Genomic DNA, 57,671 nt, shown 5'->3' on the forward strand with positions numbered 1-57,671 from the left:
TCAGGGTTATACGCAAATCCTGCTGCAACCATCAGACTGTGGGAGGCGGCTTGCCGGCGATGCTGTTTCTGAAGCGACACATCGTCCACTAAGACGCCGCAAAGGGTACGCATCCTGTTAAACGCGAACGCAACCGTTGTTCATCCCGACAGCCATCTCCCTCAAATCCCGCTGAACCAGTTGTACCCCTGATCTTCCCAGTACCCGCCGGGGTTCTCGTTGCTGACGAAGATCTCGACGATGTGCTTGGGGTTCTTGAAGCCCAGCTTGGTCGGTACGCGTACGCGCAACGGGTAGCCGTAATCAGGCGGCAGGGCCACTTCACCGAAGTCCAGCGCGAGCAAGGTCTGCGGGTGCAGCGCAGTGGGCATGTCCAGGCTTGAATAGTAGCGATCGGCACACTTGAAGCCGACAAACCGCGCTGTGGTGTCTGCGCCGATGTATTCCAGAAACGTCCTCAGCGGCACGCCACCCCACTGCCCTATCGCGCTCCAGCCTTCAATGCAGATCAAGCGAGTGATGTCCGTACGCTGCGGCAACTTGCGCAGTGCCTCGATCGTCCAGGGTTGTTTGTCACGCACCAGCCCGGACACCGCCAGACGATAATCGGCAAGCTCCAGCTCGGGCACGTTGTACTCGGGGTAGAACGCGTTGAACGGAAACGGGTTGGTCATTTGCGCCTTGCTGTAGGTCGGGGCGAGTTTCTGGCCGTTGAACAGCCAGGCCTGGACCCGGTCGTTCCAGCGCGACATGGCCCACAACGCCTTGTCGACCTGATCACCGTCCTGCAGGTTGCAGCCGGTCAGCATCGACATCGCGCCCACCGTCAATCCTGCGCGCAGAAACGAACGACGCTGTATGTCGACCAACTGCGTCTGTTGCGCAGGCTCGAGCCGGATGCGCTGGGTGATGCGTTTGCGTGGCTCATTCATGGCTTGGCAGCTCCCTCTTCGTTCGGCTGGCGGCCGCCGGTGATCATCGGTAACAAGGTCCGGGGCACCAGCAACACCAGCGCCAGATGGACGACGACAAACGCGCCGATGGCCGCCATGGCTCCAAAATGCACCCAGCGGGCAACGTCATAACCGCCCAGCAGACTGGCCAGTTCCTGAAACTGCACCGGTTTCCACAATGCCAGGCCCGAAACCACGACCAGCACACCCATCGCCAGCACCAGCCAGTACATCAGGCGTTGCACGGCGTTGTACTGACCTTTGATGTGGGCCAGCTTGAAACGTAAAGCGTCGACCACATCGCGCTTCACGTCGCCGGGACGCACCGGCAGCAGGTCACGCTTGAAGTGCCGACTGAACACGCCATACAGCACGTAGATCAGGCCATTGATGACCAACAGCCACATGACCGCGAAATGCCAGGCAATGGAACCGCCCAGCCAGCCGCCGAGGGTCAGGGATTTGGGGAAGGTGAACGGCATCAAAGGCGATGCGTTGTAGATAGCCCAGCCGCTCATGAACATGCAGACCATGCCCACGGCGTTGACCCAGTGCGTGAGGCGCACAGGCCAGGGGTGGATCGGGCGGGTTTTCATCGTGATATTCCTCACCGTGAGGCGCTGCAGAACAACAAGGCAGACAGGCGACCGAAGTCGCCTGCCGTTACGCTCGTCAGGTGCGATTACATGGGCGGGGTGAAACCGTCCTTGCCGACCGCAACACCGCGCGCCGACTTGCCGTCATCGGCCGGGAACAGCACGACCTTGGCACCGGCTTTCAGCTCGCTGCGCTGACCTGGCTCAACGTACGCAATCGGCACGTCTTGCGGCACAACCAGTTGTTTCTCGCCGCCTTTGTACTGAACGGTCAGCGTGCGCCCGTTGGCCTTGGACAGCGTGCCAACGGTGCCGTTGGTCATGGTGCCCGTGCTGCCATCGGAGTTTTCCCAGCCGTAGTGACCTTCGCCGCTGCCCTTCAGGCTGGCTTCGAAAACCGTCACTTCCAGCGCTTTCAGCGTGCCGTCAGCCTGAGGAATGGCGGCCGAGCCGACAAAACTGTCAGCCTTGATGGATTCAAGATCAGCCTTGGAGACCAGGCGGATACCGGTCTTGTCTGTCAACTGGATACTTTGGTGCTGACCGGAACGGGTGGTGAAATTCAGGGTATCGGCCTGGAGGCTATCGACAGTGCCGCGCATCGGCTTGACCACCGGCATGTCGGCGGCCTGGGTCATGACAGCGGCGCTGAGCAGCAACAGGCCGAACGTAGTGGACAGTGCAGTCTTCATCGGTAATTCCTTGGCAGAGGGGTCTGAACGCATCTTTGCACCGCTACCGGCACCGCAGAATGACCGGGCAATGACATTTTTGTCATTCGCCGGACACCTTACCGGCAACTGGTTAGACTTCGGCATCGGCGCTGAGGGCGCCTGCAGAGCGTAGCGGACATCACGATGCATATCCTTCTGATCGAAGACGACACCAAGACCGGGGAGTACCTGAAGAAAGGTCTGGGCGAATCCGGCTATAAGGTCGACTGGACCCAGCACGGGGCCGACGGCCTGCACCTGGCGCTGGAAAACCGCTACGACCTGATCGTGCTCGACGTGATGCTGCCCGGCATCGACGGCTGGCAGATCATCGAAGTGCTACGCGCCAGACAGGACGTGCCCGTGTTGTTTCTGACCGCTCGCGATCAATTGCAGGACCGCATTCGCGGGCTGGAACTGGGTGCCGATGATTATCTGGTCAAACCGTTCTCGTTCACCGAACTGCTGCTGCGCATCCGCACCATCCTGCGCCGTGGCGTGGTGCGCGAGGCCGATCATTTCCATCTGGCCGATCTTGAACTGGACCTGCTGCGCCGTCGGGTCACGCGCCAGCAACAGGTCATCGTGCTGACCAACAAGGAGTTCGCCCTGCTGCATCTGTTCCTGCGTCGCGAAGGCGATGTGCTATCGCGCACCCAGATTGCCTCTGAGGTCTGGGACATGAACTTCGACAGCGACACCAACGTGGTGGATGTCGCCATCAAGCGCCTGCGCAGCAAGATCGACCTGCCCTACCCGACCAAACTCATCCATACCGTGCGTGGCATTGGTTACGTGTGCGAGGTGCGGCCGTGCAGCGCAGACGCCGACCTTCCCTGACCCTGCGTTCGACCCTGGCCTTCTCACTGGTGGCGATGCTCACGGTCGGCGGCGCTGGCCTGTACCTCTATCGGTCGATGGAGCAGACCGTGATGCAGCGCTCCGACCACGCCGTGCTGGCGCGCCTGGATCACTTTCGCAAGCTGCTGCGTTACGACCTGACCATGGACAACCTCAAAGGCAGCCCGCAACTGTTCGAAAACATGCTCGACAGCGAAGAAGACATCTTCATCATTGGCGAGCCGGGCAAGCCGCCGGTGATTTCGGTCAACCCGCAGCGCGCTCCCCTGCCAGAGCTACCGACCGTGGCTCAGGATCAGCCGTTACGCGTCGAGGACCTGCGCAGTGGCATGAGCCTGCAGGGCGTGCCCTTGCGTGCGGCGGCTGTACAAGTCATGTCCAACGGCGTCGAAGTGCGCTTGCAGGCCGCGCACCTGATGGTCAAGGAAATGGCCATGCTCGCCACTTTCCGCGAGCGTATCTATGCAGCAGTGGCGTTGGCGTTTCTGGTCACGGCGCTGCTGGGTTACGCGCTGTTACGGCGCGGTCTGCGGCCGTTGCGCAGGATGGCAGCGCATGCCGCGGCCATCACGCCGACCAGCCTGCACACCCGACTCGACAGCCACGATACGCCGGTAGAACTGCAGCAGTTGAACGACGCCTTCAATGCCATGCTCGACCGCCTGGACGACGGCTATCGCCGCCTGACACAGTTTTCCGCCGACCTGGCACACGAGATCCGCACCCCCGTCGGTTCGCTGATGGGCCATTGCCAGGTCGCACTGCGCCAGAACCGCAGCGCCGATGAGTATCAAGCGCTACTGGCCTCCAATCTGGAAGAGCTGGAGCGGATTTCGCGGCTGGTGGAAAGCATTCTGTTTCTGGCCCGCGCCGACGAAGCCCAGGCTGCGCTTGAACGCAAACCGCTGGACCTCAACGATGAATTGCACAGAGTGGCCGGTTATTTCGAAGGGCTGGCCGAAGAACGCAACATGACCCTGACCCCCAGCGGCCAAGGCGCGCTGCTGGCCGACCCTATCCTGTTGCGCCGGGCGCTGAGCAATCTGGTGGCCAACGCCATTCGCTATGCCGACGAAAACAGCGAGATCCTGATGCGCGTCGTTGCGCGGGATGGACACTGGTACGTGCAGGTGGAAAATCAGGGACCGGTATTACCGCACGCCAGCCTGACGCGTCTGTTCGACCGTTTCTATCGCGGCGACGCCTCACGCCACCAGCGTTCGGACTCCAATGGCCTGGGGCTGGCCATTGTCGCGGCGATCATGCACCTGCACGGCGGTCGGGTCGAAGTGGCCCAACCCGCCGCCGGACGCATCTGTTTCAGCCTGGTGTTCCCGGCGAACTGACGCAAGCACAGGGCGGATTACGATTTTTTCTCGTGGGCGATGGCCAGCTTGTAGAAAGTCGCCGAGCCACCCTCGGTGTTGTAGCCCGTGTTGTCCTGGGTGTAGACCCCGGCTTTGAAGTAGAACAGCTTGGTACTCCACGCCGGGTCGAGCTTGGCGAACCACACTGCGTTGAACGCGTTGACGGTCAGGTCGCCCGCCGGTGTGAGGTTGATGCTGTAGTTGAAGCGTTCGTTGAGCGGCACGCCCTGCGCGATGATGATCACCTCGATTTCCGCGTCCGGGGTGCGGCGAAACTTGGCGACGATGTTGCCTGTCTTCAATTTCTCCTTGTACTGGTACTCCACCTTCAGCAACGGCTCGGTGCTCTGGTAGCAGTGAATCTGACCGATCACGATCTTGCCGCTCGATGGCACCTGATCGACTTCCAGCGTGGCACGCAGAAAATTGTCGGCGCTGGAGTAGTTCCAGTTGAACGCCCTGCCGTCCGCCGTCGTTTCGCGCAACTCGGAACGCGGATACTTGGCGTTCTCTGTCGTGGAACCGGTCACAGGTGCCCAGAAAAACAGCGTATCGCCGGAGCGAAAATAACCATCCTGATAGCCCTTCATCAATTTCGGGGTTTCGATGATGGTTGCAGGCGTCCCGACAGGGACGGACAGATTCCAGGTGGCAAGGTCGATCATGGCATTGCTCGCAAGGTGCGCGATGCGCATCAGCAAAAGGGCTCTGGAACGGGCACCTCGGCCCGTTCGGTTCAACCAGACTATCGGCTGAATCGTTTACTTTTTAAACACAAACGACAAACCCATGACGCCAATAAACCGTCTAATTACCGCCAGTGCCACTATATTGATGTCAATTTTCTCCTTTGGTGGGTTGACCCGCTCTGACCTGTAAGCGTGGATTTACACGGACTTGATCTTTTCGGCATCGCGCCATTTTTTTGGAGACTCGATCCGAAAACAGCTCATCAGATTGGAAATTAACGACGAACGGTCGTCTTTATTCATGTTGAAAAGGAACTTTTCGGGCTTTTCACTTACTACGCACCCCCACTCATCGGGGTATGGCGATCGACATCCTGTACGCCCTCGGCCGCCTGAGTTGAAACACTCCGCTCGGCAATTTCCGGTTGACTGTAATAACTTGTTACGGGATATTAGTTAGCAAGCTATTAATATCCTCGCTAACAATATTGCTCCTAACTAAATTTCTGGTGTTTTACATGTCCGTCGATGCGCTTCATCGGGCGATCAGCAGCGGTCTGGTTGCAGCGTCACGCCACTGGCGACGCAACTGCCAGACCACGCTGGCCACCTACGGTATTTCCGAAGCCTGTGCGGGGCCGCTGCTGGCCATCGCGCGGCTGGGTGACGGCGTGCATCAGGTCAAAGTCGCCCATGCAGCCGGTATGGAAAGCCCGACCCTGGTCCGTTTGCTGGATCAACTTTGCAAGGCTGGCATCGTTTGTCGCGCCGAAGACCCCAACGACCGTCGTGCCAAGGCGTTGAGCCTGACAGCCAAAGGTCGCGAACTGGCCGGATCAATCGAAAGCGAGCTGACACGCCTACGCGCTGAAGTGTTGAAAGGTGTCGAGCCTGCTGATCTGGAAGCCGCGCTGCGTGTATTCCAGGCGTTTTCCGAGGCTGCCCGCGCTGACCAGGAGGGGCAGGTGTGAACGGATTTTTCTCCAGCGTGCCGCCCGCACGCGACTGGTTTTATGGCGTGCGCACCTTCGGTGCCTCCATGCTGGCGCTGTACATCGCGCTGCTGATGGAAATGCCCCGTCCTTATTGGGCGATGGCCACCGTGTACATCGTATCGAGCCCGTTTGTGGGCCCCACCAGCTCCAAGGCGCTGTATCGTGCCGCCGGTACGCTGGCGGGTGCTGCGGCATCGGTGCTGCTGGTGCCGATGTTCGTGCAGACGCCGTTCTTGCTGGCCGTAGTCGTCGGGCTGTGGACGGGCACGCTGCTGTTTCTGTCCCTGCACCTGCGCACCGCCAACAGCTACGCGCTGATGCTGGCCGGCTACACCCTGCCGCTGATCTCGCTGCCGGTGGTGGACAATCCGCAGGCGGTATTCGATATAGCGGTGTCACGTACCGAAGAAATCTTTCTGGGCATTATCTGCGCTGCAGTCGTCGGCGCGATGTTCTGGCCCAGACGCCTCGCCCCGGTGTTTCAGGCTACAACTGAAAAGTGGTTCGCCGATGCGTCCAGCTACAGCGACCACTTCCTGAGCCGTACTTGCAACCCTGAAGAGATCGCCACGCTGCGTAACGCGATGGTCGCCAGCTTCAACTCGCTGGAAATGATGATCGGCCAACTGAGCCACGAAGGCGCGCGCAAGCAAACCGTACGCAATGCTCATGAGCTGCGCGGACGCATGATTCACTTGTTGCCCGTCATCGATGCCCTCGACGACGCACTCTGGGCGCTGGAGCGTCGCACGCCCGCGCTGCTCGCCAGCCTGTCGCCCGTGCTGCTGGAGGCCCGCACCTGGCTGAAAAACACCGCCGACGCCCCCCAGCAGGAACAGTGGCAGCAACTGCATAGATCGATGGAGCAGTTGCAACCGGACTCTGCACAGCTCGACGACCGCGACCAGTTGCTGCTTTCCAACGTGCTGTTTCGTCTAGGCGAATGGATCGACTTGTGGCAGGACTGCCGCACGCTGCAATTTGCGATCAAGACCGACGACCAGTCGCAGTGGCGCGCCGTCTATCGCCACTGGCGTCTGGCTCGTCTTACGCCCTTTCTCGACCGTGGCCTGATGCTCTACTCGGTGGCCTCGACCGTTCTGGCAATCATCGTCGCCTCGGTGCTCTGGATTCTGCTGGGCTGGAAAGATGGCGCGAGTGCCGTGGCGCTGGCGGCCGTGTCGTGCAGCTTCTTCGCCGCCATGGACGACCCCGCGCCGCAGATCTATCGGTTCTTTTTCTGGACCATGCTCTCGGTGGTGTTCGCCAGCCTGTACCTGTTCGTGGTGCTGCCTAACCTGCATGACTTTGCGATGCTGGTGCTGGCATTTTCGGTGCCGTTCATTTGCGTCGGCACACTGACCGTGCAACCACGCTTCTTTCTCGGCACGCTGCTGACCATCGTCAACACCTCGTCCTTCATCAGCATCCAGAGCGCCTACGATGCGGACTTCCTGAATTTTCTCAACGCCAACCTCGCGGGACCCGCAGGTTTGCTGTTCGCCTTCATCTGGACGCTGGTGTTCCGCCCGTTCGGTGTGGACCTGGCGGTCAAGCGCCTGACCCGTTTCAGCTGGCGCGATATCGCCAGCCTCAGCGAAGACTCGACGCTGGCCGAACACCGACGCATGGGCGTGCAGATGCTCGATCGTCTGATGCAGCAACTGCCGCGCCTGACACTGACCGCGCAGGACACCGGCATTGCACTGCGCGAGCTGCGTGTCGCGCTGAACATGCTCGACCTGCTGGCCTACACCCGCCGGGCAACACCGCAGGCTCAGGTGCTGCTGCGCCAGGTGATCGACGAAGTCAGCGGCTACTTCCGGCACTGCACCAAGGCCGGCGAGCGCCTTCCCGCGCCCCGTGGCCTGCTGATGCTGATGGACCGCGCACGCCGTTCATTGACCGATCAGGACATGGGCGACAACCCGGCCCGCGTGCACCTGCTGCACGCGCTCAGCGGCCTGCGCCTGGCGCTGCTGCCGGGTGTGGAAATCGTCACCGTGGGCGGAGAACTGACCGAACAACTGCCGCATAACATCGATGGAGCGCCTCTATGATCGGCGATCTGGACATCAGCGGGATTTTCATCCCCACCTTTCTGGCCATGATGGGCATCGCCTATCTGGTGTTTCTCGGCGTGCACGCCGTGCTGTCGCGCGCCCACTTCTACCGTCTGGTCTGGCACCGGGCTTTGTTCAACGTAGGTCTATACGCTTTGTTGCTCGGCGCCGTGGATACTCTCAGTCGATACCTGATGACATGAAAAAACCGATACTGACTCTGGGCCGTGTGGTCCTGACCCTGCTGGTAGTGACCCTGGCTGTCGTCGTTGTCTGGCGCATGGTGATGTACTACATGTACGCGCCATGGACCCGCGACGGCCACATTCGCGCCGACGTCGTGCAGATTGCCCCGGACGTGTCCGGGCTGATCCAGAAGGTTGACGTCACCGACAACCAGCCGGTGCATAAAGGCCAGGTGTTGTTCACCATCGACCAGGACCGCTTCCGCCTCGCGTTACGTCAGGCTCAGGCCACCGTCGCCGAGCGCCAGGAAACCTGGGAACAGGCGCGTCGCGAGAACAAGCGCAACCGTGGGCTGGGCAATCTGGTAGCGCGCGAACAACTGGAAGAAAGCCAGTCCCGCGAAGCCCGTGCGCTGTCAGCGCTGGGCGAGGCTCGCGTGGCGGTGGACGCTGCGCAACTGAACCTGGATCGCTCGGTGATCAAAAGCCCGGTGGATGGCTATCTCAATGACCGCGCGCCTCGCGAGCATGAATTCGTTACGGCCGGACGCCCGGTACTGTCAGTCGTCGATGCGGCGTCGTTCCACATCGACGGCTATTTCGAGGAGACCAAGCTGGACGGCATTCATGTCGGCCAGGGCGTGGACATCCGGGTCATCGGCGACAACGCGCGGCTGACCGGGCACGTGGTCAGCATCGTCGCCGGTATCGAAGACCGCGACCGCACCAGCGGCTCGAACCTGCTGCCCAACGTCAACCCGGCGTTCAGTTGGGTACGACTGGCGCAGCGGATCCCGGTGCGCATCGCCTTCGACGATGTGCCCAGGGATTTCCGCATGATCGCTGGCCGTACTGCGACCGTGTCGATCATCGAAGACACCCGGGAGGCCACACGATGAAACGGGCATCTCGCCTGACGATGCTGGGGTTGGGCACCCTGCTGTCGGCCTGCCAGATGGTCGGCCCGAACTATGAATTGCCCAAGGACAGCGAGATCAACCGCCCGGACTTGCAGGGCGAGCTGGCGGGTCAGTCGGTCAACACCGTTTCGGCACCGGTGCCTGCGCACTGGTGGCGTCTGTATCAGGACCCGAAGCTGGATGAGCTGGTGCGCCAGGCCATGGCGTCCAACACCGACCTGCGGATTGCCGCCGCCAACCTGCAACGTTCACGCTATCAAGGTGCCGAAGCCGAGGCCGCAGGTGGCTTTACCAACAGCGCGAAAGTCGGCGCACAGCGCTTGCAAGAGTCGGGTGAAGCCTTTTTGCTGCCTGAGAAAGTGCCGGTGGCCAACGTGGGTGATATCGGCCTGACCACGTCCTATCAGTTCGACCTGTTCGGCACGTTGCAGCGTGGTATCGAAGCCGCGCAAGCCAACGTCGACGCCAGTCAGGCGGCGGTGGACACGGCCCGCATCACCGTGGTCGCGGACGTGGTGCGCGCTTATACGCAGGTGTGCGCCGCCAACGAAGAACACGACATCGCCCGTGAGTCGCTGGACCTGCAACAACAGAGTGTGAAGTTGAACCAACGCCTGCGCGATGCCGGACGTGGAGATGAAACCCAGGTGACGCGTTCGCAGACCCAGTTCAAATCCCTGCGCGCCGAGTTGCCCCGCTACGAAGCGCAGCGTCAGTCAGCGCTGTTTCGCCTGTCGATGCTGCTGGCACGGCCTGTCGAACAGTTACCCGCAGGCGTCAGTACCTGCAACGAGCTGCCGCATATCGCACAAGTGATGCCGGTGGGCGATGGCGCGGCACTGCTCAAGCGCCGGCCGGACATTCGTCAGGCGGAGCGGCATCTGGCGATGTCCACGGCGCAGATCGGCGTCGCAACCGGCGAGCTATACCCGGACATCAGCATTGGTGCGAACATCGGCACCATCGGCACGATCGAGAACCTGGGCAAACCGGCGGCCAATCGCTGGGGCTTCGGGCCGCTGCTGAGCTGGACCATCCCGTCCAATGGCTCACGCGCCCGTATCCATCAGGCCGAAGCCTCGGCGCAAGCCTCGCTGGCCCGCTTCGACGGCGTGGTGCTCAACGCCATCCGCGAAACCCAGACCGGACTTGCCCAATACACCGCCCTGCTCGACCGCCGTGACGCCCTGAAAGACGCCGAGCAATCGGCAAAGGAAGCCGCAGATCAGACTCACCGTTTCTATCAGGCGGGCCGCGCCTCGTTCCTTGCCGACCTGCAGGCCACCCGCACCTACACCGACGTGCGCGCCCAATTGGCCGAAGCCAACACCCAGGTTGCCATGGGCCAGATCAACCTGTTCCTGGCGCTGGGTGGCGGATGGGAGAAGGATGAAGTAGCAGTCAAATAACCACCCGGCAATCGCTCGGCACCTGAATATATGAGGACCGGGCGGCGTTCCGTTTGTCCGCGAACACCGAGTTGCAGACGCCGCATCTTCATCGGATGTACCGGCTTTCGCGGACAAGTCCGTTCCCACCAGGATAAGTGCCCTGCCCAAACTCTCGGGCGCAACTCAAACGCCGTCCAAATGCTCATTGCCTTTCAGGACGTTGCGCGTGCGGTCCCGGGTGCGACGCCGATCCATCAGATGGCACCATAACTTGCACTCCAGCCCCCATTACTCCTAGGCTCACCCGATCTTTGACTCGGAATGCACCATGGACACCTCTCTCAGCCGCCGCGAGCGGCTGCATACCGTTATCTTCGAGGCCGACACGCCTGCCGGGCGGCGCTTCGACAAGGTTTTGCTGGTCCTCATCCTGCTCAGTCTGCTGGTCACGATCATCGACAGCATCGAGAGTATTCATCGCGATTACTCGCAGGTGTTTGCCTGGGTCGAATGGGGTTTCACGCTGATTTTTGCCATTGAATACGTCCTGCGCCTGTACTGCTCACCCAAGCCATTGAAATATGCCTTCAGCTTCTACGGCCTCGTCGATCTGCCGGCCATCGTGCCGGGCGTTCTGGCCATCTATTACAGCGATGCGCAATACCTGCTGGTCGTGCGGATCATTCGCATGCTGCGGATCTTCCGGGTGCTCAAGCTCGGCACCTACCTGCGCCAGGCCAACTATCTGCTCTCGGCGCTGCGTGGCAGCAAGCAGAAAATCATCGTGTTTCTGGTCGCCGTGTCGACGCTGGTGACGGTGTTCGGCACGCTGATGTATGTGATTGAAGGCCCGGAGCATGGCTTCACCAGCATCCCCAAGGGCATCTATTGGGCTATCGTGACCCTCACCACAGTGGGCTTCGGCGATATCGTGCCCAAGACGCCGGTCGGTCAGATGCTGTCTTCACTGGTGATGATCACCGGTTACTCGATCATCGCCGTGCCCACGGGTATATTCACCGCCGAACTGGCCAATGCCATGCGTGGTGAACAGCTCAAACACGACTGCCCGGTGTGCGCCAAGAAGTTTCACGAGCACGGCGCAGCTTTCTGCTCGCGCTGTGGCAATGCGCTTTTCCGCAAAGAAGCCGATCAGGCATAAGCACAGACGTTTTTGGTATTTAGGCACAAGGATGCGCGGCTGCTAGTGTCGCGGCATTAAGCCATCAGACAACAATGACCCACCCTTCAAGGACTTTGCAGTGAACAGACTTTTCGCCGCTTCGCTACTGGCCGCAGGCCTGGCCCTTTCCAGCGCTGCCCAGGCTGCCCCGACGCTGCTCAACGTTTCCTACGACGTGATGCGCGACTTTTACAAGGATTACAACAGCGCCTTCCAGAAACACTGGAAAGCAGAGAACAACGAGAACGTCACGGTGCAGATGTCCTTCGGCGGATCGAGCAAGCAGGCGCGTTCGGTCATCGACGGCCTGCCGGCGGATGTAATCACCATGAACATGGCCACCGACATCAACGCCTTGGCCGACAATGGCGAGCTGGTGCCTAAAGACTGGGTCAGCCGCCTGCCGAACAACAGTGCACCGTTCACCTCGGCGACCGTGTTCATCGTGCGCAAGGGCAACCCGAAAGCACTGAAAGACTGGCCGGACCTGATCAAGGATGGTGTTGAAGTCGTCGTGCCGAACCCAAAAACCTCGGGTAACGGCCGCTACACGTACCTGTCTGCCTGGGGTTACATCCTGAAAAACGGTGGCGATGAAGCCGCTGCAAAAGAGTTCGTCGGCAAGCTGTTCAAGCATGTGCCTGTACTGGACACCGGCGGTCGTGCCGCGACCACCACCTTCATGACCAACCAGATCGGCGATGTGCTGGTGACGTTCGAGAACGAGGCCGAAATGATCGCCCGCGAATTCGGACGTGATCAGTTTGAAGTGGTTTACCCGTCCGTTTCGGCCGAAGCCGAGCCGCCGGTGAGCGTGGTCGACAAAGTCGTGGACAAGAAAGGCTCCCGTCCATTGGCCGAGGCGTATCTGAAGTACCTGTGGTCGCCTGAAGGTCAGGAGATCGCCGCTAACAACTACCTGCGCCCACGCGATCCAGAGGTGCTGGCCAAGTACAAGGATCGTTTCCCGAAAGTCGATTTCCTCTCGGTGGAAAAGACCTTCGGTGACTGGCGCACAGTCCAGAAAACCCATTTCATTGACGGTGGTGTCTTCGACCAGATTTACCCGGGCAAATAAACCCTCTCCGGCACAGCAAAACGGCGACCTTCAAGGTCGCCGTTTTCGTTTCAATCAATTGCTGAACTGACGCCCCAGACCTGCCGGCACGCCGCTCGCATCGGTGGGCTGCCAAGGACCGTTGGGGCTGGTCGCCCAGCTCCAGCCGTTGTTCCATTGGTAATACGTACGCTGGCGATAGAACGTATTGCTCTGATCGTCCATCACATACACGCCCATGCGCGCATCCCAATGGCTGTTGCCGCCTGGCGGTGGCGCAAAACTGGCCGACGTTTTCGGCCCGCTCGACGGAGCCTTGACGGGCGGTTTGTCAGGGGTCGGCGTGGGACGCGGAGCACCAGGTTGCTGGGTGCCCGGCAGGGACTGAATCGGTTCCTGGCTCCTCGGGGCCGGCGGCTGGACCGCACAGGCGCTCAAGCCCAAGGCCAGACCCAACAAGGTGATACGTGCGGTGCGGTACATAAGCGGGCTCTCTTCTTATCTGGCTGACGGGTTATCAGGGCTGTCGATGATCAACGCCTGCTGCGTCCCGCTATCGCTGGCCAGTGGCTGGCTGCGGCCGACCCACTCACCGGCGGTCGGCTGCCCTGCGCGAGACACGCGAGCTACCAGTTGGACTTGCGCAAAGTTCGACAGTTTCAGTTGCGGCATCATTGCGTCGGCATCGCCCAGTTCGACCTCGGCTGGCAATTCGGCGACCGTGATGCGTTTCACCGCTAACGGCGCGGGCGGACCCTCGACAGCACGGACGAAGATGAACACGCTGTCACGCGGCTGGACCTTGTCTTTAAGCGCCGGAGCCAGATCGACGCGTACCTTTATCGAACCCGCCTTGCTTGCAGCCTGCGCCGGATTTGCGCCTGTTTTCAGGTTTTCCCTGGCGCGGGCAATGCCACCTTCCAGTGCCGACCGCGATGGATCCTGCGCAGGCAGGACGTCCAGTAAACGGGTCCAGTAATCGACCGCTGCCTGAAAGCGCTGCGTTTCGTACGCGGCAATGCCCAGCAAGCCCAGGCTGGTGACTTCTTTGGGGTCCGCCTTGAGCGCTTCATCGGTCAGGGCCTGCACCTGAGGTGTGAAGTGCTTGTCGCTGGCGAAATACAGCGCCTGCGCCCATTGCCCGAGCAGTTCCGGTGGCCTTCCGGCCAGGTCTGCGGCACGCTCGAACATCTGCGCTGCATCGCCCGGACGGTTCTGCGCCATGTAACTGCGCGCCAGGAAATACAGGCTCTCGGAAGAATCCGGCTGGGCCTGAACAGTACGTTCCAGCCGCTGGGTCATGTCGGCCAGCGAGGTGGGCGGCGTAGAGAATTCACGGCTCAGTTCGACTTTGTCGCTGGCCCCAAGCTGCAGATACGCGCCCATGCCCAGCACCGGAACCAGTATCGCCGCCAGCAACAGCCAGGCTTTGCCAAGCTGCGCAGAGCGGGCTTTATCGGCACCTTCGGTGTCATCCAGAAGCTCACGTGCGGCTTCATCCCGTGCACGTTGTACCCCCGCAGCTGACAGAACGCCCTCCTCCTGCTGGCTTTGCAGCTCAGTCAGTCGCTCCTGATACAGCGCAACGTTCAGCGCGGTGCGGTCTTCTTCGCGCTGCGCGTTATGTCCGCGCAGCAGTGGAATCAGCAGAAAGCCCAGCGCCACCAGCAGCAACAACCCGGTTGCCATCCAGAAATCGATCATTTTCGGTGTTCATCCAGCAGTTGGGCGAGGCGTTGCCGCTCCTCGTCGGAGAGCGTATCGGCCTGCCCGGCACTCAGGCTTCGGCGACGTTTAACGATCACGGCCATCACCCCCAGGCCGCCCAACAGCAGACCGGCAGGGCCGAACCACAGCAGCCAGGTTCTGGCCGTCAGCGCCGGTTTGTACCGCACAAAATCGCCGTAGCGGTCGACCATGAAATCGATGATCTGTTGATTGCTCTGGCCCTCACCCAGCATGCGGTAGATCTCCTTGCGCAGGTCAGCGGCGATCGGCGCGTTGGAGTCGGCAATGTCCTGATTCTGGCATTTGGGGCAACGCAACTCGCGGGTCAACTCGCTGTAGCGGGCACGCTCGGCCTCGTCGCGAAAGTTATAGGCCTCGATGGCAGCCTGCGCGAGCCCGCTGATTGCCAGTGCCACGATCAGCAGCGTGGCGCTGAGTGAACGGTTCATGGTCTGGCCTCGTCAACCAGCGCCTGATACAGCCCGGCCAGTTGTTCGCGCCACACTCTGTCGTCGATCACGCCAACGAACTTGTGACGAATGACGCCCCTGGCATCGATCAGAAAGGTTTCCGGCGCGCCGTATACGCCCAGGTTCAAGCCCAGCGAGCCTTCGTCGTCGCGCACATTGAGGCGGTAAGGATCATGAAAATCCTTGAGCCACTTGAGCGCATCGGCGTTGGTGTCCTTGTAGTTGATCCCATAAATCACCACACCCTGCTGCGCCAGCCGGTTGAGCACCGGGTGCTCGACGCGACAGGCGATGCACCAGGTCGCCCAGACATTGACCAGCGCAGGTTTGCCCAGCAGATCGGCACGGGTCAGGGTACGTTCGCTCTGCACTTCACGCAGGGTGAACTCGGGGAATGGCTTGCCGATCAGCGCCGATGGCAACTCGGCCGGGTCCAGGTACAAGCCGCGAAACAGAACGGCAGCCACGCCGAGAAAGACCAGCAACGGCACTGCCATGACCCAGCGCTTCATGTGGTTGCCTCCGACAGGCCCAGCGTCTCACGCACCCGGCCCTTGATCTTGAGGCGATAACGCCGGTCGGTGGCCGCGAGCACACCTCCCAGCCCGGTGATCAGGCCGCCAAACCAGATCCAGCGCACGAAGGGTTTGACATGCACCCGCACCGCCCAGGCCCCCTCGCCCAGCGGTTCACCAAGTGCGACGTACAGATCACGACTGAAACCGGCATCAATCCCCGCCTCGGTCATCATCGACTGCTGCACGGTGTACAGGCGTTTCTCCGGATGCAGCTCGGTGACCTGCCTGCCCTCGCGCAGAACCCGGATCGTGCCGCGATCAGAGGTGAAGTTCGGGCCTTCGTAGTGCTTCGCGCCCTCGAACACGAACATATAGCCACCCAGCTCCACGGACTGGCCAGGCGCCAGCCGCAAGTCGCGCTCAGCACTGTTCTGACTCGACAGCACCACGCCCAGCGCACACACGGCAATGCCGAGGTGCGCCAGTTGCATGCCCCAGTAACTGCGGTGCAGGCCGCGCGCGCCGTTGATCAGACCTTTGTGGCGGGTCTTGTCGAGCAGATCGCGCACCCCGGCCAGCAGCACCCAGGCCGCAAGCATGAAGGTCGCCAGCACCGCCCACTGGAAATCACCCAGCACCAGCCCGGCAACCACCGCCAGCACTGCGCTGCCGATCAGCACCGGCGCGAGCATGCCCAGTAACCACTTGAGCGGCGTATCTTTCCAGCGCACCAGCACGCCCACCGCCATCACCACCATCAGCAGGCCCATCAGCGGCACGAACAGCGCATTGAAATACGGCGGCCCGACGGACATCTTCGCGCCGCTCATGGCGTCGATCACCAAGGGGTACAGTGTGCCGAGCAGAATCATCGACGCCGCGACCACCAGCACCAGGTTATTGCCCAGCAATAACGTCTCACGCGACCAAAGGCCAAAGCCGACATGGCTTTTCACCACCGGCGCGCGGAAGGCGAACAGGGTCAGCGAACCGCCCACCACCATCAACAGGAAGATCAGGATGAACACGCCGCGGGCCGGATCGGAGGCAAACGCATGCACCGACGTCAGCACCCCGGAACGCACCAGAAAGGTCCCCAGCAGGCTGAGAGAAAAGGCCGCGATGGCCAGCAACACCGTCCAGCTCTTGAACACACCGCGTTTTTCCGTGACCGCCAATGAGTGAATCAGCGCCGTGCCCACCAGCCAGGGCATGAACGAGGCATTTTCCACCGGGTCCCAGAACCACCAGCCGCCCCAGCCCAGTTCGTAGTACGCCCACCAAGACCCCAGCGTGATGCCAATGCCGAGAAACGCCCACGCCACCAGCGTCCAGGGTCGCGACCAGCGAGCCCAGGCGGCGTCCAGTTTGCCGCCGAGCAAGGCAGCGATGGCAAACGCAAATGCCACGGAAAAGCCGACGTAGCCCATGTACAGCATCGGCGGGTGCACGATGAGGCCGATGTCCTGCAACAAAGGGTTAAGGTCGCGACCGTTGGCCGGCATCTGCGGCAGGATCCGCGCAAAGGGATTGGAGGTCAGGATCAGGAACGACAGAAAGCCGAGGCTGATCATGCCCATGACTGCCAGAACCCGCGCCAGCATCACCTGCGGCAGTTGCCTGGAGAACACCGACACCGCAAAGGTCCAGCCGCCCAGAATCAATGCCCAGAGCAACAACGAGCCTTCATGTGCGCCCCACACGGCGCTGAATTTGTAATACCAGGGCAACGCGGTGTTGGAGTTCTGCGCCACGTAAGCGACCGAGAAGTCGTCCATCATGAAGGCGTAGGTCAGGCACCCGAAGGCAAAGATCAGAAAGCTGAACTGCCCCCACGCTGCAGGACGCGCCAGGCTCATCCACAGCGAGTCGCCGCGCCAGGCACCGATCAGCGGCACGCTGCTCTGCACGAGGGCAAAGCACAGCGCCAGAATCATGGCCAGATGGCCGAGCTCGGGAATCATGGGTCAACCCTGTTTCGATGGGGTGGAAGGCGCAGCCGGTGCGGCCTGACCGCTGTCGCGCAACGCCTTGGTGACTTCGGGCGGCATGTACTTTTCATCGTGCTTGGCCAGCACTTCGTCAGCCACCACCACGCCTTGAGCATTTAACTTGCCCAGCGCGACGATGCCCTGCCCTTCGCGGAACAGATCAGGGAGGATGCCGCGGTAGGAGATGGTCACCGACCTGTTGAAGTCGGTCACCACAAAGCGCACGTCCAGCGAGTCGGCCGAGCGTTGCAACGAGCCCTTCTCGACCATGCCGCCCGCCCGGATACGCGTATCGAGGGGTGCCTCGCCATTGGCGATCTGGCTCGGGGTGTAGAACAGATTGATGTTTTCCTGCAGCGCCCTGAGGGCCAGCGTCAGGGCCAGCCCGACGCCGACCAGCACGGCGACGATGATCAACAGGCGCTTTCTGCGCTGCGGCTTCACCTGCGGCCCTCCCGACGCACACGACGCGCCACCTGTTGCAGATAACGGCGACGCGCCAGCACCGGCAGCGCCACATTCACAAGCAGCACCAACAGGCAAAGGCCGTACGCCGACCAGACGAACAGCCCGTGGCGGCCCATTGCCAGGAAATCGGCCAATGACTCGAAACTCACGATGCGCGCTCCAGGCTGCGCAGGATTTCAGCCTGCACCCACTGAGTACGTGATTCGCGCTTGAGCACTTCAAGGCGCATCCGCATGAGCAATACGGCACCAAAGAAGCAATAGAAACCCAGTGTGGTGAACAACAGCGGCAGCCACATCTCGGCAGGCATGGCCGGCTTTTCGGTCAGGCTGAAGGTCGCGCCCTGATGCAGCGTGTTCCACCACTCCACCGAGTATTTGATGATCGGGATATTCACCACGCCGACAATCGCCAGCACCGCGCAGGCCTTGGCCGCACTGTCGCGATTACTGATCGCATTGCCCAGCGCGATCAGGCCGAAATACAGGAACAGCAGAATCAGCATCGAAGTCAGGCGCGCGTCCCACACCCACCAGGCACCCCAGGTCGGCTTGCCCCAGATAGCGCCGGTAGCCAGCGCCAGCGCCGTCATCCAGGCACCGATGGGCGCGGCCGATTGCAGGACGACGTCCGCCAGTTTCATCTTCCACACCAGCCCGACCACGCCGCACAGGGCTAGCATCACGTAACAGGACTGGGCCAGCATCGCGGCTGGCACGTGGATATAGATGATGCGAAAGCTGTTGCCCTGCTGGTAATCCGGCGGCGCAAATGCCAGTCCCCAGACCACGCCGATGCCGATCAACAGCACCGCAGCCACGCTCAGCCACGGCAGCAGTCGCGTGCTGATGCCATAGAAGACCTTGGGCGAGCCGAGCCTGTGCAACCAGGCCCAGCTCAGGCCGCTTTTGAGTGAATCGCTTTTCATCAAGGTACATCCAGGGTTGACCGAGCGCCTGACCGGCAGGCCTCGCAACCTCAATTATTCGCCGACACTGATCTTCAGGCCAGCCGCTATGGCAAAGGGTGTCAGGGTAACTGCCAGTGCCGTCAGGCTGCCCAGCCACAGCAGATAGCCGCTTGCAGGCATGCCTTGCAAGGCGGCCTGCAACGCACCACTGCCCAGAATCAGTACCGGGATATACAACGGCAAAATCAGCAGAGCAAGCAACAGGCCGCCACGCTTGAGACCGACCGTCAGCGCTGCGCCGACCGCACCCAGCAGGCTTAACACCGGCGTGCCCAGCAACAGCGACAGCATCAGCACGGGCAGGCAGTGTCCGGGCAAGCCCAGCATCAACGCCAGCATCGGTGCCAACACCACAAGCGCCAGCCCGGAAAACACCCAGTGTGCCAGCACCTTGACCAGAACCAGAAGGGCCAGCGGGTGCGGCGAAAGGACCCACTGCTCCAGCGAGCCGTCTTCGAAATCACTGCGAAACAGCCCGTCCAGCGAGAGTAGAACCGCCAACAGCGCCGCCACCCAGACCAGGCCCGGCGACAAGCTTTGCAACAATTGACTCTCCGGCCCGACAGCCAGAGGGAACAATACGATCACGATGGCGAAAAAAACCAGTGGATTGGCCAGCTCTGCCGGACGACGAGCCAGCAGCCTGGCCTCGCGCAGCAGTAATGACGTGAAAACGTTGCTCATAGGCCGCCGCTTCCCAGATCCAGTTGCCGATAGCCCGCAGGGCTGCGGCCCAGCGTGTGATGGGTGGTCAGAACCACCGCGCCACCGCGCTCGCAATGCTCGGCCAGACAGGTTTCCAGCTGGGCGATGCCTTGCCGGTCAAGGGCCGTGAACGGTTCATCCAGCATCCAGATCGGCGGACCCGGCAGGTACAAACGGGCCAGCGCAACGCGGCGCTGCTGTCCGGCAGACAATGCATGACACGGCACCTCTTCGAAACCGCCCAGCCCGACCGCTTCCAGCGCCTGCTCTAAACGAGCGCGCTCGCCGGAACCCTGCAGCGCACACAGCCAGGACAGGTTTTCCAGCGGCGTCAGCAGCTCCTTGAGGCCCGTCGCATGACCAATCCACAGCACCTGCCTGGCCCGTTCGGCGTGCTGCTGAATCAAGGGCACGCCACCGAGCATCACCTGGCCCGAGGTCGGCTGCATCAACCCGCACAACAATCGCAGCAGGCTGGTCTTGCCGCTGCCATTGGGACCGCTGATCTGCAACAGGTCGCCGGCCTGAAGATCAAGATCCAGATCTTCGAACAGCAGCCGTCCGTCGCGCTCGCAGGTCAGCGCAGTGGCATGCAGAAGTGGAGTCACAGCAGTCATCGAGCGCTTCCAGTGTCGCGTTGTCTCGAAATGCGCCGAAAACAGCACAAACGGAGGAAATGGCAGTTCAAGTCGAGCATGATGCGGCCGTTACATGAAGGGAACTTAATGACGGCCAGACCGCTTTGGGTCGGTATTATACATACGACTCCGGACACCCACGGGGGCAATTTCCTCAGGTCGAATATTGAATGACAGGCGATATCACCAGCGTCCCCGCGACGGTTCCAGCGACCGCGCTGCTACGCGCCGGCATTTCCCAGGCGCAGGTCCTGACGTTGCTACAGGCCTCGCCTACGCTGATCCCTGAAGGCCAGACCGCAGAAGCCGAAGTGCTGACCCTCAAGCAGGTCGATCAGAACTTTCAGCTACTGCTCAAACTGATTCTGAGCAATGGCAGTCAGACCAACCTGCCGGTCAGCAGCACCGTGCCCTTCACGCCCGGCAGCCTACTGCAGGTGACACAGGCGTCGGCCAACGAGTTGACGCTGACCCTGCAACAACTCAACAGCGCACTGAAGAATTCGCTGACCAGCATCGATACCCGACAGTTGCCCGTTGGCACGCTGTTGCAGGGCAAGGTGCTGACCACTCAGATCGTGGCACAGGCGGTGAGCCAGCTGGCCAGTGCCCTTCCCAGCACCGCAGCCGCTGCGCCTGCCACCTATCGCTCGATCGTGATGCTGCTCAATACTGCACTGGCAGGTTCCAGTCTGACCGTCGACAGCCCGCAACCCTTGAAAGTCGGCAGCCTGCTCAGCGCTCAGGTGCAGGGCAACCAGGCATTGAACTTCGTCGCCCTGCCCGGTCGTTTCGATCAACTGGCCGTCGCGCAACAACTGGCCACACAACAAAACCGTCAGGGCTCACTGGACAATCTGATCAACGCGCTGCAGAACCTGCCGCGCAACAGCCCGGCGATCAGCGCGCCCTTGCAGGCCAGCATCAATCAGTTACTGGCCGACATACCTGACGTCGAGCAAATGACATCGCCCAAAACCGTTGCCCAGGCGCTCAATGCCAGCGGTGTGTTTCTGGAAGCGAAACTGCAGGCCGGTCTGAACCCGCTGCATGTACCGGACATGAAGGCCAACCTGATGCGCCTGATTGCCCAGATTCTGCCAGGGCTCCCGGACAACAGTTCCTACGGCGCTGCGGCGGCCTCCAACACCCTGGTGCGGATCATGCCCAGCGCTATCCGCAACGCATTGGGCACCTTGGGCATGGTGGCTGCCCGTACCCAGCCAAGCGTCTTCCCTCTGCCTTCGCGCTCGGTCGGCGGCGGCGAGAAAGAAGACGATCTGGAAATTCTCCTCAAGCTCGCCGCCGCTGCCGTGTCACGCGTGCAAAGCCATCAACTGGGCGGTCTGGATCAGACGCGCACCAACGCGGACGGCACGCAGGTCACCACCTGGCAGTTGGAAGTTCCGATGCGCAACGCCCATGACATCGTGCCCTTGCAGGTCAAAGTGCAGCGCGAAGACAAGCAGGATGAAGAACCCGCCGACGACAAGGCTGACGGCGAGATTCAGGAAACACGCGAAAAGCTCTGGAAGGTCGATCTGGCGTTCGACCTTGAACCGCTGGGGCCGCTGCAGGTGCACGCCCAACTGCTGCGCGGGACCTTGTCGAGCCAGCTTTGGGCCGAACGTCCGGACAGCGCAGCGCTGATCGGACAGGAGCTTGGGCATTTGCGCGAACGGCTGATTGCCTGCGGCCTTGCTGTGGGCGAACTGGCCTGCAACCACGGCACCCCGCCCCAAGGGCCACGAACCGCCCTCGAACAACGCTGGATTGACGAGAACGCCTGATGACCCAACACGTCGACACACCGCGCCAGGCCATTGCCCTCAGTTACGACGGACAAAGCGCGCCGACCCTCAGCGCCAAAGGCGACGATCAACTGGCCGAAGCCATCCTGGCCATCGCCCGCGAATACGAAGTCCCCATCTACGAAAACGCCGAGCTGGTCAAATTGCTGGCCCGCATGGAACTGGGCGACAGCATTCCTGAACCGCTGTATCGCACCATCGCCGAAATCATTGCCTTCGCCTGGCATTTGAAAGGCAAATTTCCCGAAGGCCAGGACCCGGATGCGCCGCCGGTGGAGCGGGATATTACGCCGCGTCGGTGAGCGTCTTTTCATGAGCACAAAACGGTCTTGCAGACTGTCCGTTTCAGCCCACCACCGCCGTCATGAATACTCGTTTGCGTGTTAACTGAAGTTACTGACTGTCCCTTTGGAGACGCTCGTAATGAAACACGCTCAGCGCAAAACAACGGACGCATCGGCGCTGGAATCTGACTATGGTTTCGATCTACCGGCGGCCAGGGTCAATGACTGGCATTCCCACGGCGTTCTGACGTCGCACTTCATGAACACGTTCTCCGTGATGGCACCCGCTTTTGAGCGAGCCATTACGCTGAGCATCAAACACCACCGACCGCTCGTTGCGGGCTCTCCCCTCCAGCAAAAAATAACCGACATGCTGGTTCAGGAAGCAAGGCACGCTCACGAGCACAGGCGTTACAACGGATTGATTGAACAGGTCGGTTTGCCAGGACGCCACCTTGAGCGCCTTGCCCGAAAGCTGCTTGACGCAGGTTTGAGCCTACCTTGGGTCACTCCACGCTTTCGACTGGCTGTCATGATGATGTTCGAACATCAAGCCGCGCTGGCATCCACCGTTACTTTGAACAGTCCCGCCTTGCTTGAGGGATCATTGCAGGGTTATGCGCAGCTCTGGATTTGGCACGCTCGCGAAGAAACAGACCACCGGTCACTGGCCTACAGTCTTTGGACAACGGTCATGGGACGGGGCCTGAAGCCCTACGTGATACGTATAGGTGCAGCTGCATATGCAGCTGCACTGACCTTCAATATCGCTACGCTCATATTCCTGCGGCTACTGATCGCTGATAAAAATCTGAGGGTCACCAGACGCGACCTTTGGCTTTTTTTACGATTTCACCTGGGACCGGGAGGCTTGGTCACTCGCTCCGCGAAACTCTGGCTAAGGTATTTCCTGCCAGGCTTTCACCCCGACCTGTATGAAAAGATCAACCGCTAGAACATTGGCCGTCAGGATGACGGTGGTGCTGTGGCTTTAAATCGCAATCGGCTTGCGCCCGGCAAACGAATGCGCCAGCGTGCCGCCGTCGACCAGATCCAGCTCGCCACCCAGCGGCACGCCGTGGGCGATGCGCGAGGCGATGAGGCCTTTCTGGTTGAGTAGCTGGGCGATGTAATGGGCGGTGGCCTCGCCTTCCACGGTCGGGTTGGTGGCCAGGATGACTTCGGTAAACGTGCCCTGCCCGGCGATGCGCTCCATCAGTTGTGGAATTCCGATGGCCTCAGGGCCAAGACCGTCGAGTGGCGACAGGTGGCCCTTGAGCACGAAATAGCGGCCGCGATAGCCGGTCTGCTCCACGGCGTAGACATCCGTCGGCCCTTCGACCACGCACAGCAGCGTGTCGTCGCGGCGCACATCAGCGCATTGCGGGCAGAGTTCTTCTTCGGTCAGCGTGCGGCACAAACGGCAATGACCGACACCTTCCATCGCCTGACTCAAGGCCAGCGCCAGACGCGAACCGCCGCTGCGATCACGCTCCAGCAACTGCAACGCCATACGCTGCGCGGTTTTCTGACCGACGCCCGGCAGTACGCGGAAGGCATCGATCAACTGGCGAATCAGGGGGCTGAAGCTCATGAAGAAAAGTCCGACAAAAACACAAGACGCGGTTTATACCCGCGCGTTGCCGCCAGCGTCAATTCGGGGTTGATAAGCTGCGACCAATAGCAGGTGTTCGCTATGCCTGACACGTAGCGCGCCAAGAGGCATAACCACATGACGACCCTTGACGTCGTCAGACGCAGTACCGCCTGGCAAACAACGGACTGTGGGAGGCGGCTTGCCGGCGATCTGCCGGGAAACGGCAGCAAAATATGCCTATGCGATGCGTCAGGTGTAAACAGAAGCCACCCTCACACCTTCAACGCCATCTCCAGAAACTCCATCAGCGCCTGCACCCTGGCGCTGCGTTGCTTGCGCACGGGCACCAGCAGGTTGATCGGCGCGCTGGTCAGTTGCCAATCGGCAAGCACCTGCACCAGTGCGCCGCTGGCGATGGCATCGCTGACGTCCCACTGCGAGCGCAGCACAATACCCAGCCCTTGCTCGGCCCAGCGGCGGGCGACAGAGCCGTCGTTGCTGAGCAGCACAGGCTCGATGCGCAGGGTCTTTTTTGACGCACCCTTGCTCATGTGCCAGAGGGTCACGTCTTCATCGTTTTCCCGAATGCAGATGCAACGATGAGTCGCCAGTTCGTCGGGCGACACAGGCATGCCGTGTTGCTCCAGATACGCCGGGCTGGCGCACAGCCAGCGGTTATTGTGGGCCAGCGTGCGGGCGATCCACAGGCTGTCGTTGAGGCTGCCGATGTGGATGACCGCATCGCTGTCGTGTCGATCCGGCCATGGCGTTTCACGCAGATCAAGGTGCAGGCGCAACTGCGGGTGCAGTCTGGCAAAGCGTGCAAGCAGCGGCGCAATGCGCTGGCGACCATAGCCGAAGGGCGCAGCAAGCCTTAACGTGCCAACCAGACGCTCGTCACGCTGTTTGAACGACTCGGGCAGCGCTTCCAGTTGCTCCAGCAGGTGTGCACTTTCCCGGGCGAAGCGCTCCCCCTCGGCGGTCAGGCTCAAACGCCGGGCGTCTCGATTGGCCAGGGTAATGCCCAGTTGCGCCTCCAGTTTGCGCAGCCGCATCGACAGCGCTGGTGGCGACACGTTGAGAAGCCGGGCCGCAGCACTGAGTGACTCACAGCGCGACAGCGTCACGGCCAGACGTAAATCTTCGATCGCGATCATTCAGCTCAGCTTAAGGATTGATGACGACCTATTGAACCACAGCTTCATTATCAAACAGTAGAGTGGACACGTACCCAGCCACGCGAGCACCGCTCATGCCTGCCTCCTTGACACCCGTCGTACCGCCGCTCCTCGATACACCCGTCGCGCTGATCGATGTACCCCGCATGCAGCGCAACATCCAGCGCATGCAGCAACGCATGAACGATCTCGGCGTGCGCTTGCGTCCGCACGTCAAGACCAGCAAATCCCTGCCGGTCATCCAGGCGCAACTGGCCGCCGGGGCCCGTGGTGTCACGGTATCGACGCTTAAAGAAGCCGAGCACTGTTTTGCCAACGGCATCGACGACGTGCTCTACGCGGTCGCCATGGCGCCCGGCAAACTGAATCAGGCACTGGCCCTGCGCCGCAAGGGTTGCCGCCTGAGCATCCTGACGGACAGTGTCGTCGCCGCGCAGGCCATCGTTGCGTTTGGTCAGGCACATGACGCGCCATTCGAGGTATGGATCGAGATCGACTGCGACGGCCACCGATCCGGCCTGTTGGTTGATGACAACGCGCTACTGGAGGTGGCGCGATTACTGACAGAAGGCGGCATGCAACTGCGTGGCGTGATGACCCATGCAGGCTCCAGCTACGATCTGGATACACCTGATGCGCTTCAGGCAATGGCCGAACAGGAACGCCTGCTGTGCGTCACGGCTGCCGAACGCATCCGCGAGGCCGGGCTGCCCTGCCCCGAGGTCAGCATCGGCTCAACGCCCACCGCCTTGTCGGCGCAAAGCCTGAAAGGTGTGACCGAAGTCCGGGCCGGGGTCTATGTGTTCTTCGACCTGGTGATGCATAACATTGGCGTCTGCACTGCCGACGAACTGGCGTTGAGCGTGCTGACCACGGTCATCGGCCATCAGCAGGACAAGGGCTGGATCATCATCGACGCAGGCTGGATGGCGATGAGCCGTGATCGAGGCACGCAGCGCCAGCGGCAGGACTTTGGCTACGGCCAGGTCTGTACCGAAACCGGCGAATGGATTGAAGGTGCAAGCGTCACCGGTGCCAATCAAGAGCACGGCATCATCACCCTGGCGGCCGAGGACAGTAGCGATATCACGGCTCGCTTTGCGATTGGCAGCCGCTTGCGCATCCTGCCGAACCATGCCTGCGCCACCGGCGCGCAATTCCCTGACTATCACGCGCTGGATGCCAAGGGCAACGTGCACACCTGGAGTCGTCTGCATGGCTGGTGATATCGAACGGATCCACACGCCCGACGCTGCAGCGCCAGGCGGGCACTATTCCCAGGCCGTGCGGCATCAAGGTGTGCTGCATGTCTCGGGGCAGTTGCCAGTGCGCGCCGATGGCAGCCACAGCGTTGATGAACCCTTCGAGGTGCAGGCGGCCATTGCGCTGGACAACCTGCTGGCCATTCTCGCCGCCGCCGGGTGCCGCGCCGAGGACCTGATCAAGGTCACGGTCTATGTGGCAGGGATCCAGCACTGGCCCGCCTTCGACCGCCTCTACGCCAGGTATCTGGGCGACCATCGCCCGGCCCGCGCCGTCGTCCCGGTACCCGAATTGCATCATGGCTACCTGATCGAGATCGAAGCGCAGGCACGTAGCGCGTCGTGACGTCTCAACTACAGACCTTCAAGGACATTCCATGAGCGCAGTCTCAGATTCCACCTATCACTACCGCGCCGCAACTGCGGCGGACATGCCCGCTGCCCATGCACTGTCAGTGCATCTGAAATGGCCGCATCGCGAAGAAGACTGGGCCATGGTGCAGCGTACTTCACAGGGTTTCGTGGCCGAGCAGGCCGGGCAACTGGTCGGTGTGGCGTTCACGTGCAATCAAGGCGACTGGTCGTCCATCGGCCTGGTGATCGTTGGCGATTCGCACCAGGGCAAAGGCATCGGACGTCGCCTGATGCAACTGTGCCTGGACGCCACAGCACCACGCACGCCGATGCTCAATGCGACAGAAGCCGGCGCGCCGCTTTACCAGAGCATGGGTTTCGTCGATTACGCCCGCATCCAGCAACATCAAGGCGTGCCGCAGTTACCCGAGCAACTGCCGCTGGCTGCCGGTTCTGCACTGCGAACGCTGGGCTCAGCCGACCATCCAGCGCTGATCAGGCTGGCCAATGAAGGCAGTGGGCTGGATCGCACGGCCGTGCTGACAGACCTGTTGCGGGATGCCGAACACGCCGTTGGTATCGAAGTGGAGGATCAGTTACAAGGCGTCGCCCTGCTGCGCCGCTTCGGTCGCGGTCACATCATCGGCCCGGTGGTTGCACGGGACCAGGCGCAGGCGCGTCAACTGATCTCTTGCTTGCTGCACCTGATCCCCGACGCCTTCGTGCGCTTCGACATTCTGTCCGACAGCGGGCTGGCACCCTGGCTGGAAAGTCTGGGGCTGGCGTGTGTCGATCGAGCGCCGCGCATGGTCCTCGGCGCGCCACCGCCGGTCAGCGACACGGTCCGGCAGTTCACGCTGGTCACCCAGGCTATCGGCTGACGAGCTTCGGTTTATCGGCGAAAACAGCTCCATGCGCTTAGCGGCCCGCATACAGCAGATTATTCTTCGCAGCCTTCAAGATCGGCGCTTTTTATTGCGATCGCTTTGTTAGCGTATTGATATGAAACGGATTGAACTTGCCGTCGTTCCTCTATCGCTCCAGGGAGCCCGCTGGATGACCACACATTCTTCGAACAGCCATCGCGTCGATCCACAGACGACGCAGCAGTTTTACATCGATGGCCACTGGTGCTCTCCAGTCGAGCCCGCCACCCTGCCGGTGATCAATCCAGCCACGGAAGAAGTCGTCGCGCACGTTGCAAGCGGCACGGCGGCGGATGTGGACCGGGCAGTGGCAGCGGCGCGAGCGGCCTTCCCTGCCTGGTCTGCGACCACGCCCCAGGCGCGCGCCGACGTGATTGGCCGTATCCATGCACTGATTATCGAGCGCAAGGAAGACCTGGCGCAGGCACTGTCACTGGAGATGGGTGCCTCCATCACCTCGGCGCGGGCGATGCAGGTGCCGCTGGCTGCCGAACACGTTCGGGTTGCGCGGGATCTGTTGGCCACGTATGCATTCCAGACCGTCGAAGGCAGCACCGCCATCCAGCGGGAACCCATCGGCGTCTGCGGTCTTATCACACCGTGGAACTGGCCGCTGTATCAAATCACCGCCAAGGTCGCACCGGCCATTGCCGCAGGTTGTACCGTGGTGCTCAAGCCCAGCGAACTGTCGCCTCTGAGCGCACTGCTGTTCGCGCAACTGGTGCACGATGCCGGTTTGCCTGCCGGAGTGTTTAACCTCGTGAACGGCAGCGGCCCGGAGGTCGGTGGCGCGATGGCCGCGCACCCTGACATCGACATGATTTCCATCACCGGCTCCAATCGCGCAGGTGCTCTGGTTGCGCAGGCGGCCGCGCCGACCGTCAAGCGCGTCACGCAGGAACTGGGCGGTAAATCCCCCAACATCCTGTTGCCCGACGCTGACTTCGCCAAGGCCGTGCCGCCTGGCGTCATGGCGGCGTTCCGTAACGTCGGTCAGTCGTGCAGCGCACCGACGCGCATGATCGTGCCGAGGAACCGTCTGGCAGAAGTCGAGGCGCTGGCCATCGAAACCGCCAACGCGATCATCGTGGGCGATCCGCAGTCGGAACACAGTGTGCTGGGCCCGATTGCCAACCAGGCCCAGTTTCATCGCGTGCAGGCGATGATCGAAGCGGGCATGGGGGAAGGCGCAAAACTGATCTGTGGCGGACCGGGACGTGTCGAGGGTTTTGATAAGGGCTTTTATGCGCGCCCGACCGTGTTCTCTGAAGTCGACTCCTCGATGCGCATTGCTCAGGAAGAAATCTTCGGCCCGGTGCTTTGCCTGATTGCTTACGACACCGTGGACGAGGCCGTGGCCATCGCCAATGACACGGTTTACGGGCTGGGGGCTCATGTACAAAGCCAGGACCTGCAGCAGGCCCGAGCCGTGGCCTCTCGCATCCGCGCCGGGCAAGTGCTTCTCAACTACCCGGCCTGGAACCCCATGGCACCCTTTGGCGGCTACAAGCGCTCCGGCAACGGCCGCGAGTATGGCGTGCAGGGCTTTGAGGAATATCTGGAGACCAAGGCGATCGTGGGGTTCGGGGAGCAGTAACGACGCCGCGCTATGGCGCAGCAAACTCGTGGGAGCGGACTCGTCCGCGAATACTGTATTTCAGTCGCTGAATATTTGTCGGATGTACCGGCCTTTGGCCTTTTCGCGGACAAACGGAACGCCGCCCGGTCCGCTCCACAAGAAGCTTCATCTCCAGGTGTGTACGTGTTTTTTGATGAACACATCGACGCGATCTAAAACCCAAAAAAATGCCAGGCACATGGCCTGGCATTGATACCTGCGACAGCAGCCGTCAGAACGGCAGCTTCATGCCCGGCGGCAGTTGCATGCCAGCGGTCATGGAAGCAGTCTTTTCCTGGCTCGCCTGTTCGATCTTGCGAACCGCGTCGTTAACCGCGGCGGCGATCAGGTCTTCCAGCACTTCCTTGTCTTCCTGCATCAGGCTGTCATCCAGGTTGATGCGCTTGACGTCATGACGACCGGTCATGACCACGCTCACCAGGCCTGCGCCCGATTGGCCGGTCACTTCCGCGTTGGCCAGTTCTTCCTGCATCTTGGCCATTTTTTCCTGCATTTGCTGGGCCTGCTTCATCAGGCCAGCCATGCCACCTTTCATCATGGGATATCTCCTCGAATATGGATGGTTCGTTTGCGCAGCGCATGAAGCGCCGTGCCGTCAGTTATTGAGTCTGCGCTGCCGGAGCGTCCACAGGCTTGATCGTATCCTCTCGAATCATCGCACCAAACTGTTGCAGCATCTGCTGGATGAACGGATCGGCATGAATCGAAGCCTCGGCCTGGCGCTGGCGCTCGGCACGCAGACGCGATGCGGCCTGGGCAGGGGTTTCCTGCTCGGGCTTGATCAGCTCGATAGACAGATTGATCGTGCGTCCCAGGAACTGGTTCAACGCATCGTTCAGACGACGTTGCTGAGTCGCGTTGAACAGCGCGCTGTGCGCCGGGTCCAGGTGCAGCAACCAGTGATCGCCCTCCTTGCCCATCAGCGTGCAGTTGGCAGCGATACTGCCGGTCATGCCCGAGATGGGCAAGCCGGGAAACATCTCCAGCCATTCCAGTGCAAGGCCCGTGGCAGGCATCGCCGCCAGGGTCGGCTCGGGCTCGACCGGTTCGGCTTCACTGACGCTCTCGTGCGCCAGCTCATCCAGATAACTATAGGAGGCCGGATCGATGTCGACATCCGGCTCGACGTAGTCGTCGTCCGGCGGCGGCTCATCGTCGCGGTCCATGGGCGCTGAAAGATAAGCAGCGTCCGGTATGGCTTCGAGCATGGCAGGTGTGATCGCCTGCTCGGCAACCGGCTGGGGTTCCTCCGGGGCCTGCTCTTGTGCCTGTTGCTCCTCGATCTGCGGCGCGTCCGGCACAGGGCTGGCCGGTGCAGGCGTGGGCATGGGCGTGAGGTCAGGTTGTTCGCCCAGGGTTTCCAGGACGGGTTCGGCGACCGGCTCGCCAGGCTGCGCTGCGGGTTCAGGCGTCGCCTCGGCAACAGGCGCTTTAGGCTCGTTCCACGGCAGGTCGATGTCTTCGGCAGGCGTCGGCTGTTCAGGTGCAGGCTCTACAGGGGCAGCCTTGAGCGGTTCTGGCGCGGGTACCGTCGCTTCAAAAGCCGGATCAGGCGCGGCCATCACAGGCGGTCGGGCAGCCACCGATGCAACAGGTGTCGCATCGGCCACTGCCTTGCGGGAATCAACCGTGGCCTGGCTGATCCCCACTGGCTTTAGCGGCTGCCTCGGCGCGTCCTCACTGTCGGCAGGACGGAACGCCAGCATGCGCAGCAGCACCATCTCGAAACCGCCACGCGGGTCCGGGGCCAAGGGTAGATCACGCCGACCGATCAGACCCATCTGGTAATAGAACTGCACGTCTTCGGCTGGCAGCGCTTGCGCCAGGGCGAGCACACGGTCACGGTCGCCATGACCGTTGTCGACGCCTTCGGGCAATGCCTGGGCGATCGCCACGCGGTGCAGCACGTTGAGAATTTCCGACAGCACGCCGTTCCAGTCAGGCCCCTGCTCGGCCAGATGCCGCACGGCTTCGAGCACGCCACGGGCATCGCCTTCCAGCAGCGCCGTCAGCACATCGAACACCTGACCATGGTCCAGCGTGCCGAGCATGGCGCGCACATCGGCGGCCATGACCTTGCCTTCACCGAAGGCAATCGCCTGATCGGTCAGGCTCATGGCATCGCGCATCGAGCCATCCGCAGCGCGCCCCAACAGCCAAAGCGCGTCGTCTTCGAACGGGACATTCTCGACACCCAGCACATGGGTCAGGTGCTCGACCACACGCTCCGGCGTCATGTTTTTCAGGGAAAACTGCAGGCAGCGCGACAGGATGGTCGCCGGCAGCTTCTGCGGATCGGTCGTTGCCAGGATGAATTTGACGTAGGGCGGCGGCTCTTCAAGCGTCTTGAGCAAGGCGTTGAACGAGTGGCTGGACAGCATGTGCACTTCGTCGATCAGGTAGACCTTGAAGCGCCCGCGACTCGGCGCGTACTGCACGTTGTCCAGCAGTTCGCGGGTGTCTTCGACCTTGGTGCGGCTGGCGGCGTCGATCTCGATCAGGTCCACAAAACGACCTTCATCGATCTCCCTGCACACCGAACAGGTGCCGCAGGGCGTCGAGGTAATGCCGGTTTCGCAGTTCAGGCACTTGGCGATGATGCGCGCGATGGTGGTCTTGCCGACACCGCGTGTACCGGTGAACAGATAGGCGTGATGCAGGCGCTGGCTGTCCAGCGCGTTGATCAGGGCCTTGAGCACATGTGTCTGGCCGACCATTTCGCGGAACGAGCGCGGACGCCATTTACGTGCAAGAACCTGATAACTCATTGAAAACCGTCGCGACTGGTAAGCGGAAGACCGCCAATGCTAGCCGAGCAGGGACAAAATTGCATCCGGTGTCCTGTTTATTGTGGTGTGAAGAACGAATTCGCCGCTTCCTGAAAAAGTTTTCATCCCGGAATGCTGTTTGCGCTGTAGCAATACCGTCATATTGCATCGATACGCTCGCCTGAAATCTTTGGTAACACTTAATTCAGACAGGTATTCGCCATGACCGACAGACCCGACGACCCCACGACCAACCCCAGCCGTCGTCGCTTTCTGGGCGGCATGGCAGCACTGGGCGCAGGCGTAACCCTCAGCAGTTACGTGACCGCCGGCGAGAAGCCGCCCGTTCCAGCCGAAAAGCCCCTCACCGGCACGGCACTGGACAAGGCCCTGCGCGATAACGTCAAAACGGTGGTGGTGATCTATGCGGAAAACCGCAGCTTCAACAACCTGTTCGGCGATTTTCCCGGTGTTGAAAAACCCCTGTCAGCGCTCAAGCCTGCCGACTATCAGCAACGCGACCGCGATGGCAGCCTGCTGAGCACCTTGCCACCCGCCTGGGGTGGCGTGCTACAGGTCGGGCCGCAGAGCGTTGATGGCGTGACCTACCCGGCCGGCGTGCAGTTTCAGGAAAACCTCCCCAATGCGCCCTTCCCGCTCAAAGGGCCGAACAAGGAAGACCTGCCGCTGAGCCTGGTCACCCGTGACCTGTGGCACGTGTTCTATCAGAACCAGATGCAGATCAACGAAGGCAAGAATGATCGTTTCGTGGCCTGGGCCGACTCGGGCGGCCTGACCATGGGCAACTACGCGCAGACTCAATACTCGCTGCGGCTGTGGGACGTGGCGAAGGAATTCGTGCTGTGTGACAACTTCTTTCAGGGCGCTTTCGGGGGGTCTTTTCTCAATCACCAGTACCTGATTTCGGCGACTGCGCCGATCTATCCCGACGCCGCCAACTCGCCCGCCAAATCGCAGATCGCGACGCTGCAGAGTGACAATCCGCAAGACCCGCGCTTAAAACCACTGGAAAAGTCGCCCGCCAGCGCCATGGAAGGGCCGCCACAGTTCGGCCCCAGCGCCATTACTCCGGACGGTTTCGCCGTCAACACCCTGGCCCCGCCGTATTGGCCGACCTGGCTGCGCGACCCGCAGAATCCTGATTATTCCAAGCCGGATCTGGCCAACGTACTGGTGCCGCAGAGCCACGAGCACATTGGTGACAAACTGTCGAAAAAAGACATCGACTGGGCGTGGTACGCGGGTGCCTGGCAAGTCACGCTGGACGAGTTCAAGGATTCCACCGGAATCCCGAAAATCCCCAACTTTCAGTACCATCACCAGCCGTTCAACTACTTCGCGCAGCAAGGCCCGCAGAACCCGGCCGAACGCAAGCGCAGGCTGCGTGACGGCGGGCTGGGTGATGAGTCGACCACCAACCGTTTTCTGGCTGATGCCGAGGCCGGCAAGCTGCCTGCAGTCACGTTCTATAAACCCCAGGGCAACCTGAACATGCACGCCGGTTATGCCGACGTCGCGTCGGGTGATCGGCACATCGACCGCGTGGTCAAGGTGCTGCGCAACAGCCCGCAGTGGGAGAACATGGTGATCGTGATCACCGTCGACGAAAACGGCGGCTGGTGGGACCACGTTGCGCCGCCCAAGGGCGACCGCTTCGGCCCCGGCACCCGCGTTCCGGCGCTGGTCATCTCGCCGTTCGCCCGCAAAGGCACGGTTGACCATACGGTCTACGACACTGCCTCTATCCTGCGCCTGATCACCCGCCTGCATGGCCTGGAAAAACTCGACGGTCTCAAGCGCCGCGATGACGCCATGATCGCCCGCGGACAGCAGCCCATGGGCGACCTGACCAACGCCTTGCAGTTCACGACCCACCACAAGGCCTGACGCCAGTGTCAGGCTTGAGCGTCTTGCGCCTCCAGCGCGGTCCGTTGCGACGCTCTGGAGGGCGGCAAGGACGCCACATACACCGTGCGGGACGGAAAGGCGAAGCGCACATCCATGTCGGCGAACGCCTCCATGATGTCCAGGTTGATCGCCTGCTGCACGTCCATGTAAACGTTATAACTGGGGTCGAGCACGATATAGACCGTCTCGAACTCCAGTGACGTTTCGCCAAAGCTACGGAAGTGCGAGCGGTCGAACCGGGCGTTTTTCTGGCTGCGAATAATCTCTTCGACTTTCTTCGGGACTTCGCGCACCTGATCTGCCGAGCAGTCATAGGTCAGCCTGAAATCGAAGACGATGCGACGCTCCTCCAACCGTTTGTAGTTCTGAATGGTGCTGCCGATCATGTCGGCATTGGCCATGACGATCTGCTCGCCGCCCAGACTGCGGATGCGCGTGGTCTTGAGGCCGACATGCTCGACCGTCCCGGACAGCGCGCCCACCACAATGAAATCACCGATCTCGAACGGCTTGTCCACGGCGATGGATAGCGAGGCAAATACGTCGCCGAGAATGTTCTGCACCGCCAGCGCCACGGCGATACCCCCTACGCCTAGACTCGCGACGAAGGCCGTGATGTTCACCCCGACATTGGACAGCATTGCCATCAGCACCGTGGCCCACAGCAGCACTTTCGCGCCCCACAGGCTCAAGGTCGCCAAGGCACTGCCCTGAAACGTGCTGGTGGTGCTATGACGGGCGAAATAGCGGTACAACGCCAGCGCTATCGCACGGTTCGCCCAGAGCCCGACCTGCAAGGCCGCGACCACGAACCACAGGCTGCTGACTCGCCCGAGCCAGCGCTCCGGCAGATCAAGCATGCCGACCCCGATCAATAACGAGGCCAGCAATAACAGCGTGTTGCTGGTGCCGGACAGCACTTCTACAGCGATGTAACTCACGTGCGCATTGGGCGCGGACGAGCGGGTGCGGATTTTTCGCATCACAAACCCGATAGCCCCACGAACCAGGACGAAGCTCAGCGTCGAGGCGACGATGGCCAGAATCCAGTTCGCCAGCGAAATACCCAGAAATTGTGAGTCTGTGAAAAAGAGGATGATGTCATGTTCCATTTGGCCCCCGGCTGCATGGCTGCGAGACGCCTGACCGAAAAGCCTTTGACACCCGCAGCGACTTGATATGCCCCTTGCCGTAACACGGTTTCAAGCGACGCGTAGGGTTTTAGGTGACCTGAAGCCTTGAGCGTTCAGATTAATTTGCCGATTGAGCGGAATCGACGAAACATTCAGGGATAAGGCTTTTGTAGAGAAAGGATTCTGGAGGTTGATTCTGGAGGTTATTGCTGCGTCGAGGACCGACAGAGGAGTCGTTAAGGTGGTGCCCCCACCAGCCACACCCCGGCACACAATGTTCCCGCTGTGGCTGCTTCCTTCCGGATCTGACCAGGTTCACGGGTAATCGTTGCGGGGGGACCGATGGGGTCACCATAACGACGCTCACCAGTTGGCGAGCCGCGCCATTGTACCGGTCTGGAGCGAGTTTACAACCTCCGGCCCGGATAAAAATTTCGATCAGGCTCAAGCACTTGTGTGACGGGGGCTGGAGCGTTACGCGCCTTTGCCGCAGATGGCCGGGAACGCTGGAATCAGAGCCGAAGCCTCCTGTAACCTGCCTCCCCTACCCACAATCAGCCGACAGGTTGCTCATGCAGACTCGATTGGTCAGCTACGAAGAACTCACCCCCACTCAATGCAAGCTGCTCGAAACGCTCGAGATCGCACCGGAACAGATTCAGTTCTCGGGCGATATTCATACGGCGCTCAATACCCTGCTGGTCAATCCCAACGCCAATATTGCGGGTTTCGTGCTGCTGATCGACGAGATACCCAAGGGCTTTTTCATGCTCAAGCGCGGGGACTGCCTGCCGCACTGGGCATCGGAGGACGCGACCGCAACCTTGCATGCGTTACAGATCGATCGTCGCGAACAGGGCAAGGGATTGGGCAAGGCGTGCTTGAAAGCGCTGCCAGCCGCGCTTGGGTTGAAGTGGCCGGACATTGACCAGCTGATGCTGTCAGTGGATGCGGACAATGCAGCCGCTATCGGTCTGTATGTGGGTCAAGGCTGGATAGACACCGGCGAAGCCTATCGCGGACGGATAGGCTTCGAACGGCGGCTGGTATTGAAGCTTCAGGATAAAAGCAGCTACAGCAGCTAAGCCCAACGGATACGGGAGGCAACGTGTCGGCGCAGATGCCCGGCCAGTCAATCCTGCATCGCCGGCAAGCCGCATCCCGTCAAAGCTCCATACCCCCCTGAACAAGAGGCTTTTTTGGAGCAGAGCAGACTGTGGGAGCGGACTTGTCCGCGAAAAGGCTGTTACAGCCCATGAAGATCCAGCGGCTGAGCGGCTGCATTCGCGGACAGGCGGAACGCCACCCGATCCGCTCCCAAGGCACAGTGTTTCGCCAGAAGGTCTACTGCGCCTGCAATACCTCATCCGCCTTGCCACCGGCATCCTGAATCACCAGATGAATGAAGTGCAGCTTGGCGATGACTGCAGGCGGCAGCACGAACGGATAGAAGTCCGGCTGCCCCATGCTGCGTGACAGCTCATTGAGCATGCTGGCCAGTTCGATCCAGGCATTGACGAACGACAGGAACGCCGGGCCGCCTGGATGTTGCGGATCGAACAGCGTCTCCAGCGGGAACGGCTGGTAGTCCAGTTCCATGTCGCGAGCACTCATGCCGAAGCCCAGCGCGGTATCGACCGCATCCATCATGTGCAGGTAATGCGCCCAGGTCTCGGCCCAGTCTTCCCATGGGTGCATGGTGGCATAGGCGCTGACGAAGCTTTCTTGCCAGTTGTCCGGCGCACCGTTTTTATAGTGGTGATCCAGCGCGTCGGCATAGCTGGCCCGCTCGTCACCAAACAAGTTGCGATAGCTTTCCTGCCAATACGTATTGGCGATCAACCTGTCCCAGTAGTAATGCCCGACTTCATGGCGGAAGTGACCGAGCAATGTGCGATAGGGTTCGTGCATCTTTACCCGGATCGCTTCACGGTGTGCGTCGTCGGCTTCTTCGATGTTCAGCGTGATCAGTCCGTTGGCGTGACCGGTGGTCGGCAGGTTGCCTTCCAGATCCACGCCGACAAAGTCGAACGCCAGCCCGGTGTCTTCATCGACTGTCTTGGGGATGACCTTAAGACCCAGGGATATCAACTGCGCGACCAGACGGCGCTTGGCCGTCTCGACCTTGCGCCAGCGCTCGCCGTTTTCCGGGATCGACAGGTCAGGAATGGTCCGGTTCAGGCTGCACGCGACGCAGAACTCACCCGCGTTGTGCTCAGGAAACAGCCAGTTGCAGGCCGCTGGCGTGTCGAGGTTGGCACAACGCCGATAGACCCCTGCGCCGGGCTCATCGCTCAGGCGCCAGGTAGTGGGATCAGGCCCTGGCTCCAATGCCGCAATACGCCCCTGCTCAGGCAGATAACCCAGCGCTGCCGAGCAAGCCAGGCATTGGGTATTGGGGAAAAACACCGACTGGCCGCACTGACACTGCCAGAATTTACTGTTGCGTTTGGTTTCACCGACGAAGGGCGCGGTGATACGTGAACTTAATTGCTCGAAAAAGCGATACATGGCGATCTCCCGTGGGCCTTGCATGGACTAGATCATGCCGAAGCTTCAGGGGTTCAAAATATTATCGGCCCCACTGAATCAAGGCGAAAAACGGCGGCTTTGCGGGCCAAAAGGGTGCTTGGGGGTACTCGCCGTTGCACACGTCCTACTGGATAACAGAAGAACGAATGAACTGCACCCCGTGGGAGCGGACTTGTCCGCGAAAGCCACGGTTCAGACGCCTCTATTTCAGCGGATGTACTGGCCTCTTCGTGAGCAAGCGCACTCCCACTGCGTGAACGGCGCCGCCGCTATCGTCGGCAAGCCGCCTCCCACCACCTGGCTATCAGTCCACCGCCACACCCAGTTCGCTCAGACGCAACAGCAGCGCATCTTCATCCAGCACCGTCAGGCCCAGTTCATTGGCTTTGGTCAGCTTGGAGCCCGCACCCGGCCCTGCGACCACAGTATGGGTCTTGGCCGAGACGGAGCCTGAGACCTTGGCACCCAGGCTTTCAAGTTTTTCCTTGGCGACCTCGCGACTCATGCGCTCCAGGGTTCCGGTCAGCACCCAGGTCTGCCCGGCCAGCGGCAGGCCTTCGACGATCTTTTTCTCGCTGCGCCAGTGCATGCCGAAGTCCTTGAGTTGCGCTTCGATAGCCCGCGCACGCTCGGCGTTGGCGGTGTCATCGAAGAAATCACGCACCGCCTTGGCCTGCTTCTCCGGCAACGCCTGACGCATGTCCAGCCAGTCTGCGCCAATCACCGCCTCCAGCGTGCCGAACTTGTCGGCCAGCTTCTGCGCGGCACCCGGACCGACCGAGGGCACGTGCAGTTTGTCGATCAGACTTTCAAGCGTGGTACTGGCCGCGAACTCGGCACCCAGCTCACCCTGATCCTGCAATTGCAGACCGCACTCGCCCAACAGTGCGTCGATCACATGACGGTTATGCTCATCCTCGAAGAAGCTGTGAATCTCATGAGCGACTTCCAGGCCGATGTCCGGCAGGTACGTCAGCACTTCAGGCAAGGCCTGCTTGACGCGATCCAGGGACGCCAGCGAACGCCCCAGCACCTTGGCCGTCTCCTCACCGACATCCGGAATACCCAGCGCGTAGATGAAACGTGACAGCGTTGGCTGACGACTGTCGGCAATCGCCTTGAGCAGCTTTTCGCTGGAGATTTTGGCAAAACCTTCCAGGTCGATGATCTGATCGTATTCGAGTGTGTACAGGTCGGCAGGCGAGCCAATCAGCTTTTCGTCCACCAGTTGCTCGATGGTCTTGTCGCCCAGGCCTTCGATGTCCATGGCGCGACGCGACACGTAATGGATGATCGCCTGCTTGAGCTGTGCGCCACAGGCCAGGCGACCCACGCAACGGTACACCGCGCCTTCGCTGACGGTTGCCTTGCCCTTGCTGCGCTTGATCAGCTGCGTCGGCTCGACATGCGAGCCACACACCGGACAGGTTTTCGGCACCTCGACTGGCCGGGCGTCCTCAGGACGACGCTCCAAGACCACTCGTACGACCTGCGGGATGACATCCCCGGCACGGCGAATGATCACGGTGTCGCCGATCATCAGGCCCAGGCGTGCCACTTCGTCCATGTTATGCAGGGTCGCATTGGCGACCGTGACGCCCGCCACCTTGACCGGCTTCAAGCGCGCAACCGGCGTCACCGCGCCGGTGCGCCCCACCTGAAACTCCACATCCAGCAACTCGGTCAGCTCTTCCATGGCCGGGAATTTATGGGCAATTGCCCAGCGCGGCTCGCGGGCCCGGAAACCCAGTTCACGCTGATCGGCCAGGCGATTGACCTTGAACACCACGCCATCGATCTCGTAGCTCAGCGACAACCGCCGCTCGCCAATGTCACGGTAATAGGCCAGACACGCTTCGATGCCGTCCGCCAGCTTCAGCTCGTGACTGACCGGCATGCCCCATGCCTTGAGCTGATTGAGCACGTCCACGTGGGTGTCCGCCACCTCAGCAGAAAGCTGGCCCAGGCCGTAGCAGCAGAACTCCAGCGGACGGTTGGCGGTGATCTTCGAATCCAGCTGGCGCAGGCTGCCAGCCGCCGCGTTACGCGGGTTGGCGAAGGTCTTGCCGCCCACTTCCAGCTGGCTGGCGTTAAGCCGCTCGAAACCGGCCTTGGACATGAACACTTCACCGCGCACTTCCAGCACCTCAGGCCAGCCGGTGCCATGCAGCTTGAGCGGAATGTTGCGCACCGTGCGCACGTTGACGCTGATGTCTTCACCCGTCGCCCCATCACCCCGCGTCGCGCCACGCACCAGCGCGCCGTCGCGGTACAACAGGCTGACCGCCAGACCGTCGAGCTTGGGCTCGCAACTGTACTGAACCTTGCGACTGCCTTCCGGCAGATCCAGGCCTTCGGTCACCCGACGGTCGAACTCATGCATGTCGTTTTCTTCGAACGCGTTACCCAGGCTGAGCATCGGCACTTCATGACGTACCTGGGTAAACGCCGACAAGGCCGCGCTGCCGACCCGCTGGGTGGGCGAATCGGGCGTGACCAGATGCGGGTTCTCGGCTTCCAGCGCCTTGAGTTCGTGGAACAGGCGGTCGTATTCGACATCGGGAATGCTGGGTTCATCCAGAACGTGGTAGCGGTAGTTGTGCTGATCCAGCTCTGCGCGCAGTTCCAGGATTCGGGTTTCGACGGCCTTCATAGGGTGTTCTCTCAAAAAGCAAAAGAGCAGCCTGGGCTGCTCGATTGGATGGTTCTGTTGTACCGGTATTCAGCCCTTCTGGAACGCAGTGGATGCGATTCAATCAGGGCCGACACAGCAAAGGCTCAGCCGCGACGCTGAGTCAATGCACGACGCTCGAATTCAACGATGCGCTGGCGATAGTGCTCGATGGTCTGTGCGGTCATCACGCTACGTTGATCATCCTTCAGCTCACCGTCCAGTTCGTGCGCCAGCTTGCGGGCCGCCGCGACCATGACGTCGAATGCCTGCTTGGGATGACGCGGACCCGGCAGACCGAGGAAGAAGCTCACGGCGCGGGTACTGAAATGGTCGATGTCGTCCAGATCGAAGACGCCCGGCTTGACCGCGTTGGCCATGGAGAACAGCACTTCGCCGTTGCCTGCCATGCTTTCGTGACGGTGGAAGATGTCCATTTCGCCGAAACGCAGGCCGCTTTCCAGAATGTTCTGCAACAACGCAGGACCCTTGAACCCGCCTTCGCTGCGCGAGATCACGCTGATGACCAGCACTTCCTCGACCGGAGGCAGGTCCTTGTCTTCGGTGATGGTCTGGGTGGGCTTGTCGTCCGGGAAATCGTCGTCGCGGCCTGTGAACAGGCTTGGTCCATCCATGTCCAGGTTCAGGTCGCCCTGATGCGGCTCGCCCTTGCGCTTCTTGTCGCTGTTGCTGCGTTTGCTCTCACGCGGGTTTTCACGCGCGTTGTCTCGCGGGCTGGCGCTCATCGACGGCAGGTCGTGTTCGTCCAGCTGTGGTTCCTTGTGAGTATCCAGTACACGTGGCGGCCCCAGCACTTCGGCGGAGGTGGTTTCCTCGTCGTCCGGAAGGTTGGAGAAGCTGCGGTCCAGCCTGAATTTCAATTTCCCCTTGCCGCCGCGCATACGGCGCCAGCCATCGAAGAGAATACCGGCAATGACTATTATGCCGATGACGATCAGCCACTCGCGCAGACCGATTTCCATGTAATCCAGTGCCTCTAATGAAGAATTCTGAAAATAAGGGCCTAAACCCCTTTAATACGTGGTGCCAAGTCTATGTTCTGACTGGCATTTTGCCCACGCGAAAATAAAAAGTGGTCACTAAACTAGCACGACCAAAGGTAACTTTACACCGTCTGTAACACCTCTTTGGCGCACAAATTGATATCTACCGCACGGACCTCACATTTTCAGGCCAGGTACTGCCACTTTCACCGCTGAATCGGGTGTATTTGCCTAGGCATCCACTAAGGCCATAGCCTCCTCAACATCCACCGCCACCAGCCGTGAACAGCCGGGCTCATGCATGGTCACACCCATCAGTTGATCGGCCATTTCCATGGCGATCTTGTTGTGGGTGATGTAGATGAATTGCACCGTCTGCGACATCTCCTTCACCAGTCGGGCGTATCGGCCAACGTTGGCATCGTCCAGCGGCGCATCGACTTCGTCGAGCATGCAGAACGGTGCCGGATTGAGTTTGAAAATGGCAAAAACCAATGCCAGTGCAGTCAGTGCTTTTTCCCCACCCGACAACAAATGGATGGTGCTGTTTTTCTTGCCAGGGGGGCGCGCCATGATTGTCACCCCTGTATCGAGTAAATCTTCGCCCGTCAGTTCCAAATAAGCGGAGCCACCACCGAAAACTTTTGGGAAAAGTGCCTGAATTCCGCTATTTATCTGATCGAAGGTATCTTTGAAGCGATTGCGGGTCTCCTTGTCGATCTTGCGGATCACGTTTTCCAGCGTCTCCAGCGCCTCGACCAGATCGGCATCCTGCGCATCCAGATAGCGCTTGCGCTCGGACTGCTGCTGGTATTCGTCGATGGCGGCCAGGTTGATCGCGCCCAGGCGCTGAATACGTGCGGCGATGCTTTCCAGTTGCTGCTCGGCGGCCTGCTCGCTGGCTTCGGGCGTCAGTGTGGCGAGCACGCCGTGCAGGTCGTAGCCATCTTCGTGCAACTGATCCTGCAGGGCCTTGCGGCGCACCGTCAGGGCCTGCCACTCCAGACGCTGCTGTTCGAGCTGGCCGCGCAGCAATTGCGACTGTTGCTCGGCCTGAGTACGGCGCTTTTCAGCGTCACGCAGTTCACGATCAGCGTCTTCCAGCGCGTTTTTGGCGATGCGCATCTCGTCATCGACCACCATGCGCCGCTCCAGCAACTCCTCAAGCTTGAGGCGCAGCTCTTCCAGTGGCGCTTCGCCCTCCTCCAGATTCAGGCTCAACTGCTCGCGCTTTTCCGTCAGGCGCTCGGATTGCATCTGCAAGCGCTCCAGCGCCTGGCGTGTTGAATCATGCTGCGCCTTGAGCGACCCCAGACGCACCGCCAGTTGATGACTGCGATCCTTGTGCAGACGGGCTTCCTGGCGCACACGGTCGAGCCGCTCGCGCAGGCTGTCGCGCTGCGCCTGCAGCACTTCACGTTGTTCGGTGTCTTGCGCCATGGCGTCCAGCGCGTCCTGCAACTCAAGACGCGACTCACCCAGATGCTCGTGCTCGACGGCACGTTGCTCGCCCAGCTCGGCCAGTTCTTCATCCAGACGGGTGCGGCGTAACGTCAGCTGTTCGACCTTGGCCTTGGCCGCCGACAGTTGCGCGTTAAGCTCGCTTTGCTGGCGGGTCTCATCCTGCACCCGGCGGCGCAGTTGCTCTCTTGATTCTTCCTGTTGCGACTGCTGCTCGCGCAGGGTCAGCAGTTGTTCTTCCAGCGCGGCCAGCGTCGCTTCGCGCTCGTCACGCTCAATGCCGAGTTGTTGCAATTCCTGACCACGCGCCAGCACGCCGCTCTGGGCTTCGCTGGCACGCCGGACGCGCAGAAAATGCCGCCCGACCCAATAACCGTCGCGGCTGATCAGGCTTTGGCCGGCGGCCAGTTGTCCTCGCCGAGCCAACGCATCGTCCAGATCGTTGACCGGGATCACCTGCCCCAGCCAGGCGGAAAGGTCGATATCGCTTTCCACCTTTTCAAGCAGGCTGCCCGCGATACGCTGGGTGTCGGCACTCGCGCTCAACAGCCGCAGATCGCCCTGCTGAAAGTTCGCCAGGTCCAGCCCGTCGAAATCATCGACCAGCACGGCCTGCAAGTCGGCACCCAGCACGGTTTCGACCGCCATTTCCCAGCCAGCCTCCACCGTGAGGCTTTGCGCCAGACGTGGGCGCTGATCCAGTTGTTGATCACGCAGCCATTCAGCCGTACCGGTATCAGGATCGAGGGCAGCCTGCTGCAGGGCTTCCAGCGAGGCCAGTCGGCCGTTGAGACGCTGCAACTGACCCTGCGCCTGCTGCTGATCCTGATTGGCGCGCTGCAAGGCTTCGCGCAGTTGCTCAAGACGCTCGACAGCCTGCTCTTCGCCCAGATGCAGCTCTTCGAGGGTCATCTCACGAGTGGCGAGGTCTTCGCTCAGCTCAAGAATCGCTGCGTCTTCAGGGTCGGCGGCCAGCAACTGGCGCTCTTCACCCAGACGCCGCTGGCGCTCGGCCAACCGCTCCATGCTTTGTTCAAGCTGCTGGATACGCGATTGCTGAACCTGGGCCTGACGCTGTGGCTCGGCAGACTGCTGATTGAACACATCCCATTGTTCCTGCCAGCCCTGCATGGCCGCTTCGGCGTCTTCCAGGGCGATGGCCGACTCTTCAGCCGCTGCGCTGGTGATTGCCTGCTCGGGCTCGAGCATCTCCAGCTCTTCGCTCAGGGTCGCCAGCAACGTGGTGTCGTGGCCCAGATGAGACTCGGTTTCCTGGCGAGCGCGTTCTGCCTCGCGCAGATCGTCCTGCAACTGGCGCAGACGCTGCTGACCGTGCTGGATGCTCTGCTCGACGCGGGCAATGTCGCCGCCCACCGAATAGAAGCGGCCCTGCACCAGATTGAAGCGCTCGGAAAGGTCGTGATGGCCGTCACGCAACCTTTCGATGCTGGCATCGGCGCTGCGCTGATCGGCGACCAGCGCCTCAAACCCGACCTCCTGTCCGCCGATCACCGCTTCACGCTGACCGACCTGCTCGTTCAACGCCTGCCAGCGCAGCGCTGACAGTTGCGCCTTGAGCTGGCGCTCTTCGGTCTTGTATTCCTGATACTTCTCGGCGGCCTGCGCCTGTCGGTGCAACCGTTCGAGCTGGCGTTCCAGCTCTTCACGCAGATCGGTCAGGCGGGCAAGGTTTTCGTGCGTTCGACGGATGCGATTCTCGGTCTCTCGGCGGCGCTCCTTGTACTTGGAGATGCCTGCCGCTTCTTCGATGAAATTGCGCAGATCCTCGGGTTTGGCTTCGATCAGTTTGGAGATCATGCCCTGCTCGATGATCGAGTAGCTGCGGGGACCCAGACCGGTGCCGAGGAAAATATCGGTAATGTCACGACGACGGCATTTGGTGCCGTTGAGGTAATAGCTGTTCTGGCTATCGCGGGTCACTTTGCGGCGAATGGAGATTTCGGCGTAGGCCGCGTATTCGCCCACCAGCGTGCCATCGGCGTTATCGAACACCAACTCGATACTCGCCTGGCTGACCGGTTTGCGACTGGTCGAACCGTTGAAGATGACGTCGGTCATCGACTCGCCGCGCAGGTTCTTGGCCGAACTTTCGCCCATGACCCAGCGCACGGCGTCGATGATGTTGGATTTGCCGCACCCGTTGGGACCGACAACAGCCGCCATGTTGCTGGGGAAGTTCACCGTGGTGGGGTCGACGAAGGACTTGAACCCCGCCAGCTTGATGCACTTCAGGCGCATAGCGTCAGCTCGCTGCCAGCGCGGAAAGGACCGACTGACAGCTGCGCTGGCAGTAATTGATCAGTACCACTCGGACCTGAGCCAGGTCACGCGCCACCACCGCTTCAAGCAATTGGCCGAACAGGTCCACGTAATCGCTCATCTCGGCCTTGCGCTGCTCAAGGGCCAGGAAGTAGCTGCGGCTCATGGACGGCTGCAGGTTCTCGATGGTTTCCTCAAGGTACGGATTGTTGGCAAACGGATACGCCGCGCGCATGACATTAAAGCTCTCTTCGACGAAGGCCTTGACGTCGGTGCTTTCGAAGCTGGCATGCAGACGCTGCTGAATGGCCAGAAACGGGGCAAGATCGTCCGGACTTTTCCAATGTTCGGCGACCGCGTTGGCCAGCAAAACGTATAGCTCGCTCATCAGCGTGCACAGGCTGGTGACATTGTGGGCATTGAGCACAGTGACCTGCGCGCCACGGCGCGGCAGGATCGCGACCAGATGGCGGCGTTCCAGAATCAGCAGTGCTTCGCGCACGGAACCACGACTGACGTTCAACGCCTGCGTGACTTTTTGCTCCTGGATTCGCTCTCCAGGCTTGAGCTCACCGCGGATGATCCGTTCTGCAAGGTGATGGGCTATTTGCTCAGCGAGGCTGTCCGGTGCCTTGAACGTCATGACTATCCTTCAAAAAACCAGTTCTACATACAAGAGGCGGAGTGTATCGCAACCGACAGGCATGGCGCAGGGCCACGACCACCGAATCTGGCACGAAACACGCAAAACCTCGACCATTGCCCGACAGGCGATTCAAAGGTTGGACGCCTTTGATCGGCAGAGGTGCCGAAAACCTGATTTCCTGACCCAAGAGTCAGAAACAAATTGACCCAATAAACAAAGCTGATAAATTCATCGACATGTCCGATGACAGTCAATTGAGGGCATTACGCCGTGATTCAGTTCCTTTTGAACCAAGCGCTTAAAACCGAGCGTACCCTCGATCCGAATATGACCGTGCTGACCTACCTGCGCGAGCAGGTACACAAGCCCGGCACCAAGGAAGGGTGCGCCAGCGGTGACTGCGGCGCCTGCACTGTTGTGGTAGGCGAGCTGGAAACCGATGCCACGGGCGAGCAACAACTGCGCTATCGCAGTCTGAACTCGTGCCTGACCTTCGTCGCTTCGCTGCATGGCAAGCAACTCATCAGTGTCGAAGACCTCAAGCATCAGGGCCGCTTGCACAGCGTGCAGCAGGCGATGGTCGAGTGTCATGGCTCGCAATGCGGCTTCTGCACACCGGGCTTCGTGATGTCGCTGTTTGCCTTGCAGAAGAACAGCGGACAGGCCGATGCGCATCAAGCCCACGAAGCACTGGCCGGCAATCTATGCCGTTGCACGGGCTATCGCCCGATTCTGGCCGCTGCCGAACAGGCCTGCACCCAGCGTGAGCCGGATCAGTTCGATCAGCTTCGCGTGCAGACGATCGAGCGTTTGCGCGCCATCGCCCCGCACCAGACCGGCGAGTTGAACGATGGTGAAAAACGCTGCCTGATCCCGCTGACCGTTGCCGATCTCGCCGACCTCTATGACGCAAACCCTCAGGCGCGCCTATTGGCTGGCGGCACCGACCTGGCACTGGAAGTGACCCAGTTTCACAAGGCGCTGCCCGTGATGATTTATGTCGGGCATATCGAGGCCATGAAGCGCATCGAGCGTTTCGAGGATCGCCTGGAGATCGGCGCAGCCACGCCGCTGACCGATTGTTACGCTGCACTCAAAGCCGAATACCCCGACTTCGGCGAACTGCTGCAGCGCTTCGCTTCGTTGCAGATTCGCAATCAGGGCACCTTGGGCGGCAACATCGGCAATGCCTCCCCCATCGGCGACGCCCCACCGCTGCTGATCGCACTCGGCGCGCAGATCGTGCTGCGCAAAGGTGCTGCCCAACGCACGCTGGCGCTGGAAGATTACTTCGTTGATTACAAAGTCACGGCGCGCCAGGAAAGCGAGTTCATCGAAAAAATCATCGTGCCGACTGCAAGCGCTCTTCAGGTGTTCAAAGCCTATAAGGTGTCCAAGCGTCTGGACGACGATATCTCGGCGGTCTGCGCAGCCTTTCACCTGCAGATCACCGACGGCGTCATCGAACACGCGCGGGTGGCCTTCGGCGGCATGGCAGCCATTCCAAAACGTGCCGCGGCCTGTGAGCGGGCACTGGCTGGCCAGCGCTGGAACAGCGAGACCGTCGAGCGCGCCTGCACGGCGCTGGGTGAAGACTTCACTCCCCTGACGGACTTCCGCGCCAGCAAGGAATACCGCCTGCTCAGCGCCCGCAACCTGTTGCGCAAGTGCTTCATCGAATTGCAGACGCCTCACACACCAACGCGGGTGACTCACTATGTCTGACCACGCCCCGCTCACCCAGGCCGAGATGGCAGCCCTCTTCGAGCAAGGGATCACCACCGGCGCAGGTCGCAGCGTCAAGCATGACAGCGCGGACAAGCACGTGTCCGGCGAAGCTGTGTACATCGATGACCGGCTGGAGTTTCCCAATCAACTGCATGTCTACGCACGGCTTTCAGACCGCGCCCATGCACGCATCATCAGCATCGACACCACGCCGTGTTACGCGGTTGAGGGCGTGCGGATCGTCATCACTCACCAAGACATTCCAGGCCTCAAAGACATCGGTCCGCTGCTGCCAGGCGACCCGCTGCTGGCCATCGACAAGGTCGAGTTCGTCGGTCAGCCGGTGCTGGCCGTGGCCGCGCGCGATCTGGACACTGCCCGCGAGGCTGCCATGGCGGCCGTGATCGAATACGAAGACCTGGAACCGGTGCTGGATGTAGTGCAGGCCTTGCGTCAGAAGCATTTCGTGCTCGACAGCCACACCCACAAGCGCGGCGACTCGGCCACTGCGCTGCAAGGCGCACCCCATCGCCTGCAAGGCAGCCTGCACATCGGCGGGCAGGAACATTTCTACCTGGAGACACAGATCGCCTCGGTGATGCCCACTGAAGATGGCGGCATGATCGTCTACAGCTCGACCCAGAACCCTACCGAAATCCAGAAGCTGGTGGCTGAGGTACTGGACGTTCCGATGAACCGGATCGTGGTCGACATGCGCCGCATGGGCGGCGGCTTTGGTGGCAAGGAAACCCAGGCGGCCAGCCCCGCATGCCTGTGCGCCGTCGTGGCACGACTGACCGGCCAGCCGACCAAGATGCGCCTGCAACGCGTCGAAGACATGATCATGACCGGCAAGCGGCACCCGTTCTACATTGAGTACGACGTGGGGTTTGACGACACCGGTCGCCTACAGGGCATCGAACTGGATCTGGCGGGCAATTGCGGCTACTCGCCAGACTTGTCGGCATCGATTGTGGATCGCGCCATGTTTCACGCCGATAACGCGTATTACCTCGGCGAAGCGACGATCAACGGCCATCGCTGCAAGACTCACACGGCATCCAACACCGCGTATCGCGGCTTCGGCGGGCCGCAAGGCATGGTCGCCATCGAAGAAGTCATGGACTGCATCGCCCGCTATCTGGGCAAGGACCCGCTGGCCGTGCGTAAGGTCAACTACTACGGCAAGACCGAGCGCAACGTCACGCATTATTATCAGACCGTCGAGCACAACCTGCTGGAAGAAATGACGGCGGACCTGGAGCAGAGTTGCGAGTACGCCGAGCGTCGTGAAGCCATTCGCATTTTTAATGCCGGCAGCCCGATCCTGAAGAAAGGCCTGGCGCTGACACCGGTCAAGTTCGGGATTTCCTTTACGGCCAGTTTTCTCAATCAGGCCGGTGCGCTGATCCACATTTACACCGACGGCAGCATCCACCTGAACCATGGCGGCACCGAAATGGGCCAGGGCTTGAACGTCAAGGTCGCGCAGGTGGTGGCCGAGGTGTTTCAGGTGGACATCGAGCGTATCCAGATTACCGCCACCAACACCGACAAGGTGCCCAATACGTCGCCCACGGCAGCCTCCAGCGGCACCGACCTCAACGGCAAGGCCGCGCAGAACGCAGCCGAAATTCTCAGACAGCGACTGGTCGAGTTTGCTGCGAAACATTTCAAGATCGAGGAAAGCCAGGTCGAGTTTCGCAATGGCCATGTGCGGGCTGGCGATACCCTGCTGTCATTCGCCGAGCTGGCTCAGTTGGCGTGGATGGGTCAGGTATCGTTGTCCAGCACCGGTTATTACAAGACGCCGAAAATTTTCTACGACCGCAGTCAGGCGCGAGGCCGGCCGTTCTATTACTTCGCCTTTGGCGCAGCCTGTGCCGAAGTGATCGTCGACACCCTGACCGGCGAATACAAGATGCTGCGCACCGACATCCTGCACGACGTCGGTGCCTCGCTGAATCCTGCCATCGACATTGGCCAGGTCGAAGGCGGTTACATTCAGGGCGCTGGCTGGCTGACCACCGAAGAGCTGGTGTGGAACGCCAAGGGCAAACTGCTGACCACAGGTCCCGCGTCGTACAAGATCCCGGCCGTGGCCGACATGCCCTTGGACCTGCGGGTCAAGCTGGTGGAAAACCGCAAGAACCCGGAAGACACGGTGTTTCACTCCAAAGCCGTGGGCGAGCCGCCGTTCATGCTGGGGATCGCCGCATGGTGCGCAATCAAGGATGCGGTTGCCAGCTTGGGCGACTACCGCCACCAACCCCGGATCGACGCACCTGCGACGCCGGAGAAGGTGTTGTGGGGGTGCGAGCAGATGCGTGAGCGGGGGAAAACCGTATGTATGTGACCGCTACAAACTGCTCCTCACGGAGCGTGAGCACAATCGTCACTCGACTCGTGGAAGCCGGCTTGCTCGCGAAGCAGCCAGTACAAGCACTGCACCTAGGTCGTCTGAAACACAGTCTTCGCGAGCAAGCTCGCTCCCACGGAGTGCGCAGTTCACATCCCTGTGGGAGTGAGCTTGCTCACGAAGAGGTCGGTACATCCGCTGAAGCAGGGTCGTTTGAACCATGGCTTTCGCGGACAAGTCCGCTCCCACGGCTTTGGCGGACTGGGCAATGAATAACTGGATCAGCGCCCTGGCCGAGCTTCAGGCCCGTGGCGAGCCTGCCATTCTGGTGACGATCATCGAGGAGCTGGGCTCGACGCCGCGCAATGCCGGTTCGAAGATGGTAGTCAGTGCCGAGCGCATTCACGACACCATCGGCGGCGGGCATCTGGAATACAAAGCCATGGCGATCGCCCGCGACATGCTCGCCAGTGGCACACGGCAAACCCGGCTGGAACGCTTCAACCTGGGCGCCAGTCTCGGCCAGTGCTGCGGCGGCGTGAACGTGCTGTTGTTTGAACCCATGGGCGAGCCCGTCGCGCAGATTGCCGTATTCGGTGCCGGGCATGTCGGCCGCGCGCTGGTGCCGCTGCTGGCCAGCCTGCCCTGCCGCGTACGCTGGATCGATTCCCGCGAGAACGAATTCCCCACATCGATGCCTGAAGGCGTTACAAGGATCATCAACGACGAACCTGTCGATGAAGTCGCGAATCTGCCCGCAGGCAGTTACTGCATCGTCATGACCCACAACCATCAACTCGACCTTGAACTGACCGCCGCGATTCTCAAGCGTGGCGACTTCGGCTACTTCGGCCTGATCGGTTCGCACACCAAACGGGTCAAGTTCGAACACCGGCTGCGTGAACGTGGTTTCGACACAGGTCTGCTGCAGCGCATGCGCTGCCCGATGGGGCTGGCCGAAGTGAAAGGCAAGCTGCCTATCGAAATCGCCGTGTCCATCGCCGCCGAGGTCATTGCCACCTACAACGCCAGTTTCGGTCAGCAACGCGCTGACACCTCACCTATCGCCAAACTGCTGCCCGCCTCGCGCCGCAGCAGGTCATCATGAGATCCCCATGAGTTCAGTGACGTCCCGTAAAGCCTACCGCGCAGCCATCGTCCACAGCATCGCCGACCCTGCCGAAGTCGGACCACAGGCGTCCTGCGAATATTTCGCGGACGGCCTGATGGTGGTTGAGGACGGCCGGATCACGGCCATCGGCGACGCCGAAGACGTGCTGGCAACACTGGATGACGACGTCGAGCTGATCGAGTATCAGAACGCCCTGATCACGCCCGGCTTCATCGACACCCACATCCACCTCCCGCAGACCGGCATGATCGGCGCGTATGGCGAGCAGTTGCTGGACTGGCTCAACACCTACACCTTCCCGTGCGAGCGCCAGTTCGCCGACCCTGAGCATTCGGCGCAGGTGGCGGATATCTTCATCAAGGAACTGCTGCGCAATGGCACGACAACGGCGCTGGTGTTCGGCAGCGTGCACAAAGCGTCGGTCGACGCGTTTTTCAGCGCCGCGCAACAACTCAACCTGCGCATGATTGCCGGCAAGGTGATGATGGACCGCAATGCGCCGGACTATCTGCTGGATACGCCCGAGTCTGGTTACGCCGACAGCAAGGCGCTGATCGAACGCTGGCATGGTCAGGGTCGCTTGAGCTATGCGGTGACGCCCCGCTTCGCGCCGACCAGCAGTCCGGAGCAACTGACGTTGGCCGGTCAACTGCTGCAGGAGTACCCCGGCCTGTACATGCAGACCCACATCAGTGAGAACCTGCAAGAAATCGAATGGGTCAAGGCGCTGTTCCCCGAGCGCAAGCACTACCTGGACGTCTACGACCATTTCAACCTGCTGAGCGAACGCTCGGTGTTCGCCCACGGTGTGCACCTGTGCGACGAACAGTGCGCACGTTTGGCAGAAACCGGCTCGGCCATCGCCTTCTGCCCCACCTCGAACCTTTTTCTGGGCAGCGGCCTGTTCAACCTGCCGATGGCCGAGAAGCACAAGGTCAATGTGGGTCTGGGCACTGATGTCGGTGGCGGCACCAGCTTTTCGATCCTGCAAACGCTGAACGAAGCGTACAAGGTGATGCAGATGCAGGGCGCGCGACTCAGCCCGCTAAAATCGCTGTATCTGGCGACATTAGGCGGCGCAAGGGCGCTGCGTCTGGAGGACAAGGTCGGCAGCCTGAAGGCTGGCAACGAAGCGGACTTCCTGGTGCTGGACTACACCGCCACGCCATTGCTGTCCTACCGTTTGAAGCAGGCGAAGGGCATTGAAGAGATTCTGTTCGTGCTGATGACACTCGGCGATGACCGGACGGTGAAGGAGACGTTGTCAGCGGGTGAGCGGGTGCATGTGCGGGAGTAAATGCATCAGGACGATTGCTCGCCCAAGATGAAATTTTGTCGGGCGTCTGGGCGGTCATTGCTAACTGACTACCGGGTTGTGGTCCCAAGGAACGATCAAAGGTCATATTCTGTGGACCCAGCGGCCGTCTCGAACGCCTGCTGTCTGCCCATAGGCGATTGCGAGGAAGGATAATCAATGCCCAGCAAACCTCAGACAAACGCCGTGACGGCTGCTGATATCGAGCGCTCTATCCAGGCGCTGAACAAAATGGCTGAACGCCTGTGGGGCGACGGCCGGGAAGCTGAGGCGAATGCCTTGCTCGACGCCTTGAACGCGTTAAACAGGGCACTGGATAGAATCAGAATCGGCGAGAGCCGCCGGGTTCTGCACTGATTCGCCAGCCACGGCTCGGCGCTGACTGTACACCCATCAACACCGCTTGCCGAAAACCCGGCTGCGGCGTCCATTGAGCGCCATCGCATTACGTCAGCGCCAATGCATCCGCCGCCACAGGCACCACCAGAATCCCGGCGCGCAAACCGTTCTTCACTTTCGGATTAGGAAAGATGATCCGCGCGCCCTCTTCCTGCACCACCCAGCGTGAATCGCTCACGTCTTCGGCGAGGACAAACCCTTTTTTCAACGGGGAAAAATTCTCCACGTCATCGGCCAGATGAAACGTGAAAGCATCGCTGCGCTTGATGACTTCCCGCGCCACGCTGAACAGTTGCAGGCCGGCTAGCGTCTCGTCCAGTTCGGGCTCGGTACCTTCGATCAACTGCTCAAGGCTGGCTCGCAGCGGCGCGAGGTTGACCTGCTGGTTCTGACCGAACGGCCGGGCCTTGCCTAACTCCAGGGTGAAGGCTTCGGCCCCCAACTGATCATAGGTGTAGGCGCTGAACACAATGGACGGCTTGTTCTGCAACAACACGGCGCTCATGCCGGCGGCACGCAACCGGGCCAGCTCACGGCGTGAATGCAGGCGGCCTTCTTTCCACGGATACAGCGCGAATTGCTCGATCTTCGAACCCCGGATCGCGGTGTGCAGGTCGTAGTGCAGTCGGTATCTGTCCGGGAGGCTGAAGAAACTGGCGGCCATTCGCTCCAGCTCGCAGGCGCGCAAGGCCTCGGCGCCGCCGCTTTGCTCATGACGGCCATTGAAAAGCCGGTTGACGTCCTGCTCGACAAACCGCGTGCCGCGCCGCATGGCCTCCGGGTTGCCGAACAGGAACAGAATACGTGCGCGCGGTTTCAGATCGCCGCGCGCGATGCTGCGAATCAGTTGATCCAGCAACTCGATGGGCGCTGTCTCGTTGCCATGAATACCGGCAGATAGCAGCAGGTCAGTGCCGTTATCGCGGGCCTCGGGCGGACGGACTTCCAAAGCCCCCTCGCCCAGCCAGCGCAGCCGCACGCCTTCGACGGTCAGTTGAGTCTTTTGCGCCGGCTCACGTCCGGCCAACGTCAATTCAAGCAGTTTGCCGAGGGCGAGCATGGCACGCTTCCTTACGAGTGAATGTCAGGACTTAGTGATTGCAGTCGGGACCATGCACATGACCGTCTTCTTCCACGCCCATGTCAGCCGGCTCCATTTCCAGTTGCAGACTGACCAGGTTGGTGGCCAGTGGGCGCAGCAGCAGGTTGGCGTATTCAGCATCGTCTTCCTCGACGTCAACGCCGATCAGCAGCTGGCCGCGGCCGTCCTGCTGAATCCACAATTCCTTGCCCTGCCAGATGACGGCAACGCGGGTGCAGGAGGTTTCCAGCTGGGTGCCATCGGTGTCTTCGAGGATTAACTGCAGGGCGTCGCTCATATTCGGAATGCTCTTGAAAAGGAAAAATCATGCGCCGGGCCTTGGCTCGGCGCGCAGGTTTCAAACGAGTTGAAAAGGATAAACGGCGCCCAGTTTAAGGATTTGCGTCAGTTCATCCAATGCCGTTCGGCATTCGGTCAGCAACCGGGGATCGGCAAGGTCGTTTTCGCTCATGCGATCACGGTAGTGGCGGTCAACCCATTGCGTCAGGGTTTCATACAACGGCGCAGTCATGATCACGCCGGAGTTGACGGCCTGCAGCTCGGTTTCATTGAGCGCAACGCGCAGGCGTAAACACGCAGGGCCTCCGCCGTTCTGCATGCTTTGCTTGAGGTCGAACACCTTGACCTCGGTCACCGGGCTGTCGTCCGTGATCAGACGCTGCAAGTAATTCCAGACGCTGCTGTTGGCCTGGCACTCCTGCGGCACGATCAGCAGCATTGTGCCGTCAGGCCGCGACAGCAACTGGCTGTTGAACAGGTAGGAGCGCACGGCGTCCGCCACTGAGACCTCGGCACGCGGCACGCAGATTGCCCGCAACTGGCCGCCGACCCGCGCCAGCTTGTCGCGCAGTTCGCTGAGCATCGACTCGGTGTGCAGGAACGCGTCCTCGTGGTAGAACAGCACTTCGCCGTTACCCACCGCGATCACATCGTTGTGAAACACGCCCTGATCGATCACCGATGGGTTCTGCTGGCCATAGACCACACCTTCACCGCTCAAACCGTGCAGACGAGCGACGGCCTTCGACGCTTCCAGCGTCTGGCGCGCCGGGTATTTCTGCGGCGCGGGATAACGGGTGTCGAAGGCGCTACGCCCGAACACAAAAAACTCCACCCCCGCTTCGCCGTAGTCACGGCAGAAACGCGTGTGGTTGGCCGCACCTTCGTCACCGAACTGGGCAACCGCCGGCAAGGCAGCGTGGTGCGCGAAGTGCCTGGAATCGGCGAACATCGCGCCCAGCACGCGGCTGGTGGTCGGGTGTTCGATGCTGCGGTGGTATTTGCAGTTGAGGTTCGCGGCCGTGAAGTGCACGCGGCCGTCGGCCGTGTCAGCGCTCGGGCTGACGGTCGCAGCGTTGGCGACCCACATGCTCGACGCCGAGCAACTGGCGACCAGCAGCGGCATGTCCTGCCGGGCGGCTTGTTCGATGACCTGTTCATCACTGCCGGTGAAGCCCAGTTGGCGCAGACCGGCCACATCCGGCCGTTCCTGCGGCGCCAGCACACCCTGCGTGAAGCCCAGGTCCATCAGCGCTTTCATCTTGGCCAACCCCTGCAATGCCGCCTCGCGCGGGTTCGAGCATTGCTGGCTGTTGCTCTGGGACGCGACGTTACCGTAGGACAACCCGCCGTAGTTGTGGGTTGGCCCGACCAGACCGTCAAAATTCACTTCACAGGATTTCATCGGCAAGGCTCCGTGGATCTGTTTTTATAAGCAATCGTTGCGTGCACTGTCAGCTCAGCCTGATACCCGGAGTGAGCGTGGTCGGCAGCGTCAGGCTGCCGGTTTCAAGGGACGCTACGGGATACGCGCAGTAATCGGCGGCGTAATACGCACTGGCCCGATGATTGCCCGAGGCCCCGACGCCGCCGAACGGCGCGCTGCTGGCAGCGCCGGTCAGTTGCTTGTTCCAGTTGACGATGCCAGCGCGGCTTTGCAGCCAGAATTGCTGATAGCGCGCTTCGGAGTCGGACAACAGGCCAGCCGCCAGACCGTATCGGGTGGCGTTGGCTTCGGCGATGGCAGCGTCGAAATCGACGTAGCGAATCACCTGCAACAGCGGGCCGAACAGCTCTTCGTCGGAGCGCTCGCTGACCGCGCTGACATCAATGATACCGGGCGTCAGCAAGGCTGATTGCGCCAGCGGCTGACGCATCTCCAGCAACGATACAGCGCCTTTTTCCAGCAAGCTGCGCTGAGCGTCGAGCAAACCGCGCGCGGCGTCCAGCGAGATCACCGAGCCCATGAACGGCGCGGGCTGCTGATCAAAGGAGCCAACTTCAATGGTTTCGCTGACGGCCACCAGCCGCGCCAGAAAGGCATCACCCCAATCGCCCTGCGGCACCAGCAGGCGACGGGCACAGGTGCAGCGCTGACCGGCGGAAATGAAGGCCGACTGGATTACGGTGTACACCGCCGCGTCCACGTCCTGAACCTGATCCACCAGCAACGGGTTGTTGCCACCCATTTCCAGGGCGAGGATCTTGTCCGGACGCCCGGCAAACTGTTGATGCAGCGCGTTACCGGTGCGGCTGGAACCGGTGAAGAACAGCCCGTCGATGCCCGAATGGGCAGCCAGGGCGATGCCGGTCTCGCGATCACCCTGCAGCAGGTTGAGCACACCGGCTGGCAAACCGGCTTCGATCCAGCACTTGACTGTCAGCTCAGCCACTTTCGGGGTGAGTTCGCTGGGTTTGAACAGCACGGTATTGCCCGCCAGCAACGCAGGCACGATGTGCCCGTTGGGCAAGTGACCGGGAAAGTTGTACGGACCGAATACCGCCACCACGCCGTGGGGCTTGTGGCGCAATACAGCCGTCGCATCGCCCAGCGGGCCGCTTTTCTCACCCGTGCGCTCGCGATAGCTCTGCACCGAGATGGCGACCTTGTTGACCATCGTGGTCACTTCGGTCGCCGATTCCCACAGCGGTTTGCCGGTTTCTTCACCGATGCAGCGGGCCAGATCATCGGCGTGATGCCTGAGCCGCGCAGCGAAGGCTTCGAGCACGTCGATACGCGCCTGCAACGAACGTCGTGCCCAGTCCGGAAAAGCCTGTCGCGCGGCCTGCACGGCCAGATCGACCTGCCCGGCGGTCGCGCCCTGACCGGACCACAGCACTTGCTGGGTCACCGGGTTCAGCGACGTGATCGGTTCACCCTGCCCGGCCTGCCAGGCACCTGCGATATACAGCGTGCTCATCAAACACCCTCCCGTGCCGCCGAGAGCGGTACTGCCCGCACATTATCGCCGGGGCTCATGCGCAGACGCTTGGCGGTCATCGGATCGACCACCAGTGTGCCTGCGGCGAAACGCGCCGGTCCGACCGTAATGCGGCAGTCTTCGCGCTTGCGGTTGTAGATCAAAAATTGCGGCGCATCGTCGCCCGGTGTGCCGATCGCCAGCACCAGCGCCTGGCTGTCGTGGACCGCGCGAATCTTGCCGGTTTCGCACTCGATGGCAGGGCCTGCGTCGAAGATGTCGACGTAGCCCTGATAACTGAAGCCTTCGGCCTTGAGCATGGTCAGCGCAGGCTCGGTGTCGGCATGCACGCGACCGATGACCTTGCGCGCATCTTCGGAAAGAAAGCAGGTGTACAACGGAAACTTGGGCATCAGCTCGGCGATGAACGCCTTGTTGCCAACGCCGGTCAGGTAATCGGCCTGGCTGAACTCCATCTTGAAGAAGTGCCGACCCAGGCT

General features: G+C 61.2%; 52 protein-coding genes and 1 other RNA gene (1 of these 53 running past the window's edge). 23 read left to right on the forward strand and 30 right to left on the reverse strand.

Annotation, left to right across the window (positions count from 1 at the left end; translation table 11 throughout):
• Positions 1–161 precede the first annotated feature (161 nt).
• The 3 genes from H8S56_RS21105 to H8S56_RS21115 form a co-directional block, all read right to left on the reverse strand.
• A complete protein-coding gene (locus tag H8S56_RS21105) occupies positions 162–932 on the reverse strand; it encodes a molybdopterin-dependent oxidoreductase (RefSeq protein WP_187519669.1) in 771 nt (256 codons plus the stop codon).
• On the reverse strand, positions 929–1,549 hold the full coding sequence (locus H8S56_RS21110) for a cytochrome b/b6 domain-containing protein (RefSeq protein WP_187519670.1): 621 nt from the start codon (positions 1,547–1,549) through the stop codon (positions 929–931). Before H8S56_RS21110 ends, H8S56_RS21105 begins: the two co-directional genes overlap by 4 nt.
• 86 nt (positions 1,550–1,635) lie before the next feature.
• Positions 1,636–2,241, reverse strand: coding sequence for a hypothetical protein (locus tag H8S56_RS21115; protein ID WP_187519671.1), 606 nt, complete (start codon positions 2,239–2,241; stop codon positions 1,636–1,638).
• Positions 2,242–2,406: 165 nt separating this feature from the next.
• Here H8S56_RS21115 and H8S56_RS21120 point away from each other — a divergent pair, with 165 nt between their 5' ends.
• Both H8S56_RS21120 and H8S56_RS21125 read left to right on the forward strand, forming a co-directional pair.
• Positions 2,407–3,102 (forward strand): heavy metal response regulator transcription factor, encoded by a 696-nt coding sequence (locus tag H8S56_RS21120; RefSeq protein WP_024685343.1) that lies wholly within the window; start codon positions 2,407–2,409, stop codon positions 3,100–3,102.
• 35 nt (positions 3,103–3,137) lie between these two features.
• Positions 3,138–4,469 (forward strand): heavy metal sensor histidine kinase, encoded by a 1,332-nt coding sequence (locus H8S56_RS21125; RefSeq protein ID WP_235986838.1) that lies wholly within the window; start codon positions 3,138–3,140, stop codon positions 4,467–4,469.
• Positions 4,470–4,486: 17 nt separating this feature from the next.
• On the opposite strand, the gene H8S56_RS21130 is transcribed toward H8S56_RS21125, so the two are convergent.
• Positions 4,487–5,155, reverse strand: coding sequence for a polysaccharide lyase family 7 protein (locus tag H8S56_RS21130; protein WP_187519705.1), 669 nt, complete (start codon positions 5,153–5,155; stop codon positions 4,487–4,489).
• Positions 5,156–5,697: 542 nt separating this feature from the next.
• Between H8S56_RS21130 and H8S56_RS21135 the strand changes: the two genes are divergently transcribed.
• From H8S56_RS21135 to H8S56_RS21165, 7 genes are all read left to right on the forward strand, one after another.
• Entirely contained in the window at positions 5,698–6,150 is a 453-nt protein-coding gene (locus H8S56_RS21135; protein WP_187519673.1) for a MarR family winged helix-turn-helix transcriptional regulator, read from the forward strand.
• Complete coding sequence (locus H8S56_RS21140) at positions 6,147–8,234, forward strand: FUSC family protein (protein ID WP_187519674.1); 2,088 nt, start codon at positions 6,147–6,149, stop codon at positions 8,232–8,234. Before H8S56_RS21135 ends, H8S56_RS21140 begins: the two co-directional genes overlap by 4 nt.
• Complete coding sequence (locus H8S56_RS21145) at positions 8,231–8,440, forward strand: DUF1656 domain-containing protein (RefSeq protein WP_024685348.1); 210 nt, start codon at positions 8,231–8,233, stop codon at positions 8,438–8,440. The genes H8S56_RS21140 and H8S56_RS21145 overlap by 4 nt, the downstream gene beginning before the upstream one ends.
• The gene (locus tag H8S56_RS21150; protein ID WP_024696076.1) at positions 8,437–9,321 is read left to right on the forward strand and encodes an efflux RND transporter periplasmic adaptor subunit; all 885 of its coding nucleotides are present in this window, start codon (positions 8,437–8,439) and stop codon (positions 9,319–9,321) included. The genes H8S56_RS21145 and H8S56_RS21150 overlap by 4 nt, the downstream gene beginning before the upstream one ends.
• The gene (locus H8S56_RS21155) at positions 9,318–10,751 is read left to right on the forward strand and encodes an efflux transporter outer membrane subunit (protein WP_187519675.1); all 1,434 of its coding nucleotides are present in this window, start codon (positions 9,318–9,320) and stop codon (positions 10,749–10,751) included. The genes H8S56_RS21150 and H8S56_RS21155 overlap by 4 nt, the downstream gene beginning before the upstream one ends.
• 310 nt (positions 10,752–11,061) lie before the next feature.
• Positions 11,062–11,895: an ion transporter gene (locus H8S56_RS21160; RefSeq protein WP_187519676.1), complete on the forward strand. Its 834-nt coding sequence runs from the start codon at positions 11,062–11,064 to the stop codon at positions 11,893–11,895.
• A gap of 100 nt (positions 11,896–11,995) precedes the next feature.
• Positions 11,996–12,994 carry a sulfate ABC transporter substrate-binding protein gene (locus tag H8S56_RS21165; protein WP_187519677.1) on the forward strand — a complete coding sequence of 333 codons (999 nt, stop codon included), beginning with the start codon at positions 11,996–11,998 and terminating at the stop codon, positions 12,992–12,994.
• A gap of 54 nt (positions 12,995–13,048) precedes the next feature.
• Here the strand turns inward: H8S56_RS21165 and H8S56_RS21170 are convergent, their stop codons facing one another.
• From H8S56_RS21170 to ccmA, 10 genes are read right to left on the reverse strand one after another with little or no spacing between them, the layout of a single operon-like run.
• Entirely contained in the window at positions 13,049–13,456 is a 408-nt protein-coding gene (locus H8S56_RS21170; RefSeq protein ID WP_024688593.1) for a hypothetical protein, read from the reverse strand.
• A 15-nt stretch (positions 13,457–13,471) separates the two neighbouring features.
• Entirely contained in the window at positions 13,472–14,677 is a 1,206-nt protein-coding gene (gene ccmI / locus H8S56_RS21175; RefSeq protein WP_187519678.1) for a c-type cytochrome biogenesis protein CcmI, read from the reverse strand.
• On the reverse strand, positions 14,674–15,150 hold the full coding sequence (locus H8S56_RS21180) for a cytochrome c-type biogenesis protein (protein WP_024688595.1): 477 nt from the start codon (positions 15,148–15,150) through the stop codon (positions 14,674–14,676). Before H8S56_RS21180 ends, ccmI begins: the two co-directional genes overlap by 4 nt.
• Positions 15,147–15,683, reverse strand: coding sequence for a DsbE family thiol:disulfide interchange protein (locus tag H8S56_RS21185; protein WP_024694076.1), 537 nt, complete (start codon positions 15,681–15,683; stop codon positions 15,147–15,149). The genes H8S56_RS21180 and H8S56_RS21185 overlap by 4 nt, the downstream gene beginning before the upstream one ends.
• Positions 15,680–17,653, reverse strand: a complete 1,974-nt coding sequence (locus H8S56_RS21190; protein WP_187519679.1) for a heme lyase CcmF/NrfE family subunit — start codon at positions 17,651–17,653, stop codon at positions 15,680–15,682. Before H8S56_RS21190 ends, H8S56_RS21185 begins: the two co-directional genes overlap by 4 nt.
• A 3-nt stretch (positions 17,654–17,656) precedes the next feature.
• On the reverse strand, positions 17,657–18,124 hold the full coding sequence (gene ccmE / locus H8S56_RS21195) for a cytochrome c maturation protein CcmE (RefSeq protein WP_024688598.1): 468 nt from the start codon (positions 18,122–18,124) through the stop codon (positions 17,657–17,659).
• On the reverse strand, positions 18,121–18,297 hold the full coding sequence (gene ccmD, locus H8S56_RS21200) for a heme exporter protein CcmD (protein ID WP_024694079.1): 177 nt from the start codon (positions 18,295–18,297) through the stop codon (positions 18,121–18,123). The genes ccmE and ccmD overlap by 4 nt, the downstream gene beginning before the upstream one ends.
• Positions 18,294–19,076, reverse strand: a complete 783-nt coding sequence (locus tag H8S56_RS21205; RefSeq protein WP_187519680.1) for a heme ABC transporter permease — start codon at positions 19,074–19,076, stop codon at positions 18,294–18,296. The genes ccmD and H8S56_RS21205 overlap by 4 nt, the downstream gene beginning before the upstream one ends.
• Before the next feature lie 54 nt (positions 19,077–19,130).
• Positions 19,131–19,802: a heme exporter protein CcmB gene (gene ccmB, locus H8S56_RS21210; RefSeq protein WP_024694081.1), complete on the reverse strand. Its 672-nt coding sequence runs from the start codon at positions 19,800–19,802 to the stop codon at positions 19,131–19,133.
• A complete protein-coding gene (ccmA, locus tag H8S56_RS21215; protein ID WP_024688602.1) occupies positions 19,799–20,440 on the reverse strand; it encodes a cytochrome c biogenesis heme-transporting ATPase CcmA in 642 nt (213 codons plus the stop codon). Before ccmA ends, ccmB begins: the two co-directional genes overlap by 4 nt.
• Before the next feature lie 191 nt (positions 20,441–20,631).
• Here ccmA and fliK point away from each other — a divergent pair, with 191 nt between their 5' ends.
• From fliK to H8S56_RS21230, 3 genes are all read left to right on the forward strand, one after another.
• A complete protein-coding gene (gene fliK / locus H8S56_RS21220) occupies positions 20,632–22,251 on the forward strand; it encodes a flagellar hook-length control protein FliK (protein ID WP_187519681.1) in 1,620 nt (539 codons plus the stop codon).
• Complete coding sequence (locus H8S56_RS21225) at positions 22,251–22,574, forward strand: EscU/YscU/HrcU family type III secretion system export apparatus switch protein (RefSeq protein WP_024688604.1); 324 nt, start codon at positions 22,251–22,253, stop codon at positions 22,572–22,574. Before fliK ends, H8S56_RS21225 begins: the two co-directional genes overlap by 1 nt.
• Before the next feature lie 121 nt (positions 22,575–22,695).
• Entirely contained in the window at positions 22,696–23,511 is an 816-nt protein-coding gene (locus tag H8S56_RS21230) for a metal-dependent hydrolase (protein WP_187519682.1), read from the forward strand.
• Between the two features lie 36 nt (positions 23,512–23,547).
• On the opposite strand, the gene recR is transcribed toward H8S56_RS21230, so the two are convergent.
• Positions 23,548–24,150: a recombination mediator RecR gene (gene recR, locus H8S56_RS21235; protein ID WP_024688606.1), complete on the reverse strand. Its 603-nt coding sequence runs from the start codon at positions 24,148–24,150 to the stop codon at positions 23,548–23,550.
• Between the two features lie 275 nt (positions 24,151–24,425).
• Entirely contained in the window at positions 24,426–25,310 is an 885-nt protein-coding gene (locus tag H8S56_RS21240) for a LysR family transcriptional regulator (RefSeq protein WP_024694490.1), read from the reverse strand.
• 95 nt (positions 25,311–25,405) lie between these two features.
• On the opposite strand from H8S56_RS21240, the gene H8S56_RS21245 reads away from it, so the two are divergent.
• The 4 genes from H8S56_RS21245 (at position 25,406) to H8S56_RS21260 (ending at position 29,470) form a co-directional block, all read left to right on the forward strand.
• The gene (locus H8S56_RS21245) at positions 25,406–26,557 is read left to right on the forward strand and encodes a DSD1 family PLP-dependent enzyme (protein WP_187519683.1); all 1,152 of its coding nucleotides are present in this window, start codon (positions 25,406–25,408) and stop codon (positions 26,555–26,557) included.
• On the forward strand, positions 26,547–26,939 hold the full coding sequence (locus H8S56_RS21250; protein WP_024694492.1) for a RidA family protein: 393 nt from the start codon (positions 26,547–26,549) through the stop codon (positions 26,937–26,939). The genes H8S56_RS21245 and H8S56_RS21250 overlap by 11 nt, the downstream gene beginning before the upstream one ends.
• A 31-nt stretch (positions 26,940–26,970) precedes the next feature.
• Complete coding sequence (locus H8S56_RS21255) at positions 26,971–27,828, forward strand: GNAT family N-acetyltransferase (RefSeq protein ID WP_187519684.1); 858 nt, start codon at positions 26,971–26,973, stop codon at positions 27,826–27,828.
• A gap of 175 nt (positions 27,829–28,003) precedes the next feature.
• Complete coding sequence (locus tag H8S56_RS21260) at positions 28,004–29,470, forward strand: aldehyde dehydrogenase family protein (RefSeq protein WP_187519685.1); 1,467 nt, start codon at positions 28,004–28,006, stop codon at positions 29,468–29,470.
• Positions 29,471–29,723: 253 nt separating this feature from the next.
• Here H8S56_RS21260 and H8S56_RS21265 read toward each other — a convergent pair whose 3' ends face one another.
• Positions 29,724–30,050 (reverse strand): YbaB/EbfC family nucleoid-associated protein, encoded by a 327-nt coding sequence (locus H8S56_RS21265; protein WP_004886053.1) that lies wholly within the window; start codon positions 30,048–30,050, stop codon positions 29,724–29,726.
• Between the two features lie 61 nt (positions 30,051–30,111).
• Positions 30,112–32,280, reverse strand: a complete 2,169-nt coding sequence (dnaX, locus tag H8S56_RS21270; RefSeq protein WP_187519686.1) for a DNA polymerase III subunit gamma/tau — start codon at positions 32,278–32,280, stop codon at positions 30,112–30,114.
• Positions 32,281–32,502: 222 nt separating this feature from the next.
• Here dnaX and acpA point away from each other — a divergent pair, with 222 nt between their 5' ends.
• The gene (acpA, locus tag H8S56_RS21275) at positions 32,503–34,188 is read left to right on the forward strand and encodes an acid phosphatase (RefSeq protein ID WP_187519687.1); all 1,686 of its coding nucleotides are present in this window, start codon (positions 32,503–32,505) and stop codon (positions 34,186–34,188) included.
• Positions 34,189–34,196: 8 nt separating this feature from the next.
• On the opposite strand, the gene H8S56_RS21280 is transcribed toward acpA, so the two are convergent.
• Together H8S56_RS21280 and ffs are read right to left on the reverse strand one after the other, a co-directional pair.
• Entirely contained in the window at positions 34,197–35,321 is a 1,125-nt protein-coding gene (locus tag H8S56_RS21280) for a mechanosensitive ion channel family protein (RefSeq protein ID WP_187519688.1), read from the reverse strand.
• Between the two features lie 269 nt (positions 35,322–35,590).
• Positions 35,591–35,687: signal recognition particle sRNA small type (gene ffs, locus H8S56_RS21285), an RNA gene on the reverse strand.
• A 227-nt stretch (positions 35,688–35,914) separates the two neighbouring features.
• Here ffs and H8S56_RS21290 point away from each other — a divergent pair.
• The gene (locus H8S56_RS21290; RefSeq protein ID WP_187519689.1) at positions 35,915–36,427 is read left to right on the forward strand and encodes a GNAT family N-acetyltransferase; all 513 of its coding nucleotides are present in this window, start codon (positions 35,915–35,917) and stop codon (positions 36,425–36,427) included.
• 259 nt (positions 36,428–36,686) lie between these two features.
• On the opposite strand, the gene H8S56_RS21295 is transcribed toward H8S56_RS21290, so the two are convergent.
• From H8S56_RS21295 to H8S56_RS21315, 5 genes are all read right to left on the reverse strand, one after another.
• Positions 36,687–37,853, reverse strand: coding sequence for a zinc-binding metallopeptidase family protein (locus H8S56_RS21295; protein ID WP_187519690.1), 1,167 nt, complete (start codon positions 37,851–37,853; stop codon positions 36,687–36,689).
• A gap of 325 nt (positions 37,854–38,178) precedes the next feature.
• On the reverse strand, positions 38,179–40,527 hold the full coding sequence (gene ligA, locus H8S56_RS21300) for an NAD-dependent DNA ligase LigA (protein ID WP_187519691.1): 2,349 nt from the start codon (positions 40,525–40,527) through the stop codon (positions 38,179–38,181).
• A gap of 125 nt (positions 40,528–40,652) precedes the next feature.
• Positions 40,653–41,528: a cell division protein ZipA gene (zipA, locus tag H8S56_RS21305; protein WP_187519692.1), complete on the reverse strand. Its 876-nt coding sequence runs from the start codon at positions 41,526–41,528 to the stop codon at positions 40,653–40,655.
• Positions 41,529–41,780: 252 nt separating this feature from the next.
• Positions 41,781–45,269 (reverse strand): chromosome segregation protein SMC, encoded by a 3,489-nt coding sequence (gene smc, locus H8S56_RS21310; RefSeq protein WP_187519693.1) that lies wholly within the window; start codon positions 45,267–45,269, stop codon positions 41,781–41,783.
• Between the two features lie 4 nt (positions 45,270–45,273).
• Positions 45,274–45,933: a GntR family transcriptional regulator gene (locus tag H8S56_RS21315; protein ID WP_187519694.1), complete on the reverse strand. Its 660-nt coding sequence runs from the start codon at positions 45,931–45,933 to the stop codon at positions 45,274–45,276.
• A 273-nt stretch (positions 45,934–46,206) separates the two neighbouring features.
• Here H8S56_RS21315 and xdhA point away from each other — a divergent pair, with 273 nt between their 5' ends.
• The 5 genes from xdhA (at position 46,207) to H8S56_RS21340 (ending at position 52,827) form a co-directional block, all read left to right on the forward strand.
• The gene (xdhA, locus tag H8S56_RS21320) at positions 46,207–47,661 is read left to right on the forward strand and encodes a xanthine dehydrogenase small subunit (protein ID WP_187519695.1); all 1,455 of its coding nucleotides are present in this window, start codon (positions 46,207–46,209) and stop codon (positions 47,659–47,661) included.
• Complete coding sequence (gene xdhB, locus H8S56_RS21325; protein ID WP_187519696.1) at positions 47,654–50,020, forward strand: xanthine dehydrogenase molybdopterin binding subunit; 2,367 nt, start codon at positions 47,654–47,656, stop codon at positions 50,018–50,020. The genes xdhA and xdhB overlap by 8 nt, the downstream gene beginning before the upstream one ends.
• A 271-nt stretch (positions 50,021–50,291) precedes the next feature.
• Positions 50,292–51,131: a xanthine dehydrogenase accessory protein XdhC gene (gene xdhC, locus H8S56_RS21330; RefSeq protein WP_187519697.1), complete on the forward strand. Its 840-nt coding sequence runs from the start codon at positions 50,292–50,294 to the stop codon at positions 51,129–51,131.
• 7 nt (positions 51,132–51,138) lie between these two features.
• Entirely contained in the window at positions 51,139–52,452 is a 1,314-nt protein-coding gene (guaD, locus tag H8S56_RS21335) for a guanine deaminase (protein WP_187519698.1), read from the forward strand.
• Positions 52,453–52,629: 177 nt separating this feature from the next.
• Positions 52,630–52,827 carry a hypothetical protein gene (locus H8S56_RS21340; RefSeq protein WP_024685439.1) on the forward strand — a complete coding sequence of 66 codons (198 nt, stop codon included), beginning with the start codon at positions 52,630–52,632 and terminating at the stop codon, positions 52,825–52,827.
• 88 nt (positions 52,828–52,915) lie between these two features.
• Here H8S56_RS21340 and astE read toward each other — a convergent pair whose 3' ends face one another.
• The 5 genes in view from astE to astA are tightly spaced (at most 60 nt apart) and all read right to left on the reverse strand, a layout consistent with a single transcriptional unit that may run on beyond the window.
• A complete protein-coding gene (gene astE, locus H8S56_RS21345; protein ID WP_187519699.1) occupies positions 52,916–53,929 on the reverse strand; it encodes a succinylglutamate desuccinylase in 1,014 nt (337 codons plus the stop codon).
• A 31-nt stretch (positions 53,930–53,960) separates the two neighbouring features.
• Positions 53,961–54,248, reverse strand: a complete 288-nt coding sequence (locus H8S56_RS21350) for a hypothetical protein (RefSeq protein ID WP_003314741.1) — start codon at positions 54,246–54,248, stop codon at positions 53,961–53,963.
• A 60-nt stretch (positions 54,249–54,308) separates the two neighbouring features.
• Complete coding sequence (gene astB / locus H8S56_RS21355) at positions 54,309–55,655, reverse strand: N-succinylarginine dihydrolase (protein WP_187519700.1); 1,347 nt, start codon at positions 55,653–55,655, stop codon at positions 54,309–54,311.
• 49 nt (positions 55,656–55,704) lie between these two features.
• Complete coding sequence (gene astD / locus H8S56_RS21360) at positions 55,705–57,174, reverse strand: succinylglutamate-semialdehyde dehydrogenase (protein ID WP_187519701.1); 1,470 nt, start codon at positions 57,172–57,174, stop codon at positions 55,705–55,707.
• A protein-coding gene (gene astA, locus H8S56_RS21365; protein WP_187519702.1) for an arginine N-succinyltransferase crosses the window boundary here: on the reverse strand, positions 57,171–57,671 show its 3' end. Its footprint extends 525 nt past the window's final position; 501 of the gene's 1,026 nt are visible here — the last part of the coding sequence; its start codon lies off the right edge, out of view — the gene reads right to left on this strand; its stop codon occupies positions 57,171–57,173. The genes astD and astA overlap by 4 nt, the downstream gene beginning before the upstream one ends.

The organism is Pseudomonas triticifolii (assembly GCF_014358015.1).
Taxonomy (GTDB): Bacteria; Pseudomonadota; Gammaproteobacteria; order Pseudomonadales; family Pseudomonadaceae; genus Aquipseudomonas; species Aquipseudomonas triticifolii.

Bases quoted from the DNA above. Each gene is read 5' to 3' on its own strand.
- H8S56_RS21105 (WP_187519669.1), bottom strand. From the start codon at position 932: ATGAATGAGCCACGCAAACGCATCACCCAGCGCATCCGGCTCGAGCCT.
- H8S56_RS21110 (WP_187519670.1), bottom strand. From the start codon at position 1,549: ATGAAAACCCGCCCGATCCACCCCTGGCCTGTGCGCCTCACGCACTGG.
- H8S56_RS21115 (WP_187519671.1), bottom strand. From the start codon at position 2,241: ATGAAGACTGCACTGTCCACTACGTTCGGCCTGTTGCTGCTCAGCGCC.
- H8S56_RS21120 (WP_024685343.1), top strand. From the start codon at position 2,407: ATGCATATCCTTCTGATCGAAGACGACACCAAGACCGGGGAGTACCTG.
- H8S56_RS21125 (WP_235986838.1), top strand. From the start codon at position 3,138: ATGCTCACGGTCGGCGGCGCTGGCCTGTACCTCTATCGGTCGATGGAG.
- H8S56_RS21130 (WP_187519705.1), bottom strand. From the start codon at position 5,155: ATGATCGACCTTGCCACCTGGAATCTGTCCGTCCCTGTCGGGACGCCT.
- H8S56_RS21135 (WP_187519673.1), top strand. From the start codon at position 5,698: ATGTCCGTCGATGCGCTTCATCGGGCGATCAGCAGCGGTCTGGTTGCA.
- H8S56_RS21145 (WP_024685348.1), top strand. From the start codon at position 8,231: ATGATCGGCGATCTGGACATCAGCGGGATTTTCATCCCCACCTTTCTG.
- H8S56_RS21150 (WP_024696076.1), top strand. From the start codon at position 8,437: ATGAAAAAACCGATACTGACTCTGGGCCGTGTGGTCCTGACCCTGCTG.
- H8S56_RS21155 (WP_187519675.1), top strand. From the start codon at position 9,318: ATGAAACGGGCATCTCGCCTGACGATGCTGGGGTTGGGCACCCTGCTG.
- H8S56_RS21160 (WP_187519676.1), top strand. From the start codon at position 11,062: ATGGACACCTCTCTCAGCCGCCGCGAGCGGCTGCATACCGTTATCTTC.
- H8S56_RS21170 (WP_024688593.1), bottom strand. From the start codon at position 13,456: ATGTACCGCACCGCACGTATCACCTTGTTGGGTCTGGCCTTGGGCTTG.
- ccmI (WP_187519678.1), bottom strand. From the start codon at position 14,677: ATGATCGATTTCTGGATGGCAACCGGGTTGTTGCTGCTGGTGGCGCTG.
- H8S56_RS21180 (WP_024688595.1), bottom strand. From the start codon at position 15,150: ATGAACCGTTCACTCAGCGCCACGCTGCTGATCGTGGCACTGGCAATC.
- H8S56_RS21185 (WP_024694076.1), bottom strand. From the start codon at position 15,683: ATGAAGCGCTGGGTCATGGCAGTGCCGTTGCTGGTCTTTCTCGGCGTG.
- H8S56_RS21190 (WP_187519679.1), bottom strand. From the start codon at position 17,653: ATGATTCCCGAGCTCGGCCATCTGGCCATGATTCTGGCGCTGTGCTTT.
- H8S56_RS21205 (WP_187519680.1), bottom strand. From the start codon at position 19,076: ATGAAAAGCGATTCACTCAAAAGCGGCCTGAGCTGGGCCTGGTTGCAC.
- ccmB (WP_024694081.1), bottom strand. From the start codon at position 19,802: ATGAGCAACGTTTTCACGTCATTACTGCTGCGCGAGGCCAGGCTGCTG.
- ccmA (WP_024688602.1), bottom strand. From the start codon at position 20,440: ATGACTGCTGTGACTCCACTTCTGCATGCCACTGCGCTGACCTGCGAG.
- fliK (WP_187519681.1), top strand. From the start codon at position 20,632: ATGACAGGCGATATCACCAGCGTCCCCGCGACGGTTCCAGCGACCGCG.
- H8S56_RS21225 (WP_024688604.1), top strand. From the start codon at position 22,251: ATGACCCAACACGTCGACACACCGCGCCAGGCCATTGCCCTCAGTTAC.
- H8S56_RS21230 (WP_187519682.1), top strand. From the start codon at position 22,696: ATGAAACACGCTCAGCGCAAAACAACGGACGCATCGGCGCTGGAATCT.
- recR (WP_024688606.1), bottom strand. From the start codon at position 24,150: ATGAGCTTCAGCCCCCTGATTCGCCAGTTGATCGATGCCTTCCGCGTA.
- H8S56_RS21240 (WP_024694490.1), bottom strand. From the start codon at position 25,310: ATGATCGCGATCGAAGATTTACGTCTGGCCGTGACGCTGTCGCGCTGT.
- H8S56_RS21245 (WP_187519683.1), top strand. From the start codon at position 25,406: ATGCCTGCCTCCTTGACACCCGTCGTACCGCCGCTCCTCGATACACCC.
- H8S56_RS21250 (WP_024694492.1), top strand. From the start codon at position 26,547: ATGGCTGGTGATATCGAACGGATCCACACGCCCGACGCTGCAGCGCCA.
- H8S56_RS21255 (WP_187519684.1), top strand. From the start codon at position 26,971: ATGAGCGCAGTCTCAGATTCCACCTATCACTACCGCGCCGCAACTGCG.
- H8S56_RS21260 (WP_187519685.1), top strand. From the start codon at position 28,004: ATGACCACACATTCTTCGAACAGCCATCGCGTCGATCCACAGACGACG.
- H8S56_RS21265 (WP_004886053.1), bottom strand. From the start codon at position 30,050: ATGATGAAAGGTGGCATGGCTGGCCTGATGAAGCAGGCCCAGCAAATG.
- dnaX (WP_187519686.1), bottom strand. From the start codon at position 32,280: ATGAGTTATCAGGTTCTTGCACGTAAATGGCGTCCGCGCTCGTTCCGC.
- acpA (WP_187519687.1), top strand. From the start codon at position 32,503: ATGACCGACAGACCCGACGACCCCACGACCAACCCCAGCCGTCGTCGC.
- H8S56_RS21280 (WP_187519688.1), bottom strand. From the start codon at position 35,321: ATGGAACATGACATCATCCTCTTTTTCACAGACTCACAATTTCTGGGT.
- H8S56_RS21290 (WP_187519689.1), top strand. From the start codon at position 35,915: ATGCAGACTCGATTGGTCAGCTACGAAGAACTCACCCCCACTCAATGC.
- H8S56_RS21295 (WP_187519690.1), bottom strand. From the start codon at position 37,853: ATGTATCGCTTTTTCGAGCAATTAAGTTCACGTATCACCGCGCCCTTC.
- ligA (WP_187519691.1), bottom strand. From the start codon at position 40,527: ATGAAGGCCGTCGAAACCCGAATCCTGGAACTGCGCGCAGAGCTGGAT.
- zipA (WP_187519692.1), bottom strand. From the start codon at position 41,528: ATGGAAATCGGTCTGCGCGAGTGGCTGATCGTCATCGGCATAATAGTC.
- smc (WP_187519693.1), bottom strand. From the start codon at position 45,269: ATGCGCCTGAAGTGCATCAAGCTGGCGGGGTTCAAGTCCTTCGTCGAC.
- H8S56_RS21315 (WP_187519694.1), bottom strand. From the start codon at position 45,933: ATGACGTTCAAGGCACCGGACAGCCTCGCTGAGCAAATAGCCCATCAC.
- xdhB (WP_187519696.1), top strand. From the start codon at position 47,654: ATGTCTGACCACGCCCCGCTCACCCAGGCCGAGATGGCAGCCCTCTTC.
- xdhC (WP_187519697.1), top strand. From the start codon at position 50,292: ATGAATAACTGGATCAGCGCCCTGGCCGAGCTTCAGGCCCGTGGCGAG.
- guaD (WP_187519698.1), top strand. From the start codon at position 51,139: ATGAGTTCAGTGACGTCCCGTAAAGCCTACCGCGCAGCCATCGTCCAC.
- H8S56_RS21340 (WP_024685439.1), top strand. From the start codon at position 52,630: ATGCCCAGCAAACCTCAGACAAACGCCGTGACGGCTGCTGATATCGAG.
- astE (WP_187519699.1), bottom strand. From the start codon at position 53,929: ATGCTCGCCCTCGGCAAACTGCTTGAATTGACGTTGGCCGGACGTGAG.
- H8S56_RS21350 (WP_003314741.1), bottom strand. From the start codon at position 54,248: ATGAGCGACGCCCTGCAGTTAATCCTCGAAGACACCGATGGCACCCAG.
- astB (WP_187519700.1), bottom strand. From the start codon at position 55,655: ATGAAATCCTGTGAAGTGAATTTTGACGGTCTGGTCGGGCCAACCCAC.